The sequence below is a fragment of the Parabacteroides caeci genome, assembly GCF_023656795.1.
GTDB classification, from domain to species: Bacteria; Bacteroidota; Bacteroidia; order Bacteroidales; family Tannerellaceae; genus Parabacteroides; species Parabacteroides segnis.
In genome coordinates, this window is record NZ_JAMOKT010000003.1 from 115,343 (window position 1) to 173,013 (window position 57,671).

Annotated in this window: 32 protein-coding genes (1 of these 32 cut by a window edge); 4 read left to right on the forward strand and 28 right to left on the reverse strand. The window is 43.9% G+C overall.

All coding sequences use genetic code 11. The annotated features are described in order from the left end of the window. Positions 1–75 precede the first annotated feature (75 nt). From NBH15_RS02545 to NBH15_RS02630, 18 genes are all read right to left on the reverse strand, one after another. A complete protein-coding gene (locus NBH15_RS02545) occupies positions 76–3,684 on the reverse strand; it encodes a glycosyl hydrolase (RefSeq protein WP_250821906.1) in 3,609 nt (1,202 codons plus the stop codon). A 138-nt stretch (positions 3,685–3,822) separates the two neighbouring features. Further along, on the reverse strand, positions 3,823–4,410 hold the full coding sequence (locus tag NBH15_RS02550; RefSeq protein ID WP_250821907.1) for a hypothetical protein: 588 nt from the start codon (positions 4,408–4,410) through the stop codon (positions 3,823–3,825). Between the two features lie 4 nt (positions 4,411–4,414). Continuing rightward, positions 4,415–6,958 carry a GH116 family glycosyl-hydrolase gene (locus tag NBH15_RS02555; RefSeq protein ID WP_250821908.1) on the reverse strand — a complete coding sequence of 848 codons (2,544 nt, stop codon included), beginning with the start codon at positions 6,956–6,958 and terminating at the stop codon, positions 4,415–4,417. 65 nt (positions 6,959–7,023) lie between these two features. After that, on the reverse strand, positions 7,024–8,655 hold the full coding sequence (locus NBH15_RS02560) for a RagB/SusD family nutrient uptake outer membrane protein (RefSeq protein ID WP_250821909.1): 1,632 nt from the start codon (positions 8,653–8,655) through the stop codon (positions 7,024–7,026). 5 nt (positions 8,656–8,660) lie between these two features. After that, entirely contained in the window at positions 8,661–11,864 is a 3,204-nt protein-coding gene (locus NBH15_RS02565; RefSeq protein WP_250821910.1) for a SusC/RagA family TonB-linked outer membrane protein, read from the reverse strand. Between the two features lie 258 nt (positions 11,865–12,122). After that, positions 12,123–13,100 (reverse strand): FecR family protein, encoded by a 978-nt coding sequence (locus tag NBH15_RS02570; protein ID WP_250821911.1) that lies wholly within the window; start codon positions 13,098–13,100, stop codon positions 12,123–12,125. A 76-nt stretch (positions 13,101–13,176) separates the two neighbouring features. Next, the gene (locus tag NBH15_RS02575; RefSeq protein ID WP_128134705.1) at positions 13,177–13,755 is read right to left on the reverse strand and encodes an RNA polymerase sigma-70 factor; all 579 of its coding nucleotides are present in this window, start codon (positions 13,753–13,755) and stop codon (positions 13,177–13,179) included. 95 nt (positions 13,756–13,850) lie between these two features. Beyond that, positions 13,851–14,828: an IS1595 family transposase gene (locus NBH15_RS02580; protein ID WP_250821912.1), complete on the reverse strand. Its 978-nt coding sequence runs from the start codon at positions 14,826–14,828 to the stop codon at positions 13,851–13,853. 396 nt (positions 14,829–15,224) lie between these two features. Beyond that, entirely contained in the window at positions 15,225–16,763 is a 1,539-nt protein-coding gene (locus NBH15_RS02585) for a sulfatase family protein (protein ID WP_250821913.1), read from the reverse strand. Between the two features lie 41 nt (positions 16,764–16,804). Next, a complete protein-coding gene (locus NBH15_RS02590; RefSeq protein WP_250821914.1) occupies positions 16,805–18,268 on the reverse strand; it encodes a sulfatase family protein in 1,464 nt (487 codons plus the stop codon). Positions 18,269–18,272: 4 nt separating this feature from the next. Continuing rightward, positions 18,273–19,751: a sulfatase family protein gene (locus NBH15_RS02595; protein ID WP_250821915.1), complete on the reverse strand. Its 1,479-nt coding sequence runs from the start codon at positions 19,749–19,751 to the stop codon at positions 18,273–18,275. Positions 19,752–19,758: 7 nt separating this feature from the next. Further along, complete coding sequence (locus NBH15_RS02600; protein ID WP_250821916.1) at positions 19,759–21,612, reverse strand: sulfatase family protein; 1,854 nt, start codon at positions 21,610–21,612, stop codon at positions 19,759–19,761. A 15-nt stretch (positions 21,613–21,627) separates the two neighbouring features. Then, on the reverse strand, positions 21,628–23,031 hold the full coding sequence (locus tag NBH15_RS02605) for an arylsulfatase (protein WP_250821917.1): 1,404 nt from the start codon (positions 23,029–23,031) through the stop codon (positions 21,628–21,630). Between the two features lie 80 nt (positions 23,032–23,111). Beyond that, positions 23,112–24,737: a RagB/SusD family nutrient uptake outer membrane protein gene (locus NBH15_RS02610; protein WP_250821918.1), complete on the reverse strand. Its 1,626-nt coding sequence runs from the start codon at positions 24,735–24,737 to the stop codon at positions 23,112–23,114. 6 nt (positions 24,738–24,743) lie between these two features. Continuing rightward, entirely contained in the window at positions 24,744–28,100 is a 3,357-nt protein-coding gene (locus NBH15_RS02615) for a TonB-dependent receptor (protein WP_250821919.1), read from the reverse strand. A 218-nt stretch (positions 28,101–28,318) separates the two neighbouring features. Further along, positions 28,319–29,266, reverse strand: a complete 948-nt coding sequence (locus NBH15_RS02620; RefSeq protein WP_250821920.1) for a FecR family protein — start codon at positions 29,264–29,266, stop codon at positions 28,319–28,321. Between the two features lie 85 nt (positions 29,267–29,351). Continuing rightward, positions 29,352–29,912, reverse strand: a complete 561-nt coding sequence (locus tag NBH15_RS02625; protein ID WP_186957940.1) for an RNA polymerase sigma-70 factor — start codon at positions 29,910–29,912, stop codon at positions 29,352–29,354. A 302-nt stretch (positions 29,913–30,214) separates the two neighbouring features. Beyond that, positions 30,215–31,174: a fimbrillin family protein gene (locus NBH15_RS02630; RefSeq protein ID WP_244050490.1), complete on the reverse strand. Its 960-nt coding sequence runs from the start codon at positions 31,172–31,174 to the stop codon at positions 30,215–30,217. 205 nt (positions 31,175–31,379) lie between these two features. Here NBH15_RS02630 and NBH15_RS02635 point away from each other — a divergent pair, with 205 nt between their 5' ends. Both NBH15_RS02635 and NBH15_RS02640 read left to right on the forward strand, forming a co-directional pair. Then, positions 31,380–32,504 (forward strand): AraC family transcriptional regulator, encoded by a 1,125-nt coding sequence (locus NBH15_RS02635; protein WP_244050489.1) that lies wholly within the window; start codon positions 31,380–31,382, stop codon positions 32,502–32,504. Positions 32,505–32,701: 197 nt separating this feature from the next. Next, a complete protein-coding gene (locus NBH15_RS02640) occupies positions 32,702–33,838 on the forward strand; it encodes an acyltransferase (protein WP_250821921.1) in 1,137 nt (378 codons plus the stop codon). A 286-nt stretch (positions 33,839–34,124) separates the two neighbouring features. Here NBH15_RS02640 and NBH15_RS02645 read toward each other — a convergent pair whose 3' ends face one another. The 10 genes from NBH15_RS02645 to NBH15_RS02690 all read right to left on the reverse strand — a co-directional run bounded on the left by NBH15_RS02645 (position 34,125) and on the right by NBH15_RS02690 (position 50,578). Then, positions 34,125–34,784 (reverse strand): ATP-binding cassette domain-containing protein, encoded by a 660-nt coding sequence (locus tag NBH15_RS02645; protein WP_186957941.1) that lies wholly within the window; start codon positions 34,782–34,784, stop codon positions 34,125–34,127. Then, positions 34,763–35,110 (reverse strand): hypothetical protein, encoded by a 348-nt coding sequence (locus NBH15_RS02650; protein ID WP_046145841.1) that lies wholly within the window; start codon positions 35,108–35,110, stop codon positions 34,763–34,765. The genes NBH15_RS02645 and NBH15_RS02650 overlap by 22 nt, the downstream gene beginning before the upstream one ends. Positions 35,111–35,268: 158 nt before the next feature. Then, positions 35,269–36,177, reverse strand: a complete 909-nt coding sequence (locus NBH15_RS02655; RefSeq protein ID WP_443146932.1) for an alkaline phosphatase family protein — start codon at positions 36,175–36,177, stop codon at positions 35,269–35,271. Between the two features lie 13 nt (positions 36,178–36,190). Further along, positions 36,191–37,714, reverse strand: coding sequence for a SusD/RagB family nutrient-binding outer membrane lipoprotein (locus NBH15_RS02660; protein ID WP_250821922.1), 1,524 nt, complete (start codon positions 37,712–37,714; stop codon positions 36,191–36,193). An 11-nt stretch (positions 37,715–37,725) separates the two neighbouring features. Beyond that, complete coding sequence (locus NBH15_RS02665; RefSeq protein WP_250821923.1) at positions 37,726–41,127, reverse strand: SusC/RagA family TonB-linked outer membrane protein; 3,402 nt, start codon at positions 41,125–41,127, stop codon at positions 37,726–37,728. Between the two features lie 167 nt (positions 41,128–41,294). Continuing rightward, on the reverse strand, positions 41,295–42,260 hold the full coding sequence (locus NBH15_RS02670) for a FecR family protein (RefSeq protein WP_250821924.1): 966 nt from the start codon (positions 42,258–42,260) through the stop codon (positions 41,295–41,297). A 108-nt stretch (positions 42,261–42,368) separates the two neighbouring features. Next, complete coding sequence (locus tag NBH15_RS02675) at positions 42,369–42,950, reverse strand: RNA polymerase sigma-70 factor (protein WP_284706447.1); 582 nt, start codon at positions 42,948–42,950, stop codon at positions 42,369–42,371. A gap of 143 nt (positions 42,951–43,093) precedes the next feature. Beyond that, positions 43,094–45,493: a glycoside hydrolase family 3 N-terminal domain-containing protein gene (locus NBH15_RS02680; RefSeq protein ID WP_250821925.1), complete on the reverse strand. Its 2,400-nt coding sequence runs from the start codon at positions 45,491–45,493 to the stop codon at positions 43,094–43,096. Positions 45,494–45,621: 128 nt separating this feature from the next. Then, positions 45,622–47,253 (reverse strand): SusD/RagB family nutrient-binding outer membrane lipoprotein, encoded by a 1,632-nt coding sequence (locus NBH15_RS02685; protein WP_128135133.1) that lies wholly within the window; start codon positions 47,251–47,253, stop codon positions 45,622–45,624. Between the two features lie 37 nt (positions 47,254–47,290). Further along, the gene (locus tag NBH15_RS02690) at positions 47,291–50,578 is read right to left on the reverse strand and encodes a SusC/RagA family TonB-linked outer membrane protein (protein ID WP_128135132.1); all 3,288 of its coding nucleotides are present in this window, start codon (positions 50,576–50,578) and stop codon (positions 47,291–47,293) included. A gap of 225 nt (positions 50,579–50,803) precedes the next feature. Here NBH15_RS02690 and NBH15_RS02695 point away from each other — a divergent pair, with 225 nt between their 5' ends. Further along, a complete protein-coding gene (locus NBH15_RS02695) occupies positions 50,804–54,796 on the forward strand; it encodes a hybrid sensor histidine kinase/response regulator transcription factor (RefSeq protein WP_244050487.1) in 3,993 nt (1,330 codons plus the stop codon). A 538-nt stretch (positions 54,797–55,334) separates the two neighbouring features. Further along, positions 55,335–57,671, forward strand: partial view of an MG2 domain-containing protein gene (locus NBH15_RS02700; RefSeq protein WP_250821926.1) — the 5' portion only. It continues 207 nt past the right edge of the window; the window shows 2,337 of its 2,544 coding nt (coding positions 1–2,337); its start codon is at positions 55,335–55,337; the stop codon falls past the right edge of the window.

A 57,671-nucleotide genomic window follows, 5' to 3' on the forward strand; every position in this document is an offset into this window, starting at 1 on the left:
TATTCTACGTACTAAAAAGAGGAGGGGCGGAACCGTGATGGTCTCGCCCCTTTATTATACAGTGCGGGTCTCGGATTAACGGACTATTTCGATTGATGCAGTACCCAACAGACCGGCTTTCGTACTGCCCCGGTACATGGTCGGGACAGACAGGTAATAGTTGGCTGCGGTATTGTAAAGCAATATCTCGATTTGGTTATCTCCTTCCTTTATATATTCCGTGATGTTGAAACGCCAGGGCGGGGTGAGCTTCAATCCGACTTTCTGCTTGTTTATCCAGACTTCGGCTGTGGAGACCACTTGTCCCAGGTTCAGATATACTTTATCTCTGTTATTCTTTTCCAGATGAATGTTTTTCCGGTACCAGGCACCGCCGGAGTAAGTAGAAAGACCCTCTATCTGTGTCCAGTCTCCTGCGGAAATCAGACCATCCCCGCAGGTTTGTTTGATCGGGCCGTCGATAGCGGCGCCTCCGGCATTTCCCCAGGGTTCTTTTATGGATATGGCTACGGTTGATATCCGTTTGGACGGATTGGTCACTACGGCTTCATACCGGGTCAGGCCGTCCGGACGTTTCTCTTTTACGGTCAGATTGCATAAGGTACCGTTTACCCAGACTTTGGTCTCACCGAAGGCCGAAAACTCGAGTTTCTTCAGTCCGGGAGCAGAGGTAAAGCGGTATTGGCCGTAAGTAGGCTCTTCGGTTTTGTTTATATCGAATGGCAAAAGGGATAAGTCTCCCCGGAAATTCGTAGCAAGAGGTTTTTCTATGGTAACTTCTTTCAGTATACGAGGGGTATCTCCGGCTTTACGCACCACACAGTAAGTTACCCCGAATGTATCGTAATGGAGAACAATTTCATTGGTTCCCCGGTTAAGAGTGACGGTAGAAGTGGAGGGGCTGACTGCTTTACCATTGATGTAGATATCGGCCGGTTTTAGTTCTCCGAATATCAGTTGGTAATTACCCGTTTCGGGAGCCAGAACATTTGAATAGAGGTAATAGTTCTTGTTTCCGTTAGGATCTTCTACGCGGACTGTTTCCCTGAACTCTTTTTCGAGTTTACCCATACGGATAAATTCATCGTGAACAGTGGCTTTCAATCCATGCCATCCCTGATGACCGTAATCGTTCTCAACGCCCCATCGCCATGAAAACTCATAGGGTTTCCAGGCATATTCCTTATTATCGATTTGAACCCTGTTGCTTTGATAGGGAAGATGGGTGAGAAGTTCTTTCTCAGATAATTCAGGAGTGGCTTCCAGTATCATAAACTTGGTTCCGTAGGTGAAAGTCTGGCTTTTCCATCCTGAATCGTCGAAGGAGGGAGATTGCCAGTCCGCTGTTTCGGAAGAGGCCTGGTTGTATCTGGCTTTATAGATATAAGCGCCCAGCAGTTCATCGGTCGCAGGCCAGTGGAAGTCTCCGAATTTATTATTTAAAGAGGGTTTGAGGTCGAATGACCATTCACCGTCGAGTAATATGGTTTTGGAGACGCTCGTTTGAGGTACTTCTGTAATTATAGCCTTTTGGGCCGGATCGAAGACGAATAGATGGAGGTCTTGTTTTTCCATCGGCATTTGGATAATGGTTCCTTCGTCTGTTGTTTTTGAGGCGGTAATTTCTTTTGTTTTACCTGTCCAGGGATCCCATAATTCGATTCCTCCGGTGGCGCGGAAAAAGCATTCGGTACCGGAAGGAACATTGTATACGGCATACAGGTCCTTATTTCCGAGTTTACGGTGCATAATGTATGGCATATCTTTTTGCGGTTGCTGTGACAGGATGCGGAAGTCGCGGGTAAGGTTTGTGTCGAGAATGTCGAGCACTTCTTGGTTTTCGTTGGCTACAAACGCGTTCTTGCTGTCGGGCCTGAACAGTTTGTTTAGTAACGAACGTACTTCGGGATCGTTCAATCCTTTCTTTTCCGTTGCTTCTGGCAACTCTCCCAGGTTGATGACTATCCCGCCATTCTGTTTGAACTGCAAGGCTTTTTTCAATGAAGAATGACGGATTGCTTTCATGGACGGGATGATCAATACTTTGAATTCTTCGCCAGAGATATGGATTTTGCTGTTTTTTATATTGGCTTTTGCAAGCGATTCATAATCCATAAAGTCGAAATCGACACCTTCCCGGTATAGATACTCTCCCAAGCTGAATGCTTTTTGCACAGCCGTCTGGTCGTAACCGGCTACAACTGATTCTACCGGATACAGGATAGCGACATCGGCCCGGTGGTATCCCTGGGAGAGAATGTAGCTGAGACGTTCGGTACATTCCAGGAACGGTCCCATTTCTTCCCAGTAAGGCATGTGGGTATGATTACATGGAGGTGCCCATTCCCACCAGCCGCCCATTGTACTGTAGTAGAAACCATGCAGGCTGAGCAGGTTTTGCCCCATCACGAAGTTGGCAAAGGTGGCATCGGTCAGATTGGCTGTATTGGTATCCCAGTTACTGCTGTGGAAACCTTCCAGCCATACCCTTGGACGTTTATAAAGATGGGCGATGGAGGAGGCTACTTTGTTTTTTATAATGTCTTTTCCCAGGTTTGGCTGGTCGCAACCCGGTGCCTGGTTCCATCGCTGGGTACGGAAATAATCGCCGAATTCGCTGACATCTTTTCCTCGTCCGCCATGGTCGCAACCATAGATCAGGTTACGGTCTTCGTGCCATTGGTATACCGGAATAAAGAAGTTTTCTTCGCTCAGTGAAACCATGACATCGTTGTAGTCAAGCCGTATTTTAGGTGTGACCGGACCGATATGGGTGAACAGGGCGGTAAGATAAGGAACGATATCGTATCCCTTGCGTTTCCGGAATTCGTCTCTGAAGATTGAATTCCATATATAACCATGCAGATTGAAGTTCAGCTCATCGGAGAAGAAGAAGTTCAGTCCTCCTTTGGATTGTTCCGGGAAACGGTCTTCAAACCGTTGGAAGAAGTGTTTGACATAGCTTTTTCCGGAAAGAGGGTGCATCGGGTCGAGCGAAGGTTTTTTAGCTACGCTGTATATCTGGGTGACGATCCAGTTTCCTTCCGTGGGTGAATGCCATTCAATTTTGTTGCCTGTAAGATTTCCGGACAGGTCTATGCCTGAGTTTTCGATGATTTTCCCATCTGTTCCCAATTGGTAGGCGTAGAGGGAGAGTAGCTGGTCGTGGCATGTTTTTGCATACTTATTCTGGATCGTATCGCTTTCGAATTTCAGTTCGGCTCCTGTCAGTCCGGGATTTTCATTGAGGGCGTCGTCTACATAGGAACCTTGTCCTACTCCTAAAGTATAATCGCTGAGGCTGACGGTCATATTCCGTTTCTTTGTTTCCTCCATGAACCATCCGAACAGGTCCCACCATTCTTCCGTGAACAGGGCCGGTTTAGAAGGGAAAGTCAGTCCATAGCTGACGCCTCCTTTGTCCGAATGGGCATAATTTACCTGTAGGCTGGTTACTTTTTTAGCTGCCATCTGATCCAGATGATAGGTAAGATGTTCTTTGGTCAGTGTATCTCCCATCCACCAGTAAAAAGGTACTTCACCATACCCTTTGGGTGGTGTTGCAAAACCTTTCTTCAGGTCTGTCTTAGCGGTGCGGTCCGGATGGCCGGGAGATAATTGTCTCGTCTGTGCAGCAATGGACAGGGACAAGACAGATAGAATAAGGGTAAAAAGTTTTTTCATGGGTGATTAGTTTATAATATGTATTGAAGCAAAAATAGCTATTAATCAGAAGAATAATGTTTCAATAATGATATTAATGTTATGTATTTTGGCTGAAAAAGCAGAGGGATGCCATAACAAAGACATCCCTCGATCTGTTTATAGTCGATTTGTTCCGGTATTTGCGATTCGTTCGTTGAGTATTGTTTGTTTGCCACTGTCCCAGTATTTACAATCGAGTTCGAAGAAAGTGGAAGTATAGGGTTTTGTCAGTTTTGTTTTGATGATGACTACTTCAAACAGATTGCTGATGCTATCCAGCCGGGCTATCAGGTCATCATGCCTGATGCTTGTTATTTCAGTTGCCGGAAGGATATTCCCCATCTCTGTTTTCAGATCATTTATCCCCGGGCAAAAACCTTCTTCCAGAAAAGATAGTTCTTCGTCCTGATAGATATGGGCATACACATGCAAAGAGTTATCCACCATCTTTTTTACTGTGCCCAGAACTTCCGTATAAGGCTCGTTTGTATATAAAGTGGTGATACCTTCCCGGGTTTGTAACGGATAAGCCATATCTGTGATAACAATCCAGTTACGGTGGCCCAGCAGAGGGAGTTTGTCTTGCAGGACGGTTTGCCAGTCTGCTTTGTGTTGGGAGTGGTGAGTGGTTGCTTCTTTTTGGATACACCCTCCGCTCAGGAACAAACAGGCGAGTAAGCAGTAGATAATGTTTGATTTACCCATGACTTTATCGTTTTATGACTTGTTTGTTGCCTTCTTTCAGGTTAAAATGCTTTAACCGCATTTTTTTTTCGTTACCGACGGTAAGGGATTTCAATTGGAGAGAACCGTTTATTACTTCAATTGTGATATCCTTGTCGCTGACGTCGATAGTTCCCCATGAATAGCCATTACTCCAAAAATAATTTCCCGGGCGTGCCGTAATTTTCATACTTTTATCAATGCCTGAATACTGAAAGTCGCTAAGTGCAATGATAGCAGACCAACTTGCCATGGATCGGGCATAATGATGACCGCATTCCGGCTCGCTGAATGGATTACGTTTTGCCCCATCATGGCGGTCGCGGATGGATCGGATACAGGTGAGTGCTTCTTTTTCCATTCCTTCGTAAATCATACCTACGGCTGCACAGTATTCAAACCCTGTCATTACCTCAGCAAAATAAGGAAATGGTACTTCCAGACGGCCTTTTGGCCAGGATGCCATAAGTAGCCCGGATTCATTGCCCATCACATATGAACGCATATTGTTGAAATGACGGCTGAAGTCTGATACGTAGTTGTATTTCATGATGCTGTTCATGGTTATCTGAATATGATCTTTGTTTCCGAGATAACCCAGCCCGCATAAATGTGACATGTATTGGCCGACTAATTGGTCTACTAGACAGCCTGGACCTAGCTGGAAAGATGGAATTTTGACATTCGGATTATTCATATCGAGATATTCAAATGTCTCCGGATCGGTTATTTTGTGTTCATAATATTCACCATTGAACAAATTTTTATCCATCCAGTTACTGCCCTGTTCGAACAAAGTTCGGCACTTTTGAGCGAAGCCTTTATCTTTCATCGCTATAGCCATCTTTTCCGCTGCTTTTAGTGCTCCCATATACCAAAAACCCATTTGAGGGTTGGGACCAAAGTAATTCACGTCCATAGTGTTGTGTTGCGAACCCTCCATTACGCCATCCTGATTGCCATCCCAACCTTTTTCAGTCCAGGCGTAAGAAAGTACTTTTTTGATCTGTCCCCAGTTATTTTTCAGGAAATCATTGTCTCCGGAAAGTTGCCATTCGCGGTATATCTTCATGATACAGCCCATTTGTCCGTCGGCTGCGGCACTGTTTCCTTTATTTGCTTCATTTAGTGGGAGAGAGGCTCTGAAGTTCATCAGGCCGTTCTCTTTGGTTGCGTAGTTGAACTCTACGTCACGCATTGTTTTTGCCAGTTCTCCGAATAGATAAGGAGTAGCTGTTTCATAGTTCCAGACATGCGTACAGGAACCGGCACAAGAACCGAAACGGTCCATTATGCCTTCCCAACCCATCATATGACCGCTGGGTAAACGGAATACGGTTTGTGACCGTAAGGTTGCCAGGTTGAATAATGCTGCTTCTTTTACAACATCCGGATAAGAAGTATTGAGTAAGGCGTTTACGAAAGATAAGGTTTTCTTCTCCAGTCCGGGAATTTGCGGAATGATTGTTTCTGCCGCTTTCCAGGCATCTGTATATTGCCGACTGTAATAATTTCCGACAACTGTGGAGGACCAAGCTTTCCGGTTTGGAAAATTCCAGGTGATATAGAATGTGAATGTTTCCGTGCTTTGCGGTTTTACTGTCTTTTTTACGGAGAGTGAGGCCATCGGGTCTTCATCTTCCTGTTTGTTTTGCTCGGTTAGCATACCGTCGGCACTGAAATCATCCCAGAAGTTCAGGATACCGTTATTCCAGTTGTCGGCTTTCGATGAAGTACGGTAGCTTACGCCACTGGTTGCCTGTGTCGTGAGAGCGATTGTTCCCCAGGCAGGATCATTTTTATCCACTCCGTCTGAATAGAGATAGATTCCTTTTATTCCATTGTTTTCAACGTATTTGTTTTTATTGTCTTTTACACCGGTTGGGATATAGTCTCCTTTCCAGTCGGTACGGAATTTGCTTCCGTCTTTCCCTATAAAATTGCGCATGGAGCCACAAATAGCAATTTCCATCGGTTGACTGGTTGTATTGGTCACTTCATAGGAAAGTACGGCAACAGGTAATCCGCTTGCTTCTGCATCCCCCGGAATAAGCGGGTTGAATCCTTTTATCGTGACTTTCACCGGTAGGTCTTTGTCTGATAAATGTACTTGTCCGAACGGATAAGCAGCATCAAATGAAGCCTGTGCAAAGCGAGGTAAGCCATGATGATTTACCGGACGACCTTCATAATGGAGATATTCCTGAGGGTATAAAGGACCGGCCAGTAGAGTGGTGGTGGCTTCCTGATTTTGTGGCTTCGCATAGATTGCGAAGAACGGGGCATTGTTTCCGGTTGTTACCGTACTGTATTTCTTGGCAGGTACATTCATGATCTCCCAATCCCGGAGTTCTCCGCGACCACCCAGCGATACCGTTCCGGTCCCGATGCCTCCTAATGGAAGTGCAATCTGGTAAAGGTGTTCCTGGTCGTAGTTTTTCAGTACCGGCCATTCTTGTGGCTTCCATTCCTGAGATGCAATGGCTCCGGAAACGAGTGTACAAATTGTTAGTAGTATTAATTTGTTCATATTTTGAAGTTAGTATAAAAAGCCGATCAGACTTTATCCGGATCGGCTTTTTCTTGTTAATATAATTACCAATTCGGATTTTGCCCTAAGTTAGGATTCTTATCTTTTGCTGACTGAGGAATCGGCCACAGGTAATGTTTACTTGCGTCAAAAGTACGGTTTTGTCCCAAGAATTGTTCTACAGTATAGTCTCCAATAGGAGCCTTTTCATCCTTATTGATACCGTACCCTGGTTCGTTTAGAACTTTTTCTGCTGTTTTCCAACGAAGAATATCAAAGTAACGTTTATGTTCCGCTACGAATTCGTGTCGTCTTTCTTCCCGGATCTTTTCCCTCATAGCTTCCTGGTTGCCGATTAACTTATCTACTCCCGGCAATTCAGCACGTTTGCGTACCTGATTAACAGCCCATGCTATCTGTGTATTATTCGGATCATATTCGTTTAGTGCTTCTGCATAGATCAAGAGAACTTCCGCATACCTGTAAAGACTGAAATTAGTCCAAGAAGCATTTGGTTTTTCTAATTCCTGGTCATTATATTTCAGATACATGTAACCAGTGATACCTCCCCCTTCATGATTGATTCTTTCATCTTTATTATAGGCCGGATGTGGCATATAAGGCTCATAAGAACCATTCGGACGTAAACACTCATAACCTGGCAGGAAGAATGTTTTTTTCAAACGGGCATCTCTGTTATCCCATGGGTTATTCTTATCATACAAATCGGATTCATAAATAGTTTTACCATCTGTCGTTTCGTAAGAATCTACCAGTTGGCGAGTTGGACAGAAACTTGCCCAGCCTTGTCCGGTTATACCGGTTCCTGCCGGAGAAGCTAGAATTGGTAACATATGCGTTTTCTCGTCTTCCTTGTATTGAAAAGCCAATATAACTTCTTTGTTATTATTATTAGCTTCCGCCTTGAATATATAGGCGAAATCATCTTCTAAGCCATATAGATTCAGATCAATAACTTGTTTTGCTGTATTGGCTGCTTCTTTCCAAAGATCGGTTGCATCCTGTCCTTTATGGAATTTAGCGTAACTTGCCATATCCAGATACATGTCGGCCTTTAGTGTCAGAGCTGCTCCTTTTGTGATACGTCCGATATCATCACCGGAATAGGTTTCCGGTAAATAATCAATCGCTTTATTTACGTTTTCAAGTGCATAATCTAATACTTCCTGCTTTGGAGAACGGGGTAACGCTGCTTCTTCCAGGTCAATCGGTTTTTCTTTGATCAATGGGATATCACCAAAATGACGTGTCATTCGATAATAACGTAATGCCAGGATAAAACGGGCCTCTCCTTCAAAACGTTTCTTTTTAGCCTCATCGATTTCCATACCCTCCAGACGGTCTAAGTAGTAAAGAATTCTACGGATATGGTCGTATTTCCATTCTTCGGAAAGATAACCGGTTGCTGCATTGTGTGAACCTTGGCAAATATATCCCAAACCACTTTCTCCCCAGGCATTTGTCATCAGCGAATTATCACTTTGGCAGTCACGCCAGAAATCGCGTGAATTAGGCAATAACGGGTATAAAGCATTTACACCTGTTTGTGCATTCGCTTCTGTTTGCCAGAAGGTATTTTCCGAAGCCAGGGAAAGAGGATCTCTATCTAAGAAATCAGAACAACTGCCGAATGTTAAGGCAGAAACTAATAAAAATGCGATACTATATTGTTTCATGATTTTTAAAATTGAAGATTAAAACCAAATGAGAATGTTCTTGACAACGGATACCAGCCTCCTTCCGGATCAAATCCGTCGTATCCGGTGATAGTAGCCAGGTTTTGTCCGGATAGATATAATCTCAAATATTTGATATTTACACGTTCCAATACACTTTTCGGAATAGTATAACCGATCTGTATATTCTGGATCTTCAGATAGTCGGCTGTACGCAACCAAAAACTATTGTATCTTGAATCATAATCATTGGATGTATTCGATAATGTCAGGCGCGGATAAGAAGCGTCCGGATTACTTTCACTCCATGCGTCCAGATGCATCGGTCGTGCATTGTCTGTCAGATAAAATGCCCATCCTTCGTATCCCTGAAGATACTTTTTAGTATTCAGTTTACCATACATATTCATGGAGAAATCGAAATCTTTATATCCGAAAGAAAGATTCATACCAAAATTTACAGGTATTTTTCGGTTGAGTACGACACGGTCTTCACCATCGATTTTTTTGTCACCGTTTTGATCCTTATATTTAATATTGCCTGGTAACACATTTCCTTGATTCGGTGAATTGGCTATTTCTTCTTCACTCTGGAATAGACCGATTGCTTCGTAACCGAATGGTAATTGATACCGGTCGTTCAAATAAGTCACAGAATTTCCTTCGATCCATCTTTCGGAATCACCCATTTCTAACACTTTGTTTTTTGAATAACTGAGATTGACATCTACTCCCCAGCGGAAATCATTTTTACTATCCTGGTAGCTGGCCATAATTTCCATACCTTCATTTCTCATTTTCAGTAAATTTGATAAAGGAGCGGATAGTCCGAATTCACTGGGCACAGGAGGTGTATATAAAATATCTGTTCTCATATTCATAAAATAATCGGCTGATAATTTTATACGCTGTTCCAGCCATCCAAAGTCAATACCGAAGTTACTAACTTTTGCTTTTTCCCATGTTATATTAGGATTGATAGCTACATTATTATAAGCACCACCGACTAATTTGTCGTTGAATGTATAAATTTTAGGGTTGTAACTTAGAACTTGTGCTGTTGCATAGTAACCTACTTTTTCGGCATCTCCTAAAATACCCCATGATGCTCTGATCTTCAATTCTGATAACCAGTTGGCCGTTGATTCCATAAAGGATTCACGATGTAAATTCCAGCCGGCGGAGAAAGACGGGAAAGCTCCCCAACGATGTCCTTCGGCAAAACGGGAAGAACCATCGCCACGTACGCTCGCTTCAAATAGATATTTACCTTGATAATCGTAGTTTAAACGACCGAACCAGGATTGGACAGCTACGTCTTGGGCATTACCTCCGTTTTGTTTATTTGTATTACCGGTGTCCAATACATCTATACCGGCAAAAGGCATATCTTCTCTGGAGGCCCAGAAATTTTCTGTTTTGTAATATTCTTGTGAATAACCGGCCAATACTTTGAAATTGTGATTGTCGGATATTTTAAAAGAATAATCGGATGTAAACTGTAACTGTGTGCGGAAGTTATACGAGTTTGTTTCCTTCAATGAAGAAACTCTGTTTTCTGTTTTAGCTATATTCCCTTCTTTGTCATACAGATAATAAGTATTTACTCTGTTCTTTGTTGTTGTATTTTGAGAATATGTAGCAACACTTCCTTTTATATTCCAGTCTTTTAAAGGAGAGTAAGTGACATCGAAAATAGCCATCATCTCTTTATGTCTTTCTTTGGAATATCCGGATTCATTAACACCTGCAATCGGGTTACCTCCCATTGCACCACCGGCAGCATATGAACCGTCAGGATTAAAAATAGGTGTAACAGGTGAGATACGTGCAGCCTGTGTCTGCCAAATGGTTGTTCCGCCATTCGGATTTTGGATATTTGTCTGTGTATACTGTAAGCTGGCGTGTGCTTCCAGATTTTTTAATATTTGGAAACGCATATCTGGTTTGAATACCAAACGATTGTAGTTATTGTTCGGTAAGTTACCTTCCTGATAGTCGTTAGATACGGAGAAACGATAGGAAATAGCTTTTTCTTTACCGGATACTGCTATATGTGTATTGTTGATAACGGTATTTTTTTTGTAGATTTCTTTATACCATTTATTATCTGCATATTTGCCGGCATGTAAATCTTGAATACCTTGCTCTCCGTAAATCGCTTCTTTTCCATCATTGATCATGGCCTGGTCATACAAACGCATGAAATCTTCTGCTCCGACAAAGTCTAATTTGAATTGCGGGTTCTGTATACCTATGTTGCTGGAAAATTCAACGACAGGACGATCGGTTGCTTTAGCCGTCTTGGTGGTTACCAGAATAACACCGTTTGCAGCACGGGAGCCATAGATAGCGGCTGATGCTGCATCTTTTAATACAGATATGCTTTCGATATCATTTGGATTCAATGTATAAATATTACCCGGCATACCGTCGATTAGTACTAAAACACCGGAACTACCTCCAATGGTAGATGTTCCGCGGATATTGATACTGGCTCCTGAACCGGCTGCCCCACTACCTTTCGTTACGGCCATACCGGGAACAGAACTGGATAGCAACTCTTGTACGTTTGTTACCGGATGTGATTTAAGAACTTCTTCTGTTTTAACCGTACCGATAGAACCGGTCAGATTTACTTTCTTTTGCGTACCGAAACCTACAACAACGACTTCTTCCAGTGCTTGTGAGTCTTCTTTCAGGATAATTTTTATATTATTTTGATTTCCTGTTCTGATTTCCTGTGGGGTATAACCAATGTAGGAAATAACGATAACATCTTTATTTGATATATTTTCCAAACTGAAGTTTCCTTCTGTGTCTGTAATCGTTCCGTTTGTTGTTCCTTTAACAGATACATTGGCACCAATTATAGGTTCTCCATTATTGTCTTTAACCGTACCTGTAATTTTTCTGGCTGACTGCTGGGTTTCGTTGACAATATTCGGCTGATTTTTTTTAGATAACAAAATGTATTTGTTGGTAAATTCGTAACTGATATCCGTACCGTCGAAGGCATCTTTCAGGTATGAAATTACTTTTCCTGATTTTTCCTGAACATGTATTTTCCGTTCTGTATCTACTTCCCGATTACGAAATACCACCAGATAGTCTGTTTGTTTCTCTATTTGATTGATAAGTTGCCCGATAGATATCACATTTGTTTCCAGTTTCATAATGGCATTCTGTGCCTCTGTATTTGTTGCCATCAGTTGAAAAATACAGACGAATAACATAAATAGCGATATTCTCATGATTCTAAAATATTCTTTAAAGTGTTTATCATGTACAATAAAGAGTGGTAACAAAGTTTTTATTTTCATATCTTTGCTAATAATTAAGTGAATACTAAAAATTTTTGACTTGATGTGTTTACTTGATTGCCAACGGCGGATGTTACAGCATCTGCCGTTTTTGCTTCTAAAAATGTTTCTTCATAGGCATTCTGTTTTAATGATTATACATGTTTATCTGCTTAAAGTGAAGATATTACTTTCTTCATCTTTGCTGATTTTGAATTTGTGTATTCTTTGTATCATACATAGAATTTCATCAATACCATCCCGCTGGCGGAATTTTCCAGTATATTCCCAATTGTATATGGATTGATCTTTCACAATGATCTTTACGTCATAATAGAGTTCGAGTTTCTTCAATATGTCGATAAGCGGTTCGTTAATAAAGCTATATATCCCGTCTCTCCATAAGAAATAATCCGCATGAGGAAAGGTGCTGATTTTCATTTGGTTCCCCTTTATAGTTACTTGTTCATCCGGTTTAAGGATAATACCTTTGGATTCGGCATGAGGGAAATATACTTTTAACCCTCCTTCAAGCAAGCTTGTCTGAATTGTCTCTTTCCCCGGATAACTGTGAACATTGAATTTTGTTCCCAGAACTTTCATCTCTACTCCCTGAGAAGATACGATAAACGGTTTATCAGGGTTTTTAGCCACATCGAAAAAAGCTTCACCTTCTACAGTTACTTTCCGTTCTTTTCCTGTGAATAAAGCCGGATAAGTAAACTTGGTTTGAGAGTTCAGCCAGACTTCGGTTCCATCTTGTAAAGTCAATTGTACACGTTGACCGGCCGGTACATAAAGGATATTTTCGATGTTCGCTACAGGTTGTTGAGTTTTGTAATGACTGGTGGTGAGCCAGTAAGTCGATAAAACCAGTAATGTGATGGCTGCAGCATAGCTGGTTGCATATAACATGATTTTACGTATCTTTTTTGTCCGGATAATTTTGTTGAACAGTATATATCCCTGTCTGTTCTCTTCTTTATTATCCGCCTGGTCAGAAAGATGTAACAGAGCATGTATATTTTTGTATTCGATGAATTGTTTTTTCAATCCATCATCCGCCTCTACCTGTCTTAAGAACTGCAGTCTTTCTGTAGTATTAAGTTCTCCCTGGAAATATTTTATTATTTGTTCATTCATAATTTTGTCCTTGTATATAGTAGACACTTATACAGGAGAAAATCGTTAAACAAAAAGATTATTTTTTTCGGATTTCTTATAAAGAGAGGAGAAACAACAGTATCGGAAGGTAATCTTTGAGTTCAGTTCTTAGTTTTTTATAGGCGATACCTATTTGACTGCCAACGGTATTAATAGAAATATTCAGTTCCTGAGCAATCTCATTATGTTTTTTTCCTTCAATTTTGCTCATGATGAATATAGCTCTGCATTTTTCGGGAAGGGCATCTAATGCACGGCTAATGATTTTTTCGATGTCATGATCCGAAAAAAGATTATTATCGAAGACTTCTAATGAATCTAAATTCATTCGTAGGGAGATGGTGTATTCTTCCTGTAGTTTGTTGGCTGTTTCTTGTACGACTAATTTGTGACGCAGATGATTCAGGCATTTGTTTTTTATGGTAGTGAACAAATAGGCGATGAGATTCATATGCATATTGAGCATTTCTTTGTTTTCCCAAAGTTCAACGAAGACATCCTGCACAATATTTTCGGCATCTTCCTCTGAGATAACGTATTCTTTTGCAAAATACTTCATCTTTGAGAAATATGAGAGATAGACGTCTTCAAATCTGATTCTCTTTTCTTGCTCGGGGAATGCCTTTATTTTCATAGGTTAATAACTTTGTTCTAGAAGAACTATATCCATCTATTCCTTTTAACTGTCTGATACGATGATATATATAGTTTTTCCTAGGCTGTAGTTGATTACTGCGTTGCAAAGAGAGCCTTATTCTCCATCATCGACAGCCTCAGTAAAGCATTTGCGTGGTTCGCTTCCTTTTTAAGTACAGTTACCACTACCTTAAACCAGTTCAAGTAATTCTGCAGGTATTTCGTAGAGACTCCCCAAAAGGTGGAAGCGATCCATTTCTTCAATCTGTTGTGTAACGAGTTCACGTGTTGTATATGGAATCTTTCCTGTTTGACCCTTTGCTTTATGTCGTCTCTTAACACTACATGCTTCAGGTGGTTGTCGTTTGCATACCCCTTATAACTTACATGACCGTCAGAGCAAAGAATTACGTCCTTGTCCAGCGGAGTTCCCAGGCTTTCCGCGATGTCCGCTTTGGTCAGCCTTCCTTTTCCACAGCATGTCATGTTCAGGTCGTTCTTTCTGTCGGCAGTTACTATAACCTTAGCCTTGTTATCCGATATACCACTGCTTTTAGGATCGGTCCCCCTTTTGCGGGGAGGACGTTTGAGATGACGGTTACCTTTCTCGGATTCTTCAAAAAATGTCTCGTCACTTTCCACGATACCGGAAAAAGAACCGCCTTTGTCCTGCTTGAACGTACCCAATATCTTATGACGCCAGTCAAAGGCCGTTTTCTTGTTTATATTAAGTGCTGCCGAAATCTTATCCAAAGACTTCTGGTCGGCCATCAGTTCCAAATAAAGTCCTACAAGTTCTTTCTTGTGAAGCCCCTCCTGCCACGTACCTGTATATTCGGTGAAGGTACGGCCGCAATCCTTACATTTGAAGCGTTGGGCACCCTTGTCCTTGCCGAAACGGTAATAGTGCTTACCTCCACAATGAGGACAGCTGCCTTGCTTATCCAAAAGCCGGGACAGACGGGGAGAGCCGGAAAGGGAAACGCTCTCGGAAGACAATGCGGATACCAATGAGGCACGCTCTGTATCTGACAGAGTCTGTGCGGCTGCTAATATTTCTTGATAGGTCATAACTATAAGCCTTTGTGCGTGTAAAAATACGGAAAAGAATAGGGAATCCAACACTTTACAACGCAAAAATTAACTATAGCCTCATGGATATTGTATCTTTCTGGAATACACTGAGGTATATCGAACAGAAAACAATCTACAAATCACAAAAAAATGTGATTTTTGTAGACTAGTCTCCCATTTCGATAGCAACTTATGATGTATTTATCAATTGGCAAATAACCATCGGCATCATTTGTAAAGTAATGTGGAAGAGTGTTTTACTATTTTATTTCCAATCTAATGATTTATCAAAGAAAACGCAAATTGGATGTCGAGTAAGAATGAACAAGTTAATTTCTAAATTTAACACCTGTAGGAATATTAACAACCTACAGATGTTTTCACGCTAAAAAACTATTTAGCTTTTTCTTTTTCTAGAATAGCTTTCAACTTCGTAACAATTTCAGGATGTTCGGTAGCTAAATTTTTCTTTTCCCCGATATCTTGTTTCAAGTTGTAAAGTTGTTCTTCCTTGCTGTTGCCAAGTTCTGTATTTGTCAATTTGTTATATGCAGCACCTTTGCTTGGTGAGATATACTTCCATTCACCATCGGAAACACACAACGAACCGGCTTGTTCAATTATATAATCACGACCTTTGGCATTTTTACCCAAAAATGCATTCAATAGGTTCTGGCTATCAGGTCCAGCTCCGTTTTCCAACGTCTTTCCCAGCAAACCTGCCATAGAGGCATACAAGTCGATCTGCGAAACTAAAGCATTTGAAACACCTGGTTTTACTTGCGCTGGCCAGCTGACAATAAAAGGTACGCGTGTACCGGCTTCAAAACTGCTGTATTTACCACCACGGAATTCACCCCAAGGTTTATGGTTGCCCAGCAATTCCACGGCCTGATCTGCATAACCGTCATCCACAACAGGACCATTGTCGCTACTTAACACGATCAGCGTGTTTTTTGCAATACCAGCCTTTTCAAGTACAGCCATGATCTCGCCTACCGTCCAGTCAAATTGTAACAAAGCGTCGCCACGCGGCCCCATGCCACTTTTGCCCACGAAACGGGGATGCGGCCAGCGAGGAACGTGTGCATCATTTGTGCCGACATATAAAAAGAACGGTACATCTTTATACTGTTCGATGAATTGGACGGCCTTCACCGTAATACTGTCTGCAATGTTTTCGTCTTCCCACAAAGCTTGCTTACCTCCTTTCATATAGCCGATACGGGAAATACCGTTCACGATTGCTTGGTTATGCCCGTGGTTCGGACTAGGTTTTAGCTTAGTAAGCATTTCCGGATGATCTTTACCTAACGGTTCGCCGGGGAACGGTTCTTTGTAGCTCACTTCGATTGGATCGTTCGGATCCAGATTCACGATACGCTGGTTTTCAACCCACACGCAAGGAACACGGTCACCTGTCGCAGCCATAATATAGGAATAATCGAATCCCAAATCAGCCGGTCCGGGTGTGATGAAGCCGTTCCAGTCTTGTCCGCCCGTTCTGTCTGACAAACCCAAATGCCATTTACCGATTGCCCCAGTAACGTAGCCACATTCACGAAACATATCCGCAACAGTTGGCTGTTCCGGACGAATCACCATCCCGGCGTTTCCAGCTGCGATCCCAGTGTCATTACGCCTCCAAGCATAGTGCCCGGTAAACAACGAATAGCGTGAAGGCGTACTGGTTGCTGCTACCGAATGCGCATCTGTGAAACGAACGCCCTGTGCAGCCAATCTTTCCACATTTGGCGTATGAATCGTTTTTGAACCATTACAGCTCAAGTCTCCATAACCGATATCATCGGCTATTAGGAAAATGACGTTAGGCTTCTGTATCGGATTTTCAACCTCCGCTTTTTGTTTGTTTGCAGAACAAGCTAATAAAGTAGCCCCTACTCCCAAACCTAAAAATACGTTTGATTTCATGTTATTACTTCATTTAATTTGCATTATACTTTTCTTACTGTTTATTTATCCATAAGCTCTTTCTGAATCTTTGGATTTTGTATTCTCGGATCCCGGAAACGTGTACCATATTCCATCAACTTCTTTTTCAAGCGGGCAGTCGTTTCTTTGTAATCCGGATTCGTGTAACAGTTCACCAGCTCATCCGGATCTTTTTCCATATCCGTCAACCAAGGGACATCCGATGCATTTTCAGACAACGTCAGTTTATAACGCGAGGTGACTACCGACACCCACTTCGCCCGGTCTGCAAAATTACTTTCTCTCCTGGCTGTGACCGCCCTCATGAATACCGCATCGTCAAGATGGGCCGGGAGCGCCTTCCCTTTCCATAAATCAGACAAGTCACGCCCTCCATATTCCATCGGCGATTCCATGCCACAAAAAGAGAGCAGAGAAGGAGTAAAATCGACAACAGACATCACTTTGTCCACTCGCAACCCCTTGGCCATCTTGGCAGGGTAACTGATGATAAAAGGAACCCTTGCCGACCCGTCCATGGGCACACCCTTATTCACAAGACCATGTTCGCCACACAAATCACCATGATCAGAGGTGAAAACAAGAATCGTATTGTCTAATAGCTTATTGTCACGCAGTACCTTCAAAAGCCGCCCTATATTGTCGTCAATACATTTTATCATGCCAAAATAGGCCACCATATTCTCCATCCTGTCACCCCGCTGGCCATTTCCGTGAGACCAAGCCGGCAACCCGGTCGTATCTTTTCGGGAACTGGCAGGTGCTCCAAAAGAGAGGGAAGCATACTGCTTGTCGTAGGGCGACCGCACCTGGTTCGGTCCATGCGGATCCGGAAAGCACAACATACAGCAAAATGGCTTTCCTTTATGTTGCTCTATAAATTCAATAGCCCTGTTGGTTAGGAAATCAGTGGTAAAACTCAAGGAGTCGGTCGTTTGTATTTTGGCTTTTTGGTCAAAATCCACCTCGTCGCCCATTCCTACCACTTTCTTCCAATGCCCGCGGTTATACATATACCGGTTATCCGTAAATCCGAAATCACGCTTCGGATGCCATTCCGGACGGCTTTCCCCATTCAGATGCAGTTTACCTATATAACCGGTCTCATAACCATGGCGCCGGAAAATTTCCCCGAAAGTCAACGCCTCTTCATTCAATACCAAGTCATTCGCACAGACCCCTGCATTCTGTGGATACAAGCCGGTCATAAAAGAGGCACGGCTTGGCGAGCTGACCGGAGTTGTCGCATAGCACCGGGTGAACAAGACACCCTGTTTCGCTATATAGTCGATATTAGGTGTCTCGACCACACATTCCTCCCCCCAAGGGCGTGCCTGCCCGTCAGGCAACAACGCGCGGTAACAGCCCAATGTCCTAAAACTATGTTCGTCCGTATGTATAATCAACACATTCGGCTTCTCGTCTGCGATTGCGTGTCCTACAGACAATACAGACAACGCAACCATCCATTTCATACGTTCCATCAACTTACTTTTTATAATTCCGTTCGACATATTTCTTCAACTCGGCGACCTTTTCCGGGTAAGCCATCGTGACATCGTGCAGTTCTGACGGGTCGGTACTCAGGTCATACAATTCGGCATCTCGGTTGCGAGTGGCGGGGATGTACTTCCAATTGTCTTGGCGGATGGCAATCTGGCCACTGTTGTTCTGCATCATGATATACTCCCTGTACTTCGGGGCATCGGGCCGGAGGAACAGGTTCGATCCGTCGCGGGTATCGCGGGCCTCTTCCGCCGTGATGGGGAGGCCCAACATACCGGCAAACGTGGAGAGCATATCCAAATAGGTGAAGTTCTGCTCTTGCACAAACGGGGCTTTCACCTTGCCCGGCCAGGAGAAGATGAACGGGACCCGTGTTCCCGCCTCGTGCAACGAATACTTCTGTCCCCTTAGGCCGCCAAACGGATCGTGCCCGTTGATGTTTTTCAATGCACCGTCCTGGTAGCCCTCTTTCACCATCGGGCCGTTGTCGCTGGTGACGACCAAGATGGTATTCTCGTAAATGCCTTTTTCCTTCAGCGTCTTGACGATCTCGCCCACGCAAAAGTCGAACTCCTCGATCACGTCGCCATAAATACCGGCCGCCGATTTTCCCCGGAAAGCAGGAGACGGCACACGCGGTTCGTGGGCATTATGCGTGGCATAATACATAAAGAAAGGCGCATCGGCATGTTCGTTGATAAACGCCTTTGCCTTGCCCAACAACACCTGCCCCATCTCTTCATCCTTCCAGCGGGCCTTTTGGCCGCCGTCCATCCAGCCGATACGGCTGATGCCGTTCACGATGGTCGCGTCGTGCCCAAGGTGCGGTTTCAGCGTCAGCCGTTCCGGATTCTCACGCCCGGTATAGTCGTTGCCCACCTTTTTCCGGTAGGATACCTGGATGGGATCGACCGGATCCCAATTGACCACCCAGTCATTTTCGATATACACACACGGTACTCGATCGTTCGTTGCCGGGAAATAGTAGGCATAATCAAAGCCAATCGCGCGAGGTCCCATCTTGATTTCGCTATTGAAATCGACCGGCACCTCCTTTTCGCCCAATCCCAAATGCCATTTGCCGACCAGCGCCGTCTGATAGCCCGCCTTCTTCATAAAGGAGGGCAAGGTCGTCAGCGACGGGTCGATAGTCAAGGGAGCGTCTGCCGGCAAGATACCAACATTCTTCCTCCAGGCATATTCGCCCGTCAGCAACGCATAGCGGGAAGGGGAAGAGGTAGAAGCCGGCGCATAAGCATTGGTAAACCGAACCCCTTCAGCCGCCAACCGGTCTAATGCCGGTGTCTTTATCCGGGTGGCCCCATAACAACCGACATCCGAATAACCGATATCATCCGCCAAGATGAATATCACATTGGGACGTCCCGTCTGCTGCGCCCCGGCCCATTGGAAAAGGCCCGCCATCAACAGGCAGGAACCTATTTTTATCTTTTCTATCATATTCTTTTCATTTTAAGAAATCCACTCTCCAATCCGCCCCTTGGCATTTGACAGCCACATCCTCCGGTGTGAGCGCAAAGCCCAAGTCAGGACGGATGGTCTTCAAATAAGCCATATCATTCAATACCTCAAGTGATTCCGCCCCGGAAGTAGCCTCCGACAAGATTTTCTTCAAAGGAGCCACCGCATTCAGCCGCCCGACGGTCATCAGGAATACCGCCGCCCGGCTCCGTACCGGGACAGACGGGTCGGCTAACAACTTTTCCGCCTCGCCGACAAACTCAACAGCCTGCTTCCCGTTCCAGACGCAAGCTGTCAACGCCCAATACCGTTCAACTGGGTCAGTTGAAGCTAACGCCTTCTTGATTTTCTTCTTTGCCTCCAGATAAGAGAGCAACTGCAAATCGGCAGCCGCCAACAGCTTGTTGATACGCGCATGGGATTGACGCCCATATTCCACCGGGTTTTGTTTGCCCTCTTCCAGCCAGACGCTTTCAGGTAATAACCCCAAATCGTTTTGGGCAAGCAGGTTTTTCTCTAACAAGTGGCGCATCTCCTTCAGCCGGCCGGCATATTCCGGCAAGCCGGCCAAGTTCCGGGTTTCGTAAGGATCGGCCGAGAGGTCATACAACTCTTCGGGGCCTTGCGGTTCGAAGAAGCGTTTTTGCACCTCATTCAATTTACCCTCCTTATACAGCTGTTCCCATTCCCGGAAAGCCATCTGCTTGTAGCGATATGCCGCATAAAGCGACTTTGGGTGATAGGGCAGGAAATTGCGCGAATACTTGAAGTTGCCTTTGCGGACCGTCCGGTTGAAAGCATACAACTCGTCGAAGCGGTCGCCATAGCCATACACCACATCGCGCTTGTTCACCTCCTCCATCGGGATGTCGATTCCCAAGAAGGGCGTCCCGTCCATCTCCGCCGGTACCTCTATGCCTGCCAGATGGAGCAAGGTCGGGCCGAAATCCATAAAGCTGACGAAGCCATCCACACGGCTGCCCACCGGCAACGGGATGCGGTCGCGCCATTTCTCTGGCACATAGACCACAAACGGCACCTGCAAGCCCGTCTCGCCCGTATAACCTTTCGAACCGGGCAGGCTTCCGCCATTATCGCCAAAATAGAAGATGAAAGTGTTGTCCAACTCGCCATCCTCTTCCAGCATCTCCATCAGGCGGCCCAACTCCTCATCCACCTTCCGGATTTTGTCATAAAACGTAGTATACGTATAACGGAACGTATGTGTATCCGGATGGAAAGGCAACAGCTTCACATCCGCCGGATCGTACCCTGTCTCCTTCGTCATGTTTTTGAAATGCAGGCAGCTTTCGTGGCACGTGGCATTGGTCCTGACAAAAAAGAAGGGCTGGTTTTTATCCGGACGCTTGCGCCATTCACCCATCTTGCCGGCGACCTGGTCCCACGCTTGCTCGTCGAGCATACAGTTATAATCGGTTTTCGCCGCATTCGAGGTATGATAGCCTGCCCGCCTCAGATAGGCAGGAAACATATGTAACCCCTCCGGCATGGGCATGACCTCCAACTTGCGGTGCCAACTGGCTCCTAACCGCGGCGCATAGCAGCCCGTAATCAAGGTGGAACGGGCGGCCGAACTGACCGGCGCATTGCTATAGGCGTTGTTGAATACAAGCCCTTCGCGTGCCATCCTCTCTAAATGGGGCGTCTGCGCCCCTTTCCCTTGGTTATACAACCCGACGAATTGCGGCGCTACGTCTTCCGCCATCAACCAGACGAAATTAGGACGTTCCTTCCCTGCTCCTTCCGCCATGGCTACCGGCGCAACTCCATGGGCGGCCAAAGCACAACCCAACACAAATGGTATCTTATTTCTATTCATTGAATACATCTTTTATTACTTATTGCTCCAGGAAAAATGTTCACTATCGGTATGAGCTTCCGACATCAGTTGCTTCAACTCCTTTACTTTTTGAGGATATTGAAGCAGCAAGTTCTTTCTTTCACACTTGTCATCCGGCAGGTAATATAGCTCTTCGACCCTCTTTGCCGGCTTGTCCATGTTCAAGCGCACCAACTTCCAGCCATCCTTATAGATAGACTGCTTTCCGCCCTGCTCATAAAATTCATAATACAGGTAATCATGCTTTGCCTGTTCCTGTTCCCGGTTTTCCAATACCGGAAGATAGGATAGGCCATCGCTTCCTTGGGGAACGGGAAGGCCCAACAGGTCGCAAACAGTCGGCATGAAATCCCAGAAGGTCGCTATGTGTTCCGTCACGCGCGGTTGGCCGATGACCTTGGGCCAGCTCACGACAAAGGGGACATGCACGCCGCCTTCATACAAATCGCGCTTGATTCCGCGGAGAGAGGCGTTGCTATTAAAATAGGAAGGGTCATGCCCGCCGACGTTATGGACGCCGTTGTCCGAAGCAAATATCACGATGGTATTTTCAAGTTGCCCAATTTCTTTCAGCAAATCCAGCACTTGCCCAACGTTCTTATCGACCTCGCTCACCATGGCGGCATAGGCGGCACGCGGTTTTGGCTGCGGCTTAAAGCCTCTGCCCTTGCTGAAATCCGGATTCTCGAAAGGCACCTCCTCAAAGGCATCTTCATATTCGCCCAAGTCCGGATAGTCGAGGTCTGCATGAGGCGGCGTAATGGCGAAATAGGCAAAGAACGGTTTGTCTTGGTTCTTCCGGATAAAGTCGAGCCCCTTTTCCATAATCAGGAAATGGCTGTAGGTCTTGCCGTCGATCATTACCTTTTCTTCATTTTCATACAAGTAGTCCGGATAATAACGATGTGCTGCCCCTTGACTTAAATAGCCGAAGAAATAGTCAAAACCTTTCCTGACAGGACTACCGGACGTCCTGGGACCACCTAATCCCCATTTGCCTACACACATAGTCGCATACCCTTTTTGTTTGAACAATTGGGCAACTGTGACTTCCGATTCAGGTAAGTGCAAATCAAAAAAGCCTTCTTCATTCCGTACTCCTTTATTTCCTCGAACATAAGCATGCCCTGTATGCTTTCCTGTCATCAAACAGCAACGAGAAGGGGCACTAACAGTCGAACCACTGTAATGGTTCCGAAACAATAGCCCATTGGCAGCCATCTCATCAATGTGAGGAGTCTTTATTTTTTGTTGTCCATAACAGCCCAAATCACCTATTCCCATATCATCGGCAAGGATAAAAACGACATTCGGGGACTGTTTGTCCTGGGCTTGTGTATAAGCGGAAGAAAACCCAGAAACTGTTGCCGGGATAAGCAAGAATAAAAAATGTTTCATGTTAGTCATTCGTATTGAGTAAACCTGGATCATCCATCCATTTCAGGACGGATAATCCAGAACCTTATAAATCAATGCTATTATCTTAAGTTCGGATTGATGTTTGTTTCTGCCAAAGGAATCGGCCAGCGTTCCTGACCTTTCTGGAAGCTGCGTGTATTGACATACCAGCGGTCATACGGGTCACGTTGTCCGTTTTTCTTTTTCATTAAATCCTGCTTGTTGATATAGAACGGAGAACCATAGATATCTGCATTTAACCGTTCTTCGGCAATGCCCCAACGGAACAAGTCCCATAGACGCCAGCCTTCAAATGCCAATTCAATCATACGTTCTTTCTGAATCAACATCATCAACTTGTCCGAATTGGTTTCTGTCAGTGGCGGCATATTGACGCTTGCACGTCCACGCACTTTGTTGATGGTTTCGTCTAACAATGCCTGAGTAATCGGCGTACCGGCTTTCAGCTCGGCTTCAAGATACATCAACAGGATATCGGCATAACGAACCAAGGGTACATTATTCCCATACGCATTGATATCGCCGGTCCACCCCTCGTCAAAGAACTTGCGCAACAGGTAACCGGTCTGGGTTGTCTGTCCCGGGCCGATCTTGTCGGCAGCCTTCGTTTCCGGGTCACAGTCATAGACCGTTCCTCTAAATACGGAACCATCATAAAGCAGGGTATAATCCAAACGCGGGTCGCGGTTTTCGCCAAAGTTTGCCTTGTTGAAACGGGCATCCTCGTAGCTGAACGGGTCGCCGTTCACGAAATCATACGCCTCGAACAGGTGGTTCGTTCCGTTGACCAAGCACCAACCGCCATCCTTGATAGGCCATGCGTGCTGCGGCAGACCAATACCTGCCAAATCGTCCACATATTGGGCGGCAAAGATATGTTCGCTGCTTTCCGCTCCTGCCGGATAGAACAGCTTCTGGTAATCCGGGTCAATCGCGTTGTCGCCATAATCCATAATCTGCTTGCAAGCGGCAGCCGCCTTCTGGTAATTTTCCATCACCATGTAGGTACGTGCCAGATAACCCAAAGCGGCCTGCGCCGTGGCACGTCCGCGTTCGGAACCGGCCAGGTCCTTGTGGCGCGGCAAAATCTGGGCAACCGCCTCCAATTCATCAGCAGCATACTGCAACACCTCTGCCCGGCTGCTTTTGGTCACCGAGTTGGATTCTTCCAACGTCAAAACCGTCTTGACCAAAGGAACATCATAGTAATAAGAGGCCAACTGGAAATACTGCACGGCGCGGATAAAACGGGCTTCCGCCTTCATCCGTTCCATTTCGGCACTCTGGCTGTCCATCTTGTCCAACCCTTCGATGAAGCGGGCGCACGCGCTGATCCGCTTATACGACTTCTGGTACAAGTCCTTCACCCAGCCGTTTGTCTCGTTGATCTGCCCGGAGGTCAGCTTGCCCAAATTGTTGTTGAACCCTCTTCGGTCGTACCCCATATCGGAAACGCCGTCTAACAGAATCGTGGCGCTATAGGCCCACCAGTCGGAAGAACCATAATCAACGCCCAACTGGATGCCGCCACGGTACAACCCGATCAGGGCCAACTTCACATTCGCCTCGTCGTCGTAAAACGTCTCCTCGCTGAAGCTGGTCAGCGGATAGCGGTCCAAACTACAACTGCTTGCCAATACGGCAGAAGCCAAAACTATTCCTATTTTATTCAATATACTCTTCATTGCCCATTAAAATTTAAGATTCAAACCAAATGTAAAGTTACGCAATACCGGATAGAACTGTCCGCCTGTGCTGATTTCCGGATCCCAACCGTCGGGGAAGCTGTGGAACGTGTAGGGGTTTTCCGTAGCGGCATACACACGGATGCTCGAAATGAAGGTGCCATTCAGCAACGACTTCGGCAGCGTATATCCCAACTGGATATTCTTGATACGCAGGTAAGCAGCGTTGCGTACCCAGAAGTCGGAAGTCTGCGTGTTCACACCGATGGTATTCCCTAAGTTCTCGATGCGCGGATATTTCGGGTAGCGCACCGGGTTTTCCGGGTCGAACGCCTCTTCCATCTGCCACTTCTGTATATTGCCTTCACTCCACAAAGCCCAACCGGCATAATTGCTCAACATACCCTGCACGCCGGCAACGCCCTGCAGGAACAGGTTCAGGTCAAACCCTTTATATTCGGCATTGAAAGAGAGGCCGAAGGTATATTTCGGGATTTGTGAACCCAAGTAAACGCGGTCGTAGGTAGCATCTACCTTTCCATCGGGTACACCGTCCGGACCGGAAATATCCTTATAGCGGATATCGCCCGGCTTCGTCTGTGCCTTGTTGCTACCCATGGCAGACTGGTTGGTATGTTCAAACCAAGCGTCGATGTCGGCCTGGTCCTGGAATACACCGTCCGTCAGATAACCGTAATACATCTGCATCGGATAACCGATAAACAGGCCGGAACCGTTACCTACCATTCCGTTCGGCTGTTCCACATTGCCGACACCCAAAGACTTGACCTCGTTGTTGATGATAGAGAAGTTGGCATTCACGCCATAGCTGAAATCACCGATATGATGGCGGTGGCCTACTTCAAATTCCCAACCGTGGTTCAACGCCTCACCGGTGTTCACTTCGGCCATGGTCAGACCGAAAATGGCAGAGGCACTGGCATTCGGCTTGAACAGGATGTCGTAGGTATAACGGTGGAAATAAGTTACATTAGCACTTAAAAAACCATTCCACAAAACCGATTCAAAACCGGCATCAATGGTACGGGTAGTTTCCCACTTCAAACGCGGGTCGGTATAAGTTGTTAGCTGCGCACCCTGCTGTATGACGCCGCCCAACGGATAGTTATAGGCTTTACCCAACACGTAGGTTGATTGGTAAGCATAATTACCGATGTTGTTGTTACCCAAAATACCGGCAGACACCTTTAACTTCAAGTTGTCGATGAAAGAGAGGTTTTCATTCTCCTTCATAAAGCTTTCTTCCGAGATTCTCCATCCCAAAGCGGCAGAGGGGAAGAAGGCATAGCGGGAATCGGTCGGGAAACGGGAGGAACCGTCGTAGCGCATGGTCAATTCGCCCAAATAGCGTTCGGCATAGTTGTACTGCGCACGACCGAAAACAGACTGGATCACCCAATCGCTACCGCCGCCGGCATTGGTCTGTACGTCCGGCGAACCCATCGTCAGATAGGGATAATTGTTGTTCGGGAAGTTCTGGCGGCTGGCCGACATATTACGGCTCGACTGTTCTTCCCAAGAATAACCGACCAACAGGTCCAAGTTGTGCAACGAATTGAACGACTTCGAATAGTTGGCTGTTGCCTGGAACGACTTGTAATCGGTGTTCGTATTCGCTTCATCTAAAGAGGAAGGCCCCAATATCTGCGTCCGGCCATTAATCGTTACCGGCAACGTGGCTCTATAATCCTTGGATTGCGAATTGGTAAAGTTGTAAGCCCCAATGGCCGACAGTTTCAACCCTTCAATCGGGCTGTAGTCCAAGCTGACCGTCGAGTTGATACGGGTAACCGGATTTTCAGAGAATGATTCGGAAGCCAACCAGGCTTTCGCCGTGCCAAAGTTCTTCACGCCCGACCCCCAGCTGCCGTCGCTCAACACGGAAGGCATATAACCGGGGAAACGCAACCCCTGCTGGATGAGCAGCATCATGCCGCTGCCATCGATGGAACCGGCCGTTCCGGGTTCTTTCCGGTTTGTCTTGTCACCACGCAGGCGGACCGTCAGTTTCAAGTTCTTTGCCAACTCGGAGGTCAAGTTCAAACGGGCGGTATAACGGGAGTAGTTGTTTCCCGGAACAATACCATCCTGGCTCAAATAGCCGAAAGAGGCAAAATACTGGCTGCGTTCAGACCCTCCGGTCACGGAAAGGTCGTGCCCGGTCTGGATGCCCTTGCCGGAGAAGATGTCATCCACAAACTTCTCATTGGCATACCGGTCCGGCTGGCTGCCGTCGCGCATGGCCTGGATTTCTTCGTCCGTGAAACGGGTCATGCCTTCCGCCTCGTTCAACAGGCGGGCATAATCCCAGCTATCTACATATTCCGGCAGTTCTATAGCCCGGTTGAAACCGACATAACCGTTGTAAGAAACTCTCACCTTTTCGGCTTTTCCCTGCTTGGTCGTAATCAGCACGACACCATTGGCGGCACGCGCACCATAGATGGCTGAAGTGGCTGCATCTTTCAATACAGAAATGTTTTCAATGTCGTTTGGGTTGATATCAGTCATGTTGCCTGGAATACCATCTACTAAAATCAACGCATCCGGAGTCGCACCAAAGGAGCCGACACCACGTACACGGATAGTCCCTGTGTTCGAGCCGGGGCGTCCGCCCGGCTGCGTGATTGTCACACCCGGCATCTGTCCGGTCAAAGCGGAAGTCACGGAAGAGGTCGCACGGTTTTCCAGCTTTTCGCCACCGACCATGGCGATAGAACCGATGACGTTCACCTTCTTCTGCGTACCGTAACCAACCACCACAACCTCTTCGATCGTTTGGGTATCTTCTTTTAATTTTATATTGAAAGATTTTTTATTTCCTACGGGAATGAATTGTGTGAGATAACCTATATAGGAAATTTGAATAGTCGCATTGGCCGGGACTTCCAGTGTAAATTTACCGTCTATATCTGTAATAGTTCCGATAGTAGTACCCTGGACAGACACATTTGCTCCGATAATGGCTTCCCCGGCTTCATCCAGAACAGTACCGTTGATTGTAGTTACCTGTTGTTGGGTTATTTGTACGGAAGGAGTCTGATTTTTCATCAGCATAATATTGCTTCCCTCCATAGCATATACAACATCAGTCTGTTCAAAGACTTTTTTCAGAACTTCTGCAACTGTTTTATTGGTTGCATTAACCGTTACTTTACGGTTTAGATTTACCTCATTTTTATTATAGACGAACAGATAGTCTGTCTGCTTTTCAATCTCTTGCATGAGTTCCTGTGTCGAGATGTTTTTTGCAACGATGGATACCCTCATTGTTTGAGAGGTAGCTTCTATTGCAAAGACTCCCGATACGAATATAAAGAGAGAAATGAAGGTCAGTTTCATAATTCGAAATATATGTTTATAATGTGGTTTAAATGGGATAAAAGAATCCCTGTACAAAATATTTTTCATACTTTTGTAGACTGTGTTAGTTAATACTTAGATATTTGAGTGATGAAGTCGGGTATTGACTTACTTTGAACCGGTAGGTGTTGGAGCACTTGCCGGTTTTTTGTTTGTGCATCTTTTTATGTCATAGGCTAACTGTTTTTATGATTAATTTATTTGATGGTAATTAGATTCCGGTCATTATCTTTTTCATAACTAAATTTGTTATTGAGTTGAAGGACCTTTAATACATGCTCTACACTGTCTTTGGTCCGGAATTTTCCTGAATAACGGTTATTGAGCAATGTCTTATTTTGAACATCAATTTTTACATCGTAATATAATTGAAGTTTCTTTATCATTTTATCTACCGGTTCATCATAGAAACAGATTAATCCTTCTTTCCATAAAAAATAATTCTCGTGTTCTATCGTGTCTTTTTTTAATATGCCGTTTTCTTCATAGGTTCGCATATGCGGCTCTAAACTGACCTTTGTATCTTTTGCCGGAGAGAAAACTTCCACAGCACCTTTTAACAGGGAGGTTTCAAAAACGGAAGAACCGGAGTAGGCCGTTACATTGAATTCTGTGCCCATTACTTTTATGTCGTAACGTTCGGTATTTACGATAAAAGGCTTTTCCGGATTTTTTGTTACATCAAAATATCCTTCCCCATCTAAAGTGACACGACGGTTGTTAGCTGTGAATTTATCAGGGAATGTAAAAGTCGTTTTTGCATTCAGCCAGACTTTTGTTCCGTCAGTCAATGTCAATTCGGCTCGCTGTCCGGGTGGAACGAATATGGTTTGCATCTTTGCCGAATCATTGTCTTCATTGATTAAGAATGAATAAACAATAGTGAAAGCAAGAATAAAAATGGCTGCAACCTTTGCCAACTCAAAGCTGGCAGACCGTAGCGTCCAACGCTTATTCCCCAAGGATAACTTATCCTTGGCAACAGGAGTTTGCTCCTGTTGCCAAATGGATATATCATATAGTTTACGCAGGGCAAGAAACTCTTTCATGTTTTTCTTGTCGGCATCCAACCAGCGGGCAACCTCTTCTTTTTCTTCCGGAGTTGCATCACCTGCGATATATTTATTTAATAATTCCTGGTTCATTCCTTTACTTTTGTGGGGATGTGTTTCATGCCCCGTTATTATTAAAACGATTCATTGAGTGATAACCCTAGTGGAATGTGAAAAATTATTGGAAAAAAAAGTAGAAATAGAAGAGCGGCAGGTAATCTTTCAGATTTTCACGCAAAGGTTTTAATGCCTTTGTAATATGATACTCAACGCCTTTAACTGTAAGTTGGAGTTCTTCGGCTATTTCTTTATTTGTTTTGTTTTCGAAGCGGCTCATTTCAAAGACACGCCGGGTTTGTTCTGGCAGAAGAGCTAAAGTTGCTGTGATAATCTGCTGCACTTCGGTAGAGAATATGTCTTCGGGATTACATGCTTCCAACGTTGAGATGCGGATATCCAGCTCCCTTTGTTTCATATCCGTCAAGGTGTGAAGTGCTTCTGTTTTGACAGCTTCATGTTTCAGGTGGTCGAGCGATTTGTTTTTTAATGTCGTCAATAGCAAGGCTTCAATATGTTCTATCTCCTTTTCCTTCAATATTTCCCATAATTTAATCAGGACGTCCGATACAATATCTTCGGCGATACATTCGTCATGTACATAGGATTTAGTGAACAGAAAGGATTTTCTGTAGAATTTAGTGTATAAAGTGTTGAAGTTATGTATTTCAGTCCCGATCATCTATTTCCGTTGTATTCACAATAGTCGTTGGAAAACAAAAGTAGGGAAAATATGGAAAATATAACTCTATTTGATGAAATAATACGTATTGAATTTTTGATGAAAAGAAAATAGTAGCATAATGAAACCGGCCCCGGCAAGGTTTATAGTCAAATAAAAGAGTGTTGTCGGCGATAAGTTGAGAGGGAATATGTGTCCTGTTGAGTGCAGGACGCGGTATTCGGGGCCGGCTTCATTACTACTATTTTAGTATTAATTAAATGTATACGTAACTCTCACGAGTTAGTTCGTTAAAATAAAACTTACATAATGCTGCTTGTAGCATCTTCACCGTTACCCTGTATCCAGTCGGTAACGGATACCTCTTTCAATGTAAGAGCCTCTCCGCTGAGAGTTAATTTGTAGAGGTATTTATGTCCTTTTTCCCACATCGTCTGTGCAGGCATCTTGTACTTATATGAATTCCCATTGATTGTGAAGAGAGCTTCGATGTCTCCTTCCGCTATGGGTGTCGTTGTCGGAATCACCCTGATCTGTTGGGTTTTGCAATATTCCTTACCTAATGTAACCGGTTCCGGCAGATTCAGACGGGTCGAGGTGCTGCAACCGGCTATTTTAGTGATTCGTCCGTTTCTGATGTCCATCATGCCTTTGCATATCAAGGAGCTTCCTCCGGCTTTATTTCCTATCTGTATGGCACTTAGCTGATAACTTTCATTTTCACCTTCCGGCAGATTCACCTGGAAAGAAATGAGCGACAGCGCATGTTCCATGTTCAGCAAGACCATCGGGGAGATGCTGTTTACTATTTTTTGGCCGAGAGCGTGTGTGCCATACATATAGTCGCGGGTTTGAGTGGCATCGGGCGACAGCTTCACAGGAATGCTTGCTGTTCCGAGCTTCATCTGCGGCTGATATGGATAATAGGCATACACGGTGGCCGGGTCAAAATTAAGTGTGACTTCCGGCGTTTGCCGCCAGGAGATTTTATTACTAATTAAATTTGCTTCTGCTTTTACATTTATATAATCACTATCCTCGTCATAAAGTCCGCCGTCGCTTTCGCGTGTAATCAGCAGCCCTATTTCCGAGCCTTCTTTGAATTCCTGCACGAAATTCGCCGATTTAGTAGTTAAAATACGTGTAATAATTTTTAATGGCTTTTCTTTCGCGCTAATACTCTCAATGGCTGAGAAATTGCTCTCGTGTGAACAACCAGCCAAACCCGAAATCAGTGTAATTAATAGTAATAAATTTCTCATACTTTTATGCTATTTTTGTATCAAATTTCATATTGCAAATATCCGGCAGTTTGAGGGAAGAGAGGGATCATACGGTATAAAATCACGATGAGATGGTATAAAAGTGCATGGTGCAAATAATCCAGGGGCGTCAAATTGTCTAAATAGAGTGCAAATCAACTAATTGAGGGACCAAATTGTTTATACTAAGACGGGGTAGTAAAGTATGTTGGAAAAAATACAGTTTTTATTGAGTATGCAAATAATTGGCCTATGTATATTGGGCGGGATTATGATGTTGCTGAGGTCGTTCGGTAACAGAGCACGACATATTTTAGGCTGGAGCATGATTATGTGGGCTTTGATGGCTGTAATCCGGAATATAGTTAATTTTTATCTGCATGAAGCAAAAGAAGCGTTCCATCCCGACGTACTTATTGCCAGTTGTTTTGTGGTTGCCTGCTTGGCCGCTTATGTGATAGAAAAACTGCGTCCCGGATACCTTACTTTTAAACGTTTTTCGATTTTTCTTTCTCCTGTTCTGATAGGAGGTTTTTCTTATTTAACGTATCGTTTATCGGGTGGAGAGATACATGTTTATTATTCGATGAAAGATGTTTTTGCGTTTTTCAATCTGGACGTATTTCTTCGTTTACTTGTTTTTGCACTGACTGTTTTTTATATGGCTTTGCCGGTTTATCTGGTTATGAAATACGGGAAAGAATATACGGATTATCTTAGCGAGAATGTATCTGACCCGGAGAATTATGATTTGATTTGGCTGAAAAGGACCATGGTTATTCTGTCGATGCTGTATGTCCTTTACCTGATATTGCTGCTTACGGATGCTCCGCTCCTCTATGTGGTTGATAAGGCGGTGTTGCTTGTCGTTTGGTTTTACTTCTTTTATAAGGCTTTGTTTCTCAAGAATATCCAGCTTGACCGTACGTTTAAGGATGGATGGAATTCTCCGGTGGATGAAAACGATGAGGAAGAAGATGACGACGAACAGCAGGGGTTTCTTTTCAAACGTTATGCCGAAGAGGTTAATACCTGGTTTGAGAAAGAAAAACCTTATCTGCGGGATGACCTTCGGCTGACGGATTTACAACGGGTATTCCCTATCAGCCGTTCTTATCTGTCGCAATTATTCAATAAGGAGCTGGGAATGTCTTTTTCGGATTATGTGAATCAATTCCGGGTGGAAGAGAGCAAGCGCCTGATGGATGCCGAGCCGCTTGCCAGTATCCAGGAGATTGCCGAACGCTCGGGGTTTCATTCCATCAGCACGTTCCGCCGCTCTTTCATTAAGCAGACAGGGATTGTTCCTTCCGAGTATAAGAGAGGATAGCAAGCTGACTGTATTATCGGTATTATCAGATAGTATTCTGAGATAAGTATCATATATTATGATATTATAGTCGCATATATTATGAAAATGTTGTATCATAATATATGATATTTTGTTGTCATAATATATGAAATAAATATGTTGTAGTGTAGGAACTATTTTCTACTTTTACATCCTGTTAGATAAATACGCTTACCATGAATAACACTACTACTGCCCGTCCGCATATCGTTTGGATGGACGCACTTCGCTTCGTTGCTATCCTGATGGTGATTGCCTGCCATTGTACAGACCCTTTTAATGCCTCTCCGGAGTCGCGTGCCAATCCTGAAATTAATTTCTGGGGGTCGGCCTACGGGTCTATGCTGAGGGCTTGTGTGCCTCTTTTTGTGATGATGACAGGTTTCCTGTTGCTTCCGGTGAAGCAGGAGGCTTCTGTCTTTTATAAGAAACGTATTCCGCGCGTGTTCTTTCCTTTCCTGGTCTGGTCGGTGCTGTTTAATCTGGCACCGTGGTTTATCCAGTGGGTGGGAGGAAGCGCTGAACTGGTGACCGACTTCTTTCCCTGGGCGCCCGAGCCTTCTGCATCTTTGGCCGACGGGTTGAAAGATATTGCGATGATACCGCTTACTTTTACGGTTTACGCTACGCCGATGTGGTATATTTATGCTTTAATCGGGTTGTATCTTTATATGCCTGTTTTCTCTGCGTGGGTGGAGAAAGCGTCTGAAAAGGGGAAACGCTGGTTCCTGTCTATCTGGGTTGTTTCGTTGTTTATTCCTTATCTGATGGAGTTTGTTTCTAAGTATCTTTTCGGGACCTGCTCGTGGAATGCTTACGGCCTGTTCTATTATTTTGCCGGTTTTAACGGGTATTTATTGCTCGGGCATTATTTAGGGAAAGGAAATAACTGGTCGATCGGTAAAACACTGGCTGTCGTTGTTCCTTTGTTCCTGATTGGTTATCTGGCCACTTTCATTGGGTTCAGATATATGACGTCGGACCCGAATGTGAGTGAGGAAGGGATGGAACTGTTCTTTACTTATTGCTCTCCGAATGCGATGCTGATGACGGCGGCCATATTCCTTCTGATGCAGAAGGTCCGTATTACTTCTCCTTTGATTTGTAGGGCGTTGGCTAATCTGACGAAACTGGGGTTCGGCGTTTATTGCGTACATTATTTCTTTGTAGGGCCTTCTTATTTACTGACGCTCTGGTTGGGTATTCCTATTCCGGCAATCGTTCCGGTATCGGCTGTTTTTACGCTGGCGGTAACCTGGCTGTTTGTCTATTTATTGAGCAAACTGCCTTGCTCCAAATACATTATTGGGTAAGGCGCTTCAATGGCCAGGCCGGTCTTTTGTGCAAATGATGTTAAAAGCCGGTCCGGGGAGTATATCGTATCTATATAACCACTACTTTTGTGTTGTAAAACATATTTATAGAATATGTTTAGGCAAAGAGATCGTTTTAAATAATTAGTATTGCGCTATGAAAAAGTTAGCTAGAAAGTGTCTCAGCTACCTGGAAGTTTTGGGTAGATATGCGATGCAAAAGTATGGAATAGAATAAAATGAAGTTTTTTCAGTGTTGGGGATATCCGGAAGGGTGTCCCTTTTTTTATGGCTGATAATAGCCGTAAGGTATTAACTCTTCTCTATTTTTTATCTCTTTCAGGTAACAATCATCGAGCAGGGTGATTCGGTTTGCTATTTTGTGTACTTCCCTGAAATTGTGGTCTGTCAGGATGATTCCGTGGTTTTGGGCGCTTTCGGTCATCAGTTTGCGTATCTGTTCGGCAACAACGGGCGAGACACCGCTAAAAGGTTCGTCCAGCAGGATATAAGGAGCCGGACTGAAAAGGGTGGTTTTGATTTCCAGGTAACGTTGTTCCCCGGTTGATATTTCACAGATACGGGAGGTCCGGATACGGAATAATATTTTGTCTGCGAAAAAGCGTTTCCTGTCTTCCGGAGCGATACAAAGTTCTGCTATCTGTGATACTTTCAGATGTGAGGGAAAGGAGGGGTGTTGTGGCAGATAGGCAAGCAGTCCGGAGCGGAAAGCCGGCCCTTTTATGACTTTTCCGTCGATGCGGATAAACTTCCGGTCGGCTTTTAAGGTACCGAAGATGATATTCAGCAAGGTTGATTTGCCTGTCCCGTTTCGTCCGAAAAGGGCAATAATATCTCCCCGGCAACATTTCAGATAAACGTCTGCCAGTATGGTCCGTTCGCCGAACGATTTAAGTATGCTGTCTATTTCAAGGCCTGTGTACATAGCTCGATGATTTGATTCAGTAGATTACAGCAGATGAACATGACGATAAACGTAACGATCCAGAGTTGATACTTGCCGATTCCCTGATTATAATAGAAAAAATATTCTTCTTTGCGTGTCAGTTCCTTATAGATATAGTCGAATCCCAGTCCGACCGTAGGGATGAGTTGTAGCCATAGTCTGATAGAGTCGATCATGCTAACATAGAATCGAAGTGCGCTAAAAGAGGCAAACAGAAAACCGATCAGGACACTGAATTTTAATGTACTGAGAAAGAATGTCCGGTAAAACCGGTATTGTGTTTTCCATCTTTGCAGGCTATCCATAACTGATCGGTTTTAAGAGGATAACAGATTTTCTGCTAAGATATTCAAATCCGGGGGAATAGAGGTGGGATTCTTTTTAATAAAGTATAAAAGGGGAAGAATAATAAAGGGGAGGGATATGAATGGAGCCGGCATTCACCGGCCCCATATAACTTTATTTATTTCTCAAAAGCCGATAATACAGGTTGTCCGATCCATACTTGTGGTTGTTCCAGTTTAAAGATATGAGCTATGGTCGATGCAACATCGAACTGCATCATACTCTCGGTGATTTCATGGCCCTTTTTGATATTTTTACCGGAGATAATAAAGGCAGTCTCCATTTCTTCCATGGTTTTGCCTCCATGACCTTTATTGATGCCACCGTGATCGGCTGTGACAATAAAAATAGTCTCATCAAGCATTCCGGCTTCTTTTACAGCATTGACTATCTGGCCTACATACTTATCCAGTTCTTTCAACACTGCATAATATTCAGGAGTGTCATGGCCTGTTGCATGTCCGACATGGTCAGGGTTGTCGATGATTACGGCCAGCAGGTTAGGATGTGCTTTTTTTATATAATCAGCAGCATATTGTGCAGCAGCTGCTGGGTTACTCTCTGCTTCGGAAACATGTTTATCATAATTGAGTGCGAAAGTATCTACCAGACAACGGATTGTTTCCCATTCGTATATGCAACCTATCTCAGCTTTGGGATCGGATTCATGCAATAAACTGAATACGGTAGGGAATATTCCGTTTTTATTTACTTCCCGTGAAGGAAGTTCAGGCGTCTTTGAATACCATTCGGTATATCCGTGAAGTTCCGGACCGGCTCCCATGAACATGGAAGCCCAGTTTACTGCGCTTGAAGATGGCAGTACTGACCGTTTCTTTAAAGTATATGAACCATCGTCCATTAGCTTCTTTACGTTAGGCATTTCTGCTTTTGATACACTATAGGCTCCCCAGCCGTCCAGGCCGATTAAAATAACGTGTTTGGCTCTTGGGGATGCTGCTGATATATTGTAGGTGTTCATGGCAAAGAAAATGCCAAGTAGAATGAATAAGATATTCTTTTTCATAACTGTTGATTATTTATTTTTGTAAGATCCACATTAATTTGTTGTTATCATCCAGTCCGCCATATTGGCGGGCAACGGCTTCTTCCACGCTTTCCCTGTTGAAGTCATATTCCCAGGTGGAATACATCCATCGTACAGGAATCTTGTCTTTCACTGTGTTCCGGTTAGTTTTCGGGTTAATGGGAAGTTCCGGATATCCGGTGCGTCTGTATTCATAATATGCATCAAAAGGATGCTGCATGTAGTAAGCCAGGTATTTTTGTCCGATAATCTGTTTTAGTTTATGATCGAAACTACCGGAAAGAATGATATGGTCGCTGTTCAGATAGTCAGTGATATAGGCATCCGTAATTTTCATTCCGTGGTGATATTTGTTATCGTCCGGTGTGTTATCTGCAACAAACTTCATAGCGGCCTTAATGCCATTGTTGTAATATGTATTGGCATCTCCGCTTATCCATCCCCGCAATACACCTTCGGCGAGAATAAAACATTGTTCGGCATACCCCAGGCGTATATAAGGTTCACCGGAAACGACCTCTGTATATCTCAGGTTCATCGTACAGCATTTTCCGTCGGCATTCATGGATTGAAGGTCGGAAAAGTCGCCTGCCGGATCTAATCCTGCATAAGCATTCATATCGTTCGCCTGTAATCCCTGACTGATAAGCGCTTTTGCCGGTTCGGCAAAGTAAAACAGACGGAAATCATTATAGGCTTTAAGTGTATCGACCATTACACTTGAAATGGTCGAATACATATAATGTTTTGACACGGATGTGTTGAAAGGATAGGTCTGGCCTGCCTTATTGGAGAAGACCAACTGGAAATTGTCTTCGTTTGACCTCATCAGTTTTCCTTCAGCAACAATTTGTGCAAACCGTTCTTTTATTTTTAGCACAGGGTGGTCTTCTTTCATGGAAAGATATAATAATACTTTCAGTCGGAAAGCATCTACCGTTTTTTGCCATTTCGAGATATTGCCTTGCAGGATCGGATCGCCTTTAAAATCGTGGGCTTCACTGAAGAAACGAGCTGACTCGTCGAGGTCGTTCATGATGGCAATCATAACGTCTTCCTGAGGATCGTATTTGGGTTTGACATTTCCTTCTTCACCTTGTAATGCTTCACTGTAAGGAATATCTCCCAGCTGCATGGAAGTATAGAACAGTTTATATGTTTTAATGAAAAGGGCTAAACCCTGGTAAGCGGCTTTGTCTTCTTCCGGGGCCAGTTCTACCATTTTTACGGCATTCATCAGGGTTTTGTATCCTCCGAGACCAGCTCTTCCCAGAACATTGTAATTGTAATCATGTAGCGATTCTAACCATACCATTTGTTTTGCCAGACAATTGTCGCTTATAAAACCGGAACCAGTACCTCCTGTAGCCGTCAAATCAAGCAAGAGAGGGGTTGCTAGTAAAGACGATGATACTGTGGTTGCCGCATTCGGATTCGTGTTTATGTCATCATATGCAGAGCATCCGTATCCGGCAATAAAGAGGGCTGACAAAAATATATATTTAAGTGCTTTCATATATTTGTTGATTAAAAATTGATTTTTAAATTACATCCAAGCATACGTAGAGAGGGGGAATTTAAGTTTTCAGAGGATTTATCAGGATCGGAGAATCTGAATTCTTTTGTCCAGATAAATAGGTTCTGCCCGATAAAGGCAATAGATGCTCCCTGTAAACCGATTTTCTTACAGAAAGGACTGGGTACTGCATAGGTCAGTGACAGTTCTCTCAGTTTGATAAATGTCTGATCTAATATATGCTGATGCTTGGCATCCCAAACGTTTCCGGCTCCGTTATATAATTTCATATAACCTTCATAAGATACTGCTTTATCGTTAGGAGCAAAGACTCTGTTGTCTCTGATAATATTACCGTTAGAGTCTCTGTCTACGCTTCCTGATACAACCATTACTCCTTGTCCTACATAATTTTTTTTCCCGTTTACAACTTCATCGTATCTCCATGGACTGTCACTGTCTATATGTGCTCCCGTCATCCAAAGCGCCTGATCCATTACAGAGTGGGCGACACCTCCGATACGGCCGTCAAGCGTAAAACCTAATGTAAAGTTTTTGTATCTGAGTGTATTGTTGAAACCAAACACCCAATCTGGATACTCGTTTCCGGCAACGCTTTGGAATTTACTTTGGATAGGATAACCACCTTCGTGTATTATATTTCCTTGCGGATCGCGTTCCCAGTCATAATAACCCAACCAGTCCCAACGTTCGCCTGCTTTTACCCATTCTTTCTGTGTAGAATAGATCGGGTCTACTTTGGAGTAATAATAACGGTCGAGTGACCAGTTGAAAGTTGCATCCCATTCCCAGTCCTTTTTCTTTAACAGGTTTCCGCCTATGGTAATTTCAACGCCTTTCCTGAGTTGCTCTTCGTCAATATTAATCAATGTATATTCGAAACCGGAAGCGTCACTGATAGAAGCGTCACGGGTCAGGTTGTAATATAGTTTATTGTAATAAGTGATGTCTAGTTGAAATCTGTTTTTCAGGAAGTGGAAAGCAGTTCCTATTTCGTATGAACGGGTTGAACTCGGTTTAATGAGGGCACTTCTCATCTTTGTCGGATAAGTAGCTCCGTTCATTCCGTCCCACATATTTGTTTTGATGGTATAACTTTTGTTGGTATCATAGACATCCAGATCCTTTTTGGTCTGTGTCCAGGAACCTCTGATTTTCCAGAAATCAATCCATTCCGGCATCGGGATTAATTCGGAAGCAACAATACTTGCCGATACCGAAGGATAAAAATAAGAGCGTGTTTCCGACGGGAGTGTCGACGACCAGTCATTTCTTCCGGTAATATCCAGGAAGAACGTACTTTTCCATGCTACGGATGCTTTTCCATAGATACTGTTTACCTGCTTTTTCTTTATCGAACTTTCTATCTGTGCCGGATCGACAGATGCGTATAATGAATAATATCCGGGAATTGAGAGACCGTTCTTCGTTTTACCGGAGAGCCAGTCGTCCTGATAGAAATAAATGGTACCGCCGATAAAGGCATCAACGGAAAAATCACCGAATTTATGGTCGGCTGTTACCATAAAGTCATTGTTGATGCTATAACCGCCTTTTCGTCTTTCTTCATAATATCCTTTTTTATTCCATCCGCCGTAAGCTCCGATGGAGTTTCTCCATTTCTCACGTTCGCTATAGGTGTCGACACCTGATCTTAATGAGGCTTTCAACCACGGGGTGAATTCATAGCTGGCAGTAAGGAAACCATTGACAACATCATAATCGCTGGAATGGACAATCTCATTAGCGATGAAATAGGGATTATCATACCATACTTTATTGGGCCAGTTCTGTTCTTCGTTCTCTTTTTTCCAATAATTTTTATAGTCCCGGATGTCCAGGTCCGTTCCGGTCCAGACCAGCATACTGTATATATATCCTCCGGTCCCGTATCCGGTTCCGGTGTTATTCGGATAGAAACGTTTATTGTAAGTAAGTCCGCCTTCAAATGTGAAGTTCTTGTATTTCATATCTCCGGCAACCGTATAATTGATCTTGTTCAATTTAGTGTTCGGGTACTGTCCTTTATTATAGATATGGGTTAGAGAAGTACGGAAACTTCCGTATTTTCCTTTTTGTGTGACGCTGATATTATTGTTCGTAACAAAACTGAATTCAAGGAAGTTCTTGAAGTTGTTTTTACCTTTGGATACTAAAGGCATTTCCCGCCATTCGTGTGTGTATGGGTCATATTGCGTTGCTGTACGGCCTATGTCCATTTTGTCACCCCATACAAAGTCTTCCGAGTTATATTTCCCGTTCATCCCGGTACTATATGATGTTTGTACTTCGGGTAATCGTAGAAAGCCTGATTCGAACATCGTACTACTGTTTATGCTTACATTCAGGCCGTCCTCTGTACCTCTTTTGGTTGTAACCATGATGGCACCTGTTCCCCCTCTTGCTCCATACAGGGCTGACGCTGTTGCGCCTTTCAGAACATCTACGGATTCAATATCGTCGGAGGCGATGTCGCGCAGGGAGATATTGCCGTAAGGTACGCCGTCTACAACCAATAAGGGCGTTTCTCCGCGTAATAGGAGGCTGGGTGCTTCGTTAAATTCCGTACTGTTCTGTACATTCAAGCCTGCTATTTTACCTGTCAATGCTGTGCCGACATCTACTGATTTAACCGCTGTGACTTTATCTCCCCCAACTTTCTGTACCGCATATCCCAGCGCTTTTTCCGAGCGTTTGATACCTAGGGCGGTGACGACGACTTCTTCCAGGTTTTTAGAATCTTCCAGTAAGGAGATTAACAATGTCTTTTGATTATTGACGGCGATATCCTTGTTTTGATAGCCGATATAAGAGAATACAAGATGGGCATTTGCCGGAACTTCGATCGAGAAATGACCGTCGATATCGGTCACTGTCCCGGTTGAGGTACTTCCTTTCAGAAGCACGTTGGCTCCGATAATGGGAGTGTTCGACTGGTCTACCACGGTCCCTGTGACTTTGATAACGGGAACCTGAGGAGTGCCGGCCGGCGGCTCGGAGTAGGAGATGGAACGTTTGTTTTTCGTTGAATGTATGGATATGTAGTTATCCAGTACTTTGTAGGTAAGTCCTTTGTTTGCCAGGACATTGTCCAAAACCTCTTTCACTGTTTTGTTTTTCGCATCGACCTGGACAGGCTGGGACAGGTTGATATCCTTATCGCCGTACAGGAACAAATAATCGGTCTGTCTTTCTATTTCGGTAATCAGTTCACCGAATGAAAGATTATTTCTGGTGATGGTGATTCGTGCTTCCTGCGAATGCGTATTGACCGCATGTAGCTGGAAAAATAGTACGAATACAAAAAACACGGATAATCTCATAATATGAATAATGTGTGTTAATTCATCATGTTTAAATACATAGCATAGTTGCAACAAGTTTTTTTTCATAACTTTGCTGATAGTTTAAAGTTGATACTGTTATCTGTCTCGAAATGGATTTGATAGTATTGGCTCTGTAGGGTAAGTGATTCCAGCACTTACCCTTTTTGGCCCTATCATGATAGTTGTTTTTTTACTTCATGGGCATTCGTTTTTATCGGTTAGACATATGTTGATCAATAGATTTCAAATTCATTTTCAGATATTCTCTTAAAATTGAAATGGTAAACATTCTGTAAAGCACCCAGTATTTTCTCTATTTCTTCGCTTTGCCGGAATTTACCGGATATTTTCTGGGTAAGAGCAATTGTTCCGGTCACTTTGAATCTGACATTATACCAGAGTGACAGACAGTCCAGTATTTCTACAAAAGGCTTTGCTCTGAAACTGAAAATACCGCTTTCCAGGTAATCTTTATTGTCAAAATCGGAACTCGATTTGACCATGACATCGTTGATGACCGATACTTTCTCGTTGGGTTTCAGCCGGATCATTTCATTCCTGTTGTCTTTGTTGTATACAAGTACGGAACCTTCGACCAGGTTGGTTTCAAAGCGCGGTATCTCTGTATAGGCAAACACATTGAATTCTGTGCCCAATACTTCTACATTAAACTGCTGCGTCTTGACGATGAATGGCCGTTTGGGGTCTTTTGTCACCGAGAAGTATCCTTCCCCGTCTAACTCGACTGTGCGGTTATTCCCCTGAAATTCATTAGGTATTCTGATTTTGCTTCGCGGGCTTAACCAGACGGATGTACCGTCGGCCAATGTCATGTTTACACGCTGTCCTTTGGGAACGTTTATTTCGGTGAACAGCATCTTCTGCTGATGCCGGGTGTATTGCTGGGAGGCAAACCAGGAGCCGGTTATCAGGATCAATGCTATGGCTGTATATTTCAGGAGATTGATCCGGAATTGTCTGGCGGAGCGTTTGCCCAGCCGCCTGTCGAATTCGCGGATGCCTCTGATGGTCTTTGCTTCATCTTCTTTCCGGTCGATCAGTTCGGAGATTGCGAGTGCATTCTTGGTGCGGGCAAATTCCTTTTTGGCCTCCGGATCTGTTTCCAGCAGTTGGAAAAACGCAGTCTTTTCAGTAGCGGGCATCTCTCCGGAGAAATATTTATCTAATCTGTCATTCATGGCAAAATTGTTTGTCTCTATATTAAAGACAAAAGTATCGGAAGTTACCACCAAAGGAAAATGAAAAAAAGTTGTTTTTTTTGATACAGACGGAATATCACTGTCTTCTTATACGATGAAAAGCAGGAGAGGCAGGTAGTCTTTTAACTCGACTTTTAATTTGCGTAAGGCAATAGACATCTGATTCTCAACCGTATTGACGGATATATCCAATTGCTCGGCAATCTCTTTATATTTTAATCCCTCCATGCGGCTGAGGATAAATATTTCCCTGCAACGTTCCGGTAATTTACCGATCACTTCGTCGATCAGATTTTCAACCTCTGAAATCGTGAGGAATGATTCGTCGAATTGTTGGAGTGAATATAAATTCATTTGCATTTCCTGCTCTTCAGCCGTTTCCAGGGTTCTTTTCTTTTCGTTTATATACAGGCTGTGTTTGAGGAAATTCAGACATCTGTTTTTGACCAGGGTAAACAGGAAGGCATCCATGTTATCAATCGTTCTAAAAACTTCCGGATGCTCCCATAGATAGAGGAAAATATCTTGTACGATATTCTCCGCATCTTCTTCAGCAATGACATAAGCCTGTGAGAAGCGTGTCATTTTGATAAAGTATGTAGAGTAGATCTGTGAGAAACATTTTTGTGTTTCCAAAGAGTTTGTCTGTTGTATATCGTGATTTTTCAAGCCTTTTCTCCTTTATCTCTGTGGCAAAGATAATTAATCTTTCTTTTTTCAAATAAATATTCCCTCTTACTTTACGAAATCTTTGAATTGTTCCGAAAGCAGGAGGGAATAAAATATGCGGATAGGCTATGATTACCTGTCTTTTACTTTACAACAAAAGTCTCTTTTAATTTGATATCGTTGGAAGAGGCTCCGATGCGGACTTCAAATTCGCCCGGTTCGACTGTCCATTCCATATGTCTGTCGAGAATTTGCAGGTCTTCCGGCAAGAGGACGAAGGATACGGTCTTTGTCTCGCCCGGTTGCAGGGAGATACGTTCAAAGCCGCGTAGCACGGATTCGTAAGCGATTACGCTGCTTACTTTGTCGCGGATATATAACTGTACGACTTCGTCACCGGCACGTTTGCCTGTGTTGGTGACATCTACGGTAACGGTTACAGGACTTTGCGAATAGGGTGTTTCCTGTTTTACGGAAAGGTTTGAATAAGCAAAGGTGGTATAGCTCAATCCGTAGCCGAACGGGTAAAGAGCACCGTTTACACGGGTTCTTCCTGAACCGTTAGGGCCTTCGAAGTATTGCCCGTCCTGTGAACCCGGCTTGAACGGGAAGTTGAACTCGATCTGTCCGATTGAACGGGGGAAAGTAACAGACAAACGTCCGCCCGGGTTATAATCGCCGAATAAGGTCTGTGCGATCGCTTCTCCGCCTAACTGTCCGGGGAACCAGGCTTCCAGGATAGAAGGAATGTTACGGTCAGCCCAGTTGATAGTCAGCGGCTGTCCGTTGATCAGGACGAGCACGACCGGTTTGCCGGTGGCGTGCAAGGCTTCCAGCAGTTGTTGCTGACGGCCCGGCAGGTCGAGGCCTGTGCGGGATTTACTTTCGCCTGTGCAGGATTCGTCTTCTCCCAGCACGGCAATGATAACGTCACAATCGGCAGCGGCAGTGGCAGCTTCGGCGATTCCTTTCTTTTCCTCGTCGGTCAGCGGAGTGGGGACGATTTCGCTGTCGGGCCAGTTGGCGTCTTTCACTTCGCAGCCTTTGGCGTAAACAACTTCTGTCTGATTGCCCAGATAGTCTTTGATACCGTCGTAAACCGTGATATTATCCAGTCCCTGAGGGCCGTAACGGCTGATCATATAGTTCGTTTCCTTGGCTAACGGACCGGTTATAAGCACCTTTTTCGTCTGGTTCTTATCCAATGGGAGCAGGTTGTTTTCGTTTTTCAGCAATACGAGGGATTGTTTCTGCATATCCAGTACGAAGTCGCGATGTTTGTCGGCTCCGACGATCTTATCGGCGGCTTTCGGGTCTTTTACATACGGTGAATCGAACAATCCCAGTTCGAATTTAACGCGCAATACGTCGGCAACCATGCGGTCGACCGATTTCATGGATAGTTTGCCTTCCTTTACCAGTTTACGTACCGGCAGGATATAGTCTTTCGGGTGCGTGAAATTAGTGCGGACGTTCAGGCCGGCTTCTACTACCTGGCGTACGGCTTCTTCATAAGAATCGGCTACATGGTGCTTGGTCTGAACGAACTCGACCGCTTCGCTGTCACTTACTATGTATCCTTTGAAACCATACTCCTGGCGCAACAGCTGTGTCAGGAAATAATAGCTGGCTGTTACAGGCACACCGTCCCAGTCGTTATAACTGCTCATTACACCTTTCGGATGCGCTTTCTGGACGACTCTTTTGAAAGGATAGAGATGGATCTCATGCAGTTCGCGGGGAGCCACATGCGGGTCGGTACGGACGGCGGCATCGCGGCCACCCTTCGGAATGCTGTAAACGGCAAAATGTTTCAACGTGGAAGCTACACCGTTCTGCTGGATACCTTTTACCATCTGTGTGCCCAGTTCGCCTACCAGATAAGGGTCTTCCCCGTAGGTCTCCAGCACACGTCCCCAGCGCGGATCGCGGGCTACGTCGAGGATGGGAGCGTACACATTATTGTATCCTAGCGCTTTTGCTTCCTTACCGGCTATATCTCCCGCCTGATGAACCAGGTCGCGGTTCCAGGTGCTGCCGATACTGATAGGAGCGGGCAGGGGAGTTGCTTTGGTATGGTTCAAGCCGTGGATACCTTCGTTGGAGAAGTCCACAGGGATGCCCAGGCGTGTTTCTTCGATGAACCAACGCTGCGTTTTGTTGATCGCTTCGGCATGGTTGCTGAACGGGTAGATCAGGTCGGGTGTGCGGCGGCGGGCGCTTCCCACACCGTTCAGTTGTTCGTCGATATTGGCGATACCGTCTTTCCAGATCTCATTCTTCCATCCTTCGGTGGGCAGGGAATCTTTCAAGACACGCCCGAAGCCGTAGAGGGTGGCCATCTGGCAACTTTTTTCTTCCAGTGTCATCTGGTTCAGGAGGTCTTGTACACGCGCTTCGATAGGAGCTTCGGGATCTTCATAAACGTCTTTTACACCGTTCTTGTTGAGGTCTATCCACCCTTTTTTGTAAATCGAGTCTTTCGCTTGTATAGTCACACTACCCAGACAGGCGGCAGCTAGTAATAGATACTTCACATTCATGTTTTCCTTTGGATATTATTCTGTTTATTCTTTGATATATTTATAAAAAAACCGTATGGTTATAATATTGATACAAATGTAACAATTATTAACCATACGGTCAAACCATCAATTTGTTGAAATAGATATTACTTTATATCCCACCATAGGTGAGCATTGATTTTGTTGTATTCAGATTGTGCATTGTAATTTTCCGTGTTCATAGAAGCTTCTATACTTGGATATAAAACACGTACTGGTGCATTTTCTTTGTTCAATAGTGTACCGCTTTGACGGTCATCGTCTAAGATGGGCAGGTCTGTACGACGATATTCAGCCCAGTTTTCATAGATCTGTACAAAGTTCAAATGCATCCATTTCTGAGTAGCAATTTGTTCCAAGCCTTTGGAAGGATTATATTTGAGCGAAGAAGAAACGATCCAATTACTTAATGTTGCATCGGAAACATCTGTATTGGCAATGGTTTCGTTTTTATCTTCTGCATCACTATTTTTGTAATAACTATAATAATTCTGAACGGAAAGCATGATACCTTTATTGTAGAACTCTTCGGCGTTGCCATTGAACAAGCCTCTTTGAGCGGCTTCTGCCAAGCATAAATAAGTCTCAGCGGCTGTCATACCGATACCAGACGGGAATTGGTAGTTTTCACGGAATGTAACAGTATTCAAACATCCGTAGATTTGGCGCAAAGGAATTTTTGTAGGATCACTTGCCGGTTTGCCGTTATATTCATTGATCAAGTCAATAGCCTCGTCTGCAGAAGCAGGGTAACCAATGATTTCCGTCTGGCCTTCATATACATCACCATTGTCATCTGTTCCCGGTTGATACAAAACATATAAACGCGGGTCGTTAACCTCTTTGAACATATTGACCATTTTTTCCGGGGCATACATATAAAAACCTTGTCCGGTAGAATGACTTTCTCTCATGGCGCGCCACAAAGCATCGGGAGCAACATCTTGACCGGAAACAGTAATGTCAGCATTATCACTATTGCTGGTAATCAGCTGGTCGAAAGAAAGTTCGGACAACACACTTCTTGCCTTTTCCGGATCCACATTGGATATGCGCATGGCATAACGCAAGCGCAAAGAATTGGCAAACTTATACCAACCATTGCAATTTCCATTGTAAACGATATCTTGCCGGTTGAATGTCTCATTCGTTGTTGCTGTTTTAAAATAAGAAGCAGCTTCTTTCAAATCGTCAAGAATTGTATAGTAAATATCTTTTTGCGTATCGTATTTCGGGCGGTAGATGACGTCTCCACCATAGATTACATTACGAGCAGTGAATGCTTCCGTATAAGGCATATTCCCAAAAAAGTCAGTAGCTATGGCTGTATTAAAAGCTTTCAATATTTTGCCTGCTTCTAAATAAATCCGATAACTGTTTTGTTCATCTGCCGGTAGGGTCGCATAGATTTTATCAATTTCCGTCAGTGTACTCATACGTGTCACGTAATAATTTTCCCACCGTCCTAAATCGTCTTGTATATTTTGATATAGGTTGTTGCGGTTTTCACCTTCTTGACGTGCAGTCGTTTGCAAATACGATCCTATACGACGGAAATTAAGATTGTATGTATCCGCATAATCAATTTCCAACGTGCGTTGTGCTCCCCTGGCAAACAGGTATTCAATGTGAGCAGATGTAAACGCATCTGGGTTATCATGCTTTTCATCCAATTTGTCGGAACAGGATGAGAAAGCTATCATGGAACCTAACAATAGGCTATATATTGTCTGTTTCATAAATTTATTTTATTAGTATTATTTAAACTTTAAGAGATTAAAAGCTAGTTTTAATCGAAAAACCGAAACTACGAGCTGACGGATAAGTTGTATATTCCACATATGGGTTTGTACCTCCTGTTCCTAATGTAGCTTCCGGGTTCACATTTGGAACGCTCTTGTAGATGAAAAACAAGTTGTTACCAATGAGTGATAAATTTAAGTTTTGCAAACCAATTTTAGAAATCCATTGATTAGGAAGTTGGTAAGAAAGTTTTAATTCACGCAATTTGATATATGTATTATCATACAAGTTATCTTCAGAACCGTTACGGTTATAGCGTGAATTGTAATAATCGGCAGCTGCTACGATGATGTCATTTTTGCTACCATCTTCTTTTACACCTGGAGCAATAATACCATCGTGATGGACACGGCCGTTCAACGCATTTGCCGGAGCTGAAGCATTGTGGCTGTCCAATGCGATTTTTTGCTGGGTGTCTTTGTCGATGTAGTAGGCCAAACCACCATATTCTTCATCACGGCCGAACAATGATTCTTTTCCGGCACCGCTTGATTTCAGGAAGTTGTTTGTGAGAGAAAGCAACTTACCACCGAATGATCCGTCAATATGTGCGCTCAGGGAGAAATTCTTGTAGCGGAATGTGTTGGTGAAACCGGCGATGAACTTCGGTGCCGCGCTTCCGGCATAAGTAAATTCTCCTTCTTGCTGATAATTACCATTTTTGTCTACAACCATATTACCGTTATCATCACGTATCCATTTACGGATATATACACTCGGGGTTGCATATCCTGGGACAGCTTTAAAGTTTGCAGCACTCCAAGGATTACTGAGGAGACGGTCTTCCAGTCCATCCGCCAATGAAATTAACTCATTATGAGTGTATGAGAAGTTCAACACACTTTCCCATGAGAAATCTTTTGTTTCCACTGGTACACCTGTGACTTGGAGTTCGACCCCATAGTTCCCGATCTCACCGGCATTCATACGCATAGCTGTTGCACCTGTTGAAGGTGTAATAGGAACAGAGATGATTTGGTTTTTGGTTTTATTGGTATAATAAGCGAAATCAAAACCTAAGCGGCTGTTGAACATGCGGCTTTCCAAACCAAATTCCCAAGAGTATGTCTTTTCCGGAACAATATTTGTCGGAGGTACAGTTGCATCAAACTGGTTGGTAATAGCAGTATTGTTGAATGAACCATACGTATATGCTGTATTTGTAAAATAGAGAGAAGGAGTTGTATTACCTACAACGGCGTATGAACCTCTTACCTTTCCATAATTCCACCAATCTGGCAGATCCAAAGCCTCAGTAAACACAAAACTCAAACCAGCGGAAGGGTAGAAGAAACTACGGTTGCCAGCTGTCAATCGAGATGACCAGTCATTACGGGCAGTTAAATCTAAATACAAAAAGCGTTTATATGCCAATTGCGCAGAAGCAAATACGGCTCCTAAAAACTCACCCCTGTTATATCCACTGTCTCTGCCAGCTGCTTTCGGGTCTCTCTTATTGTTATTGGTTGAAAACATACCGTTGTATTTCAAACCATGTGAACTCCAGGTCAGCCCTGTTTCTGATATGTCTTCGCCGGATATACCCAAGTTGGCTGTCACATCGTAGTCTTCAGCGAATGTTTTGTTGAACATCAACAAACCTTCGATATAATTCTTTTGGTAGTGATTGTCTACTTTGCGGTAACTACCTTGTAAATTGTTCATATCCGCTGGATCGGAATACTGTTTAAACATTTCCTTGTCTTCTTTTTTGTCCGAATAACGGTCTGTACCTCCACGCAAGCGGAAGTTTAAGAAGTCGAAAATTTTCAAATTAGCAGATAAAGAAGCAATTAAACGTTCACGTTTTGTCGTGTATTCGTTTTCGTTTTGTTGCCACAATAGATAGTTGATGATATTGTCACGGTTTCCGGAACTGATACCGCTGATTTCATCTGTTAGGTAATAGCCTTCGGAATTTTTGTAATTATCTTTCCATAATTGAGCTATTTCGTTACGAGGCATCGGATAATTTGATACACGGTCGATACGTGTAGGAGGATTCTTTGTATCTGAAATATTGAAAGAGACAGATGCATCGAAAGTTAAACGTTCATGAACTTTAAAATTGCCGGAAAGACTGAAGTTGTGTTTGTTCTGTTTGAAGTTTTCCAAATAACCGGCATAATTCATGTTTGTATAAGATAAACGTATGTTATTCTTATCGGTTCCGTTGGTGATAGATATGCTGTTGTTATTGGTGTAACCATCTTTGAAAATATCACGGTAGTTATCCGGTTGCGGAGAGAATGGGCGTTTTACGCCATCCCACCAAATCACTTCCGTGCCGTCCATACGGGGACCGAAACTACGGTATGTGCTACCTGTATAAATAGGTTCTCCATTCTCGTTGGTTGTGAAATAAGGTGTACTACCACCTCCGAACACATTCTGGAATTCTGGCATGTAAGCACGTTGGTCGTATGTATACGAAGTGCTAACTTGGATACCCAATCCTTTTTTTGCGCCATCGCCACGTTTGGTTGTAATAACGATTACACCATTGGTCGCGCGTGAACCGTACAAAGCAGCAGCGTTAGCACCTTTTAAGATAGACATCGATTCGATGTCATCTGGGTTAATGTCATTAAGTGCAGAACCTTCTTGCGTTTGACTACGTTCGCGACCTGCCCAGTTAGAGTCTGTGTCGTTAATAGGAATACCATCGACAACGATTAGCGGACGGCTATTTCCTTCTACGGAGTTGATACCACGGATTTGGATTTTGGTGCCACCTGTAGGACCAGCAGCTGTTTGTTGAATCTGTACGCCGGCTGCCTTACCATATAAAGAATTTGCGATGTTTTGAACCGGTACTAACTGGATATCTTCTGATTTAAGTTCGCTCATAGCATAACTTAAAGCGCGTTTTTCTTTTTTGATACCCATGGCGGTTACCACTACTTCATCCAGTTTCTGGGTATCTTCTACTAATTTTATGTTCAGAGAAGTTTGCCCTGTGTATTTGATTTCTTGTGTGACATAACCGATAAAAGAGATAGATAATATGCTACCTTCATTTACATTCAATGTAAATTTACCATCCATGTCTGTGATTGTGCCTTCACTGCTTCCTTTTATAGATACGGCAGCACCGGCTACGGGGCCAAGTTCGTCAACAACGGTACCTGTTACCTGTTTTTTCTGTTGACTGATGTTTACTGAAATTTCCGGCTTATTGTCGGCTGCAAATGCTTGCATTGCAGGAGAAAATGCTCCGGAAAGTAAAATAAGTCCAATTGGTATTAAAACTTTTTTCATGAATAAAATTTTTTACTTAGATTCAAGAATATTTATTAATGTCGCAAAATTAGAAGGCATTGGAAAGAAAGGGTATCATTATTTGTTGATAGAATGGTAAATATGGTTTGTGGCGGATATTGTTATTTTTTTGATGGATATTACTATTGGGCTTTTAGTTAATATACGTGATTTTGGTCGCTTTCTTTTAAAAAAGAATTTATTTTGCATTAAATATCTATGTTTATGAGAGGCAGATACTTATGTATATTGTTGTGTTTGTATGCATTATTACCGTTGTCGGCGAAAGAATTTTATTTTAAACACGTCGATTTAAACGACGTATTTACACAGCCATCGGCAATTTCCATTTATCAAGATGCAAAAGGGTATATCTGGTTTGGAAATGATAATTTTAATGTGTACGACGGACGAATTGTCCGCTCTTTCCGCCTTTCTGATTATTTGGAAGAGGTCGAAGATAACAATATTCATGGAATTTGTGGAGACGGAGATTCTTGTATTTATATGTTAGCTAACAGGAATCTGGTTCTTTTTAATCAACGGACGGAAGAATTCCGATTTACTACCGTATTGGCACATGTCTTGGAATACCATCAAGGGACGTTGTTTTATGCAGATAAGAATGAATTGTACCATTATACACCCAATGGCGTATCGGATAAGGTCTGTACTTTACCTGATTCAACGCTGGTTATTCGGGATCTGCATTTTAAAGATGGCGGTTGGCTATTGGCTACGACAAAGGGATTGTATCGTTATTCAAACGGTACTTGTTGGAATTTGTTGGAGAATGAATCTATCACTTCTTTGTTTGTGGATAATAGGGGGAGGTTGTGGGTCGGTACATTATCCAATGGTGCTAAGGTATTTTGTGAAGGAGAGTGGGTTTCTTTCCGGGAGAATGATTCCGCTTACCCGATTGTCAATAACCAGGTCCGTACTATCAATCAGGATATCAAAGGGAACATCTGGATCGGTACCTATGCCGGTATTACAGTCGTAAGTCCGTCTCTTCAGGATTGTTATCATCTGTCGCATAAAGAACAGGTTTCCTGGTCGTTGAAGCATTCATCGGTGTATGCGATTTTCAGAGATCAACAGGGAGGTATGTGGGTTGGAACTTATTATGGCGGGTTGAGTTACTTCAATCCGAATACCGACAATTATACATTTTATGACATTTCTCCCAATAGTCCGGAGAGTTTGGATGGTTTCCTGTTCGGTCAGATGGCAGAGGATATGAATGGCAATTTGTATATAGCTACTGAACATGGACGGCTGAACTGCCTGGACCGTACGACGCAGAAAGTAAAACGTTACGACCCGGTTCTTTCACGTATCCCTTCTCCAACAACCAAGTCTGTCTGGTATGACGTTGAACATGACCGGTTATATATCGGCACTTTCCTGCATGGCTTATATTGTTATTCTTCCGGGCGTTTGAAACAGTTGGGGACGGATGTATTACAAGATGACGGGCAACAGATTATTATGAATTTGATACCTTGGCAGGGAAATCTGATTGTTATTACGCAGACTGGGTTATATCAGCTGGATTTGACTACCCAGCAGCTGTCTCCTTTATTTTCAGATCCCGATCTTCTTGACCGCTCTGCAGGAATCATCCGTTCCGCTTGGTTGGATGACGAAAACAGACTGTGGCTTACTCCTGCCAATAAAGATGTTCTTTGTATTCGGATGGATACCCGGACTGTGGAAGAGATACCGTCGGTGAAGAATATGATTGGAAAGAAGCCGGTTTTGCATATTACCGGTGACAACAGGGGAAATCTCTATTTTGCCGTGACGGGAACGGGGGTCTTACGCTATGATTTGATGAACGATTTTTGGACATGTTATAATCAGGAACAAGGCCATTTGTTGACTAACGAACCTTTTCGTGCCTTGGTCACTCCTATGGGGCGCTTGCTGGTCACTTCCATACGAGGAATCACCTTGCTGGATATGAAAACGGGAAAAAGCATGCATACTTTGCTAGGTACTTCTTTTCCGCTACATCGGCTGAATTCCAATTGTGGAATATATTTGTCTCCCAAAGACAGCATGATTTTTATCGGAGGGGTGGAAGGCATGATTGCAACGAAAGAGTCCGGGCTGGTTCCTGTTGATGTGCCTTATTCCATATCGTTCAACAGCTTGTCCGTGAATAATATACCTATCCATCCGTCGGCATCATCGAGTATCCTGAAGGAAGCTGTCCCATATGTTTCCAGCCTAACTCTGCCTCATGACCGGAATAACATCACGTTGGGATTTACTTCGACAAACTACCGGTATGCCGATAAAAACCTGTTCGAATATAAGCTGGAAGGGTTGGATAAACAGTGGACACGTACCCGCCATCAGCAAATAGTGTATACCTCCATACCTCCGGGAAATTATAAGTTACTACTGAGGGAAGCGGGAGACGGCAAACTGATTGCCATGCCTATCCGTGTCCGTCCTCCTTTTTATGCTTCGGTTTACGCTTTTAGCCTGTATGCTTTGTTGTTTTTTCTGTTCCTGGTCTGGCTGATCCGTTTTAACCGAAGCCGTGCCGTGCTGAAAGCTTCACTGGAAATGGAACATAGGGAGAAATTGCGTATAGAGAAACTGAATCAGATGAAGTTGAAATTCTATATCAACATATCGCATGAACTACGCACTCCGCTTACGCTGATGGTCAGCCAAGTTGACCTGATTTTGCAGAACTATGACCTGGGTGGTACGTTTCGGGGCAAGCTGTTGAAGGTTCGGCAATATACGGTACAGATGCAGCAACTTATTACGGAAGTTCTTGATTTCCGCCGGCTGGAACAGGGGAAAATGCCTCTTCATGCAAGCCCGCAGAACCTGGTCGTTTTCATGCGTCAGCTATTCGATTCATTCAAGGACTATGCCGTGATGAACCGGATCCAGTACAGGTTGGAAACGATGGATGAAGAGATACCTGTCTGGTTCGATCCGGTACAGATACGCAAAGTATTTAACAACCTGCTTTCGAATGCGTTTAAGTTTACCCCGAAAGAGGGGACTGTCATGGTGAGCATACTTCGTAAAAAGGGAGTTGTGGAGATACGTATCTCCGATACTGGCTCTGGCATTCCCCAGAGCCAGCTGGCCCATATATTCGAACGGTTTTATCAAGCAGATAATGCGACCGGCGTATCCCTATCGGGAAGTGGTATCGGGTTGTCACTGACCCAAGAGATAATCATGCAGCATAAAGGGCAGATCGAGGTGAAGAGCGAGTTGGGAGTTGGTACGACTTTTACGGTTACATTGCGGTTGGGAGACGAGCATCTGACGCCCGAGCAGAAATCGACGGAAGTACAACCAGCCGGTATCCTGCCCGTACAAGAGCTAAAACGAGATGAAATTGTAGGGATACCCGATTTCCCTGATCTCATATCTATAAATAAGCTGCCGGATACGAAAGAAACGGAGATGCCGCTTTCCGTACTGCTTGTGGAAGACAATGAAGATTTGTTGCAAGTATTGGAAGAGGCTTTCTCCATCCAATATAAAGTATATAAGGCGTGTGATGGGGAAGAGGGTATCCGTATGGCAGAGGAGGTGCAGCCGGACCTTATCATCAGCGACGTGATGATGCCGGGTATCAGCGGGACAGTGATGTGCCAGCGCTTGAAGCGGAAACTCGAAACGTCGCATATCCCGATCATCTTACTGACTGCCCGTGTCGATCTGGAGAGTGCTTTGGATGGGCTTAAATGCGGTGCAAACGATTATATAATGAAACCGTTCAATATCAATTTGCTCTTGTTGAAATGCCATAATATCATTGCCGACTTGAAAAGTTATCAAACACGTTTCTGTACAGAGGCAGCATCACAACCTGTTGAATTGGCGACCAATCGTTTGGATCAGCAACTTTTGGACGATTCTGTACGGATTATAGAAGAGAATATGGAGAACCAGGATTTCAGTATTGATATGTGGTGCCGTGAAATAGCCATCGGCCGTACTCGTTTGGGGATGAAGATTAAAGCGATAACAGGCCTGACCTTGAATGACTTTATCATCCAGATTAAACTCCGCAAATGTGCCTATTTGTTGGAAACGACCGATTTGACCATTGCAGAGATCAGTTGGAAGACCGGCTTTTCCAGTTCCAGTTATATGGGGAAAAACTTTAAGGATTATTTCGGTGTCACTCCGTTACAGTACAAGAAAGCGAAGAATGCTTCTTCCTGAAATCAGCAAGAAGAATCCTTTTCTTCCCCCTCCATGATTTTTAAACTTCATCCTTTACAGCTGTAATGTATTGTATTATATATTTTTGTGGTGAAGTCTGCCTTTTCTGATTATTTTTATGCTCAGAAGAAGAAACCTTTCGAATGAGTAGGCATCCGTTCCGGAACGGATAGTTATCCACCGGGCAATCGATGCCTATTCGTTTGGGAGACCGTACGCTTTCGAATAATTCACATAGTAGTCCTACCATTAGTCACACTATTGTGCTAGCTATACTGACACAGTAGTGTGACTAATGGTAGGATTACTATGCTATAAGGTACTGCCCGATAGTGTATAGGGGATCGGACGCAACCTTATAGGGTATGAATCGCCGTCCTTCATCGCAATCATTTGTATTACAATGTAATATAATCGGTGAAGGGTGAAAGTAAATATATAAAACCCCATTGTAGGAGAGCGTTTTTCATAAAAAAAGACATTTTTGTTTGGTTTTATAAGGAATATATCATAGATTATATGCGTAAAAAGATACCTTATGAGAGAAGTAATGTTTTATTTAGTCCTGTCGCTTTCGTGTCTGGCACTAAGTGCTCAAAAGGTGCCCTGTGACAGCTCGCTTTGTGCACAACAAACGGCAGAGATTGTTGCCGAGAAGTTACAAACGCAGTTGGCCTTGTTTCCGCAAGAAAAACTTTACCTGCATTTGGACAAACATGTGTATGCACCGGGCGAGCTGGTCCGGTTCAGAGCCTATCTGGTGGATGCCGCTTCGCATCGGTCGGTGACGAAGAGTGGTTATGTATATGTGGAATTGGCTGACCGGGAAGAACGGGTGGTGAGCCAGGCGAAGGTGCGTGCCGATTCGTTACATCTGTTCCATGGTTATTTGTTGCTGCCCGAAGCGGTGGAGGCGGGTAGTTATCGGGTGCAAGGGTACACGGATTATATGAGGAATACGGGGAATAAAGAGTACCTGTTCCGGCAGACGATTCAGGTGTTGGCAGAAGCATGCCCGATTGCAGAGCAAGAAACGGTACTTTTGGAGCAAGAAAACTATGTTTTGCAGGTGAAAGAAGTATCGGATAAGATCGCTATTGAGGTGACACAATCGGATCGTGTAGCCTATCCTGCCGATTCTTTGTATCTGTTGTTGCATACGCGGGGTGAACTGCTTTCTTGGACAAGCTGGAAACCGGGGCAGGAACCGCTTTGTTTGGATAAGGATCGTTTGCCTGTCGGTGTTTCCCAATTGCTTTTGTTGGATGGAAGGAATCGCTTGCTTAGTGAACGGTTGCTTGTCATGAGACAACCTGAGAAGGAACAGATAAAGGTCGAAGCCGAACGGAAAGGGGAACGGATGACGTTGCATTTCTTTTTAGTGGATAGTACGCTGATTGCTTCAGATAATTACGTTTCCATAGCGGTAGTGGCGGGCAAGGAGAAAGTTGTAGGTTCTTCAGGCATCTATTCAAATATGTTGTTCACTTCTGATTTGTTGGAAGGGGAGGTGCCTGAGGATGGCCTGTCGGTGATGCGTCAATCTTGGAAGAGGTATGACATGGAAGCTGTATTGAATAACCGCTATGTCGTTCCTTCTATTCCTTATGAGTCGGCTTTGTCGGAAACTGACGATCGGCAGGTAACAACCAGGTTGGATGAAGATGGAAAGCAAAAGGTTTCTTCCGAAAAAGGATTTTCCCGTTATCAACACTATTGTTCCTTTTCTCTTTCTAAGAAGGATATAGAGAGAAGGAAAGCAACGACTACAGATGAGTTGTTGATTCGTTTGCCGGGAATGAGCAAATATCGGAACTATTATCGGGCTTTGTCGGGTGGGGCAACGCCTACGGGCAACGGTTGTATGGTGGTGTTCAATGATGAGGTGATGCAACCTTATTTTGATATCAATCAGATAGAGCCTTCTGCTATTACCTTCATGGGGGTTATTGCCGGCCCTAAGATGGCCATGTTTGGAAGCGAAGGCTCACCGATTGTGGATAGGAATAATTTGACAATGGCACCGCAACATGCGTTAGTGATTTCTACCCGTTCTGTGGATGCGTCATCTGAAAAACGTGTAGAGCCGTCGGAGGTTAAAGGAAGGGACAAAGATACGATCTTCTATTGGAATCCGGCGGTAAAGTTGGAAAAGGAGTTTTCCATATCGTTCGACATGCCCTCATCTCACTCAAACTATCGAGTTGTGTTGGAAGGGATACTGGAAGACGGACGGATTGTTTGTATGGATGCAAAACCGCAGGAAGTAGAAAAAACATCCAGTTCGTTAAGTACCACCTATAAAATAGTTTATGATGCTTCCCAGAAGGAGAAGAGGAAACAGGGGCTTTTTTCCCATTCTGATAAATCTGTGCTTTTGCTTATAGATAAGCTGGATTATCTTTTCTGTGATGTATTTCAGCAAAGAGAGAAGATGCCTGGGTCACGTGTAGAGCTGATGATAACTGGGGGTGGGACATGCTTCGGGGTCAACCTATCTGTTTCGAATAAGTATATGGCATACATTTCGGAGGAAAAGTTCAGGGATTTTGCCCGAAGAGTGGTTTCGGAGATTTCTATTGCCGATTACTTTTTGATGGAACCACGTTTGAAAGATAAGTATTGTGAATACACGTTACCCATCGGATTCCATCCTTATTGGGAGACAGGAAAAGGAGAGGTGACGATAGGTGATTTTTTGGGAAGGCAGATCCTTTATCGATTCGATTATGCCGAGCGTATCGAAATGATGAAAAGTAAAAATGTTTCTTATTTAAGCATTCCGCTTTATAATCAGTTTCAGGAACAAATAGAAACCATTTATTCGAATGTCTTGGGAGATTATTTCGGGGTAATAGATAGGTTGTTGAGTGTA

Excerpts from the sequence above, each read along its gene's own strand:
- NBH15_RS02545 (WP_250821906.1), bottom strand. The coding sequence starts at position 3,684 with ATGAAAAAACTTTTTACCCTTATTCTATCTGTCTTGTCCCTGTCCATT.
- NBH15_RS02550 (WP_250821907.1), bottom strand. The coding sequence starts at position 4,410 with ATGGGTAAATCAAACATTATCTACTGCTTACTCGCCTGTTTGTTCCTG.
- NBH15_RS02555 (WP_250821908.1), bottom strand. The coding sequence starts at position 6,958 with ATGAACAAATTAATACTACTAACAATTTGTACACTCGTTTCCGGAGCC.
- NBH15_RS02560 (WP_250821909.1), bottom strand. The coding sequence starts at position 8,655 with ATGAAACAATATAGTATCGCATTTTTATTAGTTTCTGCCTTAACATTC.
- NBH15_RS02565 (WP_250821910.1), bottom strand. The coding sequence starts at position 11,864 with ATGGCAACAAATACAGAGGCACAGAATGCCATTATGAAACTGGAAACA.
- NBH15_RS02570 (WP_250821911.1), bottom strand. The coding sequence starts at position 13,100 with ATGAATGAACAAATAATAAAATATTTCCAGGGAGAACTTAATACTACA.
- NBH15_RS02575 (WP_128134705.1), bottom strand. The coding sequence starts at position 13,755 with ATGAAAATAAAGGCATTCCCCGAGCAAGAAAAGAGAATCAGATTTGAA.
- NBH15_RS02580 (WP_250821912.1), bottom strand. The coding sequence starts at position 14,828 with ATGACCTATCAAGAAATATTAGCAGCCGCACAGACTCTGTCAGATACA.
- NBH15_RS02585 (WP_250821913.1), bottom strand. The coding sequence starts at position 16,763 with ATGAAATCAAACGTATTTTTAGGTTTGGGAGTAGGGGCTACTTTATTA.
- NBH15_RS02590 (WP_250821914.1), bottom strand. The coding sequence starts at position 18,268 with ATGGAACGTATGAAATGGATGGTTGCGTTGTCTGTATTGTCTGTAGGA.
- NBH15_RS02595 (WP_250821915.1), bottom strand. The coding sequence starts at position 19,751 with ATGATAGAAAAGATAAAAATAGGTTCCTGCCTGTTGATGGCGGGCCTT.
- NBH15_RS02600 (WP_250821916.1), bottom strand. The coding sequence starts at position 21,612 with ATGAATAGAAATAAGATACCATTTGTGTTGGGTTGTGCTTTGGCCGCC.
- NBH15_RS02605 (WP_250821917.1), bottom strand. The coding sequence starts at position 23,031 with ATGAAACATTTTTTATTCTTGCTTATCCCGGCAACAGTTTCTGGGTTT.
- NBH15_RS02610 (WP_250821918.1), bottom strand. The coding sequence starts at position 24,737 with ATGAAGAGTATATTGAATAAAATAGGAATAGTTTTGGCTTCTGCCGTA.
- NBH15_RS02615 (WP_250821919.1), bottom strand. The coding sequence starts at position 28,100 with ATGAAACTGACCTTCATTTCTCTCTTTATATTCGTATCGGGAGTCTTT.
- NBH15_RS02620 (WP_250821920.1), bottom strand. The coding sequence starts at position 29,266 with ATGAACCAGGAATTATTAAATAAATATATCGCAGGTGATGCAACTCCG.
- NBH15_RS02625 (WP_186957940.1), bottom strand. The coding sequence starts at position 29,912 with ATGATCGGGACTGAAATACATAACTTCAACACTTTATACACTAAATTC.
- NBH15_RS02630 (WP_244050490.1), bottom strand. The coding sequence starts at position 31,174 with ATGAGAAATTTATTACTATTAATTACACTGATTTCGGGTTTGGCTGGT.
- NBH15_RS02635 (WP_244050489.1), top strand. The coding sequence starts at position 31,380 with ATGTTGGAAAAAATACAGTTTTTATTGAGTATGCAAATAATTGGCCTA.
- NBH15_RS02640 (WP_250821921.1), top strand. The coding sequence starts at position 32,702 with ATGAATAACACTACTACTGCCCGTCCGCATATCGTTTGGATGGACGCA.
- NBH15_RS02645 (WP_186957941.1), bottom strand. The coding sequence starts at position 34,784 with ATGTACACAGGCCTTGAAATAGACAGCATACTTAAATCGTTCGGCGAA.
- NBH15_RS02650 (WP_046145841.1), bottom strand. The coding sequence starts at position 35,110 with ATGGATAGCCTGCAAAGATGGAAAACACAATACCGGTTTTACCGGACA.
- NBH15_RS02655 (WP_443146932.1), bottom strand. The coding sequence starts at position 36,177 with ATGAAAAAGAATATCTTATTCATTCTACTTGGCATTTTCTTTGCCATG.
- NBH15_RS02660 (WP_250821922.1), bottom strand. The coding sequence starts at position 37,714 with ATGAAAGCACTTAAATATATATTTTTGTCAGCCCTCTTTATTGCCGGA.
- NBH15_RS02665 (WP_250821923.1), bottom strand. The coding sequence starts at position 41,127 with ATGAAAAAAAACTTGTTGCAACTATGCTATGTATTTAAACATGATGAA.
- NBH15_RS02670 (WP_250821924.1), bottom strand. The coding sequence starts at position 42,260 with ATGAATGACAGATTAGATAAATATTTCTCCGGAGAGATGCCCGCTACT.
- NBH15_RS02680 (WP_250821925.1), bottom strand. The coding sequence starts at position 45,493 with ATGAATGTGAAGTATCTATTACTAGCTGCCGCCTGTCTGGGTAGTGTG.
- NBH15_RS02685 (WP_128135133.1), bottom strand. The coding sequence starts at position 47,253 with ATGAAACAGACAATATATAGCCTATTGTTAGGTTCCATGATAGCTTTC.
- NBH15_RS02690 (WP_128135132.1), bottom strand. The coding sequence starts at position 50,578 with ATGAAAAAAGTTTTAATACCAATTGGACTTATTTTACTTTCCGGAGCA.
- NBH15_RS02695 (WP_244050487.1), top strand. The coding sequence starts at position 50,804 with ATGAGAGGCAGATACTTATGTATATTGTTGTGTTTGTATGCATTATTA.